The organism is Shewanella sp. Arc9-LZ (genome assembly GCF_010092445.1).
Taxonomy (GTDB): Bacteria; Pseudomonadota; Gammaproteobacteria; order Enterobacterales; family Shewanellaceae; genus Shewanella.
Genome location: NZ_CP048031.1, coordinates 57,672 through 115,342, shown reverse-complemented (window position 1 = coordinate 115,342; position 57,671 = coordinate 57,672). Strand labels below are relative to the sequence as shown.

Annotated in this window: 61 protein-coding genes and 1 riboswitch (2 of these 62 cut by a window edge); of the genes, 14 read left to right on the top strand and 47 right to left on the bottom strand. The window is 42.0% G+C overall.

From position 1 onward, the window contains the following. On the top strand, positions 1-803 hold the end of the coding sequence (locus GUY17_RS00525; protein WP_162022008.1) for a M14 family metallopeptidase. 1,057 nt of this gene lie to the left of the window's left edge; only the last 803 of its 1,860 coding nucleotides appear in the window; its start codon lies off the left edge, out of view; it ends in the stop codon at positions 801-803. A 41-nt stretch (positions 804-844) separates the two neighbouring features. Here the strand turns inward: GUY17_RS00525 and GUY17_RS00520 are convergent, their stop codons facing one another. The 3 genes from GUY17_RS00520 to GUY17_RS00515 all read right to left on the bottom strand — a co-directional run bounded on the left by GUY17_RS00520 (position 845) and on the right by GUY17_RS00515 (position 1,674). After that, positions 845-1,075 carry a hypothetical protein gene (locus GUY17_RS00520; RefSeq protein WP_162022007.1) on the bottom strand — a complete coding sequence of 77 codons (231 nt, stop codon included), beginning with the start codon at positions 1,073-1,075 and terminating at the stop codon, positions 845-847. Positions 1,076-1,147: 72 nt separating this feature from the next. After that, entirely contained in the window at positions 1,148-1,282 is a 135-nt protein-coding gene (locus GUY17_RS21255; protein ID WP_302476620.1) for a hypothetical protein, read from the bottom strand. Between the two features lie 101 nt (positions 1,283-1,383). Then, positions 1,384-1,674: a GIY-YIG nuclease family protein gene (locus GUY17_RS00515; RefSeq protein WP_254439846.1), complete on the bottom strand. Its 291-nt coding sequence runs from the start codon at positions 1,672-1,674 to the stop codon at positions 1,384-1,386. A gap of 132 nt (positions 1,675-1,806) precedes the next feature. Here GUY17_RS00515 and moeA point away from each other — a divergent pair, with 132 nt between their 5' ends. Continuing rightward, a complete protein-coding gene (gene moeA, locus GUY17_RS00510) occupies positions 1,807-3,060 on the top strand; it encodes a molybdopterin molybdotransferase MoeA (protein ID WP_162022005.1) in 1,254 nt (417 codons plus the stop codon). Between the two features lie 7 nt (positions 3,061-3,067). Continuing rightward, positions 3,068-3,838 (top strand): molybdopterin-synthase adenylyltransferase MoeB, encoded by a 771-nt coding sequence (gene moeB, locus GUY17_RS00505; RefSeq protein WP_011635588.1) that lies wholly within the window; start codon positions 3,068-3,070, stop codon positions 3,836-3,838. 32 nt (positions 3,839-3,870) lie between these two features. Here moeB and GUY17_RS00500 read toward each other — a convergent pair whose 3' ends face one another. Both GUY17_RS00500 and GUY17_RS00495 read right to left on the bottom strand, forming a co-directional pair. Then, positions 3,871-4,077, bottom strand: a complete 207-nt coding sequence (locus GUY17_RS00500; RefSeq protein WP_101087419.1) for a DUF2986 domain-containing protein — start codon at positions 4,075-4,077, stop codon at positions 3,871-3,873. A gap of 114 nt (positions 4,078-4,191) precedes the next feature. Further along, a complete protein-coding gene (locus tag GUY17_RS00495) occupies positions 4,192-4,359 on the bottom strand; it encodes a YqaE/Pmp3 family membrane protein (RefSeq protein ID WP_011635586.1) in 168 nt (55 codons plus the stop codon). A 155-nt stretch (positions 4,360-4,514) separates the two neighbouring features. Between GUY17_RS00495 and GUY17_RS00490 the strand changes: the two genes are divergently transcribed. Together GUY17_RS00490 and GUY17_RS00485 are read left to right on the top strand one after the other, a co-directional pair. Further along, the gene (locus GUY17_RS00490; protein ID WP_162022004.1) at positions 4,515-5,720 is read left to right on the top strand and encodes a GGDEF domain-containing protein; all 1,206 of its coding nucleotides are present in this window, start codon (positions 4,515-4,517) and stop codon (positions 5,718-5,720) included. A gap of 305 nt (positions 5,721-6,025) precedes the next feature. After that, on the top strand, positions 6,026-7,195 hold the full coding sequence (locus tag GUY17_RS00485; protein WP_162022003.1) for a GGDEF domain-containing protein: 1,170 nt from the start codon (positions 6,026-6,028) through the stop codon (positions 7,193-7,195). A gap of 31 nt (positions 7,196-7,226) precedes the next feature. On the opposite strand, the gene GUY17_RS00480 is transcribed toward GUY17_RS00485, so the two are convergent. From GUY17_RS00480 to moaA, 11 genes are all read right to left on the bottom strand, one after another. Continuing rightward, on the bottom strand, positions 7,227-7,904 hold the full coding sequence (locus GUY17_RS00480; RefSeq protein ID WP_101087422.1) for a TIGR01621 family pseudouridine synthase: 678 nt from the start codon (positions 7,902-7,904) through the stop codon (positions 7,227-7,229). Positions 7,905-7,942: 38 nt separating this feature from the next. Continuing rightward, positions 7,943-9,184 carry a HAMP domain-containing sensor histidine kinase gene (locus GUY17_RS00475; protein WP_101087467.1) on the bottom strand — a complete coding sequence of 414 codons (1,242 nt, stop codon included), beginning with the start codon at positions 9,182-9,184 and terminating at the stop codon, positions 7,943-7,945. Positions 9,185-9,251: 67 nt separating this feature from the next. Continuing rightward, positions 9,252-9,929, bottom strand: coding sequence for a response regulator transcription factor (locus tag GUY17_RS00470; RefSeq protein WP_041413271.1), 678 nt, complete (start codon positions 9,927-9,929; stop codon positions 9,252-9,254). A 13-nt stretch (positions 9,930-9,942) separates the two neighbouring features. Beyond that, positions 9,943-10,419 carry a hypothetical protein gene (locus tag GUY17_RS00465; RefSeq protein ID WP_242445167.1) on the bottom strand — a complete coding sequence of 159 codons (477 nt, stop codon included), beginning with the start codon at positions 10,417-10,419 and terminating at the stop codon, positions 9,943-9,945. 349 nt (positions 10,420-10,768) lie between these two features. Further along, positions 10,769-11,890, bottom strand: coding sequence for an ABC transporter ATP-binding protein (locus GUY17_RS00460; protein ID WP_101087424.1), 1,122 nt, complete (start codon positions 11,888-11,890; stop codon positions 10,769-10,771). Beyond that, positions 11,871-12,551: a molybdate ABC transporter permease subunit gene (modB, locus tag GUY17_RS00455; protein WP_101087425.1), complete on the bottom strand. Its 681-nt coding sequence runs from the start codon at positions 12,549-12,551 to the stop codon at positions 11,871-11,873. The genes GUY17_RS00460 and modB overlap by 20 nt, the downstream gene beginning before the upstream one ends. Continuing rightward, positions 12,551-13,402 (bottom strand): molybdate ABC transporter substrate-binding protein, encoded by an 852-nt coding sequence (modA, locus tag GUY17_RS00450; protein ID WP_162022002.1) that lies wholly within the window; start codon positions 13,400-13,402, stop codon positions 12,551-12,553. The genes modB and modA overlap by 1 nt, the downstream gene beginning before the upstream one ends. 39 nt (positions 13,403-13,441) lie before the next feature. Further along, a complete protein-coding gene (moaE, locus tag GUY17_RS00445) occupies positions 13,442-13,912 on the bottom strand; it encodes a molybdopterin synthase catalytic subunit MoaE (RefSeq protein ID WP_101087427.1) in 471 nt (156 codons plus the stop codon). Position 13,913: 1 nt separating this feature from the next. Next, the gene (moaD, locus tag GUY17_RS00440) at positions 13,914-14,162 is read right to left on the bottom strand and encodes a molybdopterin synthase sulfur carrier subunit (RefSeq protein WP_011635576.1); all 249 of its coding nucleotides are present in this window, start codon (positions 14,160-14,162) and stop codon (positions 13,914-13,916) included. 64 nt (positions 14,163-14,226) lie between these two features. Next, positions 14,227-14,703, bottom strand: coding sequence for a cyclic pyranopterin monophosphate synthase MoaC (gene moaC / locus GUY17_RS00435; RefSeq protein ID WP_101087428.1), 477 nt, complete (start codon positions 14,701-14,703; stop codon positions 14,227-14,229). A gap of 87 nt (positions 14,704-14,790) precedes the next feature. Next, the gene (gene moaA, locus GUY17_RS00430; protein ID WP_101087429.1) at positions 14,791-15,771 is read right to left on the bottom strand and encodes a GTP 3',8-cyclase MoaA; all 981 of its coding nucleotides are present in this window, start codon (positions 15,769-15,771) and stop codon (positions 14,791-14,793) included. Beyond that, positions 15,759-15,891: riboswitch (molybdenum cofactor riboswitch) on the bottom strand. (Overlaps the previous gene by 13 nt.) A 236-nt stretch (positions 15,892-16,127) precedes the next feature. On the opposite strand from moaA, the gene GUY17_RS00425 reads away from it, so the two are divergent. Together GUY17_RS00425 and GUY17_RS00420 are read left to right on the top strand one after the other, a co-directional pair. Further along, positions 16,128-17,777 carry an electron transfer flavoprotein-ubiquinone oxidoreductase gene (locus GUY17_RS00425; RefSeq protein WP_101087430.1) on the top strand — a complete coding sequence of 550 codons (1,650 nt, stop codon included), beginning with the start codon at positions 16,128-16,130 and terminating at the stop codon, positions 17,775-17,777. Positions 17,778-17,995: 218 nt separating this feature from the next. Beyond that, positions 17,996-19,909 (top strand): methyl-accepting chemotaxis protein, encoded by a 1,914-nt coding sequence (locus tag GUY17_RS00420; protein ID WP_162022001.1) that lies wholly within the window; start codon positions 17,996-17,998, stop codon positions 19,907-19,909. A gap of 66 nt (positions 19,910-19,975) precedes the next feature. On the opposite strand, the gene GUY17_RS00415 is transcribed toward GUY17_RS00420, so the two are convergent. From GUY17_RS00415 to GUY17_RS00390, 6 genes are all read right to left on the bottom strand, one after another. Beyond that, positions 19,976-20,323, bottom strand: a complete 348-nt coding sequence (locus GUY17_RS00415; RefSeq protein WP_162024246.1) for a DUF4870 domain-containing protein — start codon at positions 20,321-20,323, stop codon at positions 19,976-19,978. 68 nt (positions 20,324-20,391) lie between these two features. Continuing rightward, positions 20,392-21,084, bottom strand: a complete 693-nt coding sequence (locus GUY17_RS00410; RefSeq protein WP_101087433.1) for an MOSC domain-containing protein — start codon at positions 21,082-21,084, stop codon at positions 20,392-20,394. A gap of 293 nt (positions 21,085-21,377) precedes the next feature. Next, on the bottom strand, positions 21,378-22,223 hold the full coding sequence (locus tag GUY17_RS00405) for a PfkB family carbohydrate kinase (RefSeq protein WP_101087434.1): 846 nt from the start codon (positions 22,221-22,223) through the stop codon (positions 21,378-21,380). An 89-nt stretch (positions 22,224-22,312) separates the two neighbouring features. Further along, positions 22,313-23,650, bottom strand: a complete 1,338-nt coding sequence (locus GUY17_RS00400; RefSeq protein ID WP_162022000.1) for a coproporphyrinogen III oxidase family protein — start codon at positions 23,648-23,650, stop codon at positions 22,313-22,315. A gap of 275 nt (positions 23,651-23,925) precedes the next feature. Next, a complete protein-coding gene (yqfB, locus tag GUY17_RS00395) occupies positions 23,926-24,255 on the bottom strand; it encodes a N(4)-acetylcytidine aminohydrolase (RefSeq protein ID WP_174839665.1) in 330 nt (109 codons plus the stop codon). 67 nt (positions 24,256-24,322) lie between these two features. Continuing rightward, positions 24,323-25,192: an AraC family transcriptional regulator gene (locus GUY17_RS00390; RefSeq protein ID WP_101087437.1), complete on the bottom strand. Its 870-nt coding sequence runs from the start codon at positions 25,190-25,192 to the stop codon at positions 24,323-24,325. A 253-nt stretch (positions 25,193-25,445) separates the two neighbouring features. Here GUY17_RS00390 and GUY17_RS00385 point away from each other — a divergent pair, with 253 nt between their 5' ends. Further along, a complete protein-coding gene (locus tag GUY17_RS00385; protein WP_162021998.1) occupies positions 25,446-26,609 on the top strand; it encodes an iron-containing alcohol dehydrogenase in 1,164 nt (387 codons plus the stop codon). 263 nt (positions 26,610-26,872) lie between these two features. On the opposite strand, the gene GUY17_RS00380 is transcribed toward GUY17_RS00385, so the two are convergent. Next, on the bottom strand, positions 26,873-27,205 hold the full coding sequence (locus GUY17_RS00380; RefSeq protein ID WP_059745271.1) for a multidrug efflux SMR transporter: 333 nt from the start codon (positions 27,203-27,205) through the stop codon (positions 26,873-26,875). 228 nt (positions 27,206-27,433) lie between these two features. On the opposite strand from GUY17_RS00380, the gene GUY17_RS00375 reads away from it, so the two are divergent. Next, complete coding sequence (locus GUY17_RS00375; protein WP_162021997.1) at positions 27,434-29,287, top strand: tetratricopeptide repeat protein; 1,854 nt, start codon at positions 27,434-27,436, stop codon at positions 29,285-29,287. Between the two features lie 16 nt (positions 29,288-29,303). Here the strand turns inward: GUY17_RS00375 and GUY17_RS00370 are convergent, their stop codons facing one another. Then, on the bottom strand, positions 29,304-29,963 hold the full coding sequence (locus GUY17_RS00370) for a hypothetical protein (protein ID WP_162021996.1): 660 nt from the start codon (positions 29,961-29,963) through the stop codon (positions 29,304-29,306). A 218-nt stretch (positions 29,964-30,181) separates the two neighbouring features. Here GUY17_RS00370 and GUY17_RS00365 point away from each other — a divergent pair, with 218 nt between their 5' ends. Together GUY17_RS00365 and GUY17_RS00360 are read left to right on the top strand one after the other, a co-directional pair. Beyond that, positions 30,182-31,222 carry a hypothetical protein gene (locus GUY17_RS00365; RefSeq protein WP_162021995.1) on the top strand — a complete coding sequence of 347 codons (1,041 nt, stop codon included), beginning with the start codon at positions 30,182-30,184 and terminating at the stop codon, positions 31,220-31,222. Positions 31,223-31,357: 135 nt separating this feature from the next. Beyond that, positions 31,358-32,517, top strand: a protein-coding gene (locus tag GUY17_RS00360; RefSeq protein ID WP_162021994.1) for an IS3 family transposase whose coding sequence is annotated in 2 segments (ribosomal slippage) — positions 31,358-31,616 and positions 31,616-32,517 — 1,161 coding nt in all. Because the reading frame shifts where the segments join, the coding sequence is not laid out codon by codon here. Positions 32,518-32,580: 63 nt separating this feature from the next. On the opposite strand, the gene GUY17_RS00355 is transcribed toward GUY17_RS00360, so the two are convergent. The 17 genes from GUY17_RS00355 to GUY17_RS00275 all read right to left on the bottom strand — a co-directional run bounded on the left by GUY17_RS00355 (position 32,581) and on the right by GUY17_RS00275 (position 48,910). Continuing rightward, on the bottom strand, positions 32,581-33,450 hold the full coding sequence (locus tag GUY17_RS00355; protein ID WP_162021993.1) for a DMT family transporter: 870 nt from the start codon (positions 33,448-33,450) through the stop codon (positions 32,581-32,583). A 232-nt stretch (positions 33,451-33,682) separates the two neighbouring features. Continuing rightward, positions 33,683-34,126 carry a GNAT family N-acetyltransferase gene (locus GUY17_RS00350; protein ID WP_162021992.1) on the bottom strand — a complete coding sequence of 148 codons (444 nt, stop codon included), beginning with the start codon at positions 34,124-34,126 and terminating at the stop codon, positions 33,683-33,685. Between the two features lie 97 nt (positions 34,127-34,223). Next, positions 34,224-34,610: a DUF2306 domain-containing protein gene (locus tag GUY17_RS00345; protein ID WP_162021991.1), complete on the bottom strand. Its 387-nt coding sequence runs from the start codon at positions 34,608-34,610 to the stop codon at positions 34,224-34,226. A 69-nt stretch (positions 34,611-34,679) separates the two neighbouring features. Next, positions 34,680-35,396 carry a ZIP family metal transporter gene (locus GUY17_RS00340; RefSeq protein ID WP_162021990.1) on the bottom strand — a complete coding sequence of 239 codons (717 nt, stop codon included), beginning with the start codon at positions 35,394-35,396 and terminating at the stop codon, positions 34,680-34,682. A 141-nt stretch (positions 35,397-35,537) separates the two neighbouring features. After that, on the bottom strand, positions 35,538-36,530 hold the full coding sequence (locus GUY17_RS00335; protein ID WP_162021989.1) for an alpha/beta fold hydrolase: 993 nt from the start codon (positions 36,528-36,530) through the stop codon (positions 35,538-35,540). A 94-nt stretch (positions 36,531-36,624) separates the two neighbouring features. Then, entirely contained in the window at positions 36,625-37,548 is a 924-nt protein-coding gene (locus tag GUY17_RS00330; RefSeq protein ID WP_162021988.1) for a formate/nitrite transporter family protein, read from the bottom strand. 282 nt (positions 37,549-37,830) lie between these two features. Continuing rightward, positions 37,831-38,628: an EcsC family protein gene (locus GUY17_RS00325; RefSeq protein ID WP_162021987.1), complete on the bottom strand. Its 798-nt coding sequence runs from the start codon at positions 38,626-38,628 to the stop codon at positions 37,831-37,833. Positions 38,629-38,877: 249 nt separating this feature from the next. Next, positions 38,878-39,570 carry a polymorphic toxin-type HINT domain-containing protein gene (locus tag GUY17_RS00320; RefSeq protein WP_162021986.1) on the bottom strand — a complete coding sequence of 231 codons (693 nt, stop codon included), beginning with the start codon at positions 39,568-39,570 and terminating at the stop codon, positions 38,878-38,880. A gap of 237 nt (positions 39,571-39,807) precedes the next feature. Next, entirely contained in the window at positions 39,808-40,194 is a 387-nt protein-coding gene (locus tag GUY17_RS00315) for a septal ring lytic transglycosylase RlpA family protein (protein WP_162021985.1), read from the bottom strand. A 259-nt stretch (positions 40,195-40,453) separates the two neighbouring features. Beyond that, the gene (locus GUY17_RS00310; protein ID WP_101087450.1) at positions 40,454-41,470 is read right to left on the bottom strand and encodes a formate dehydrogenase subunit gamma; all 1,017 of its coding nucleotides are present in this window, start codon (positions 41,468-41,470) and stop codon (positions 40,454-40,456) included. Positions 41,471-41,518: 48 nt separating this feature from the next. Continuing rightward, positions 41,519-42,115: a formate dehydrogenase FDH3 subunit beta gene (fdh3B, locus tag GUY17_RS00305; protein ID WP_101087451.1), complete on the bottom strand. Its 597-nt coding sequence runs from the start codon at positions 42,113-42,115 to the stop codon at positions 41,519-41,521. A 25-nt stretch (positions 42,116-42,140) separates the two neighbouring features. After that, positions 42,141-44,990: a formate dehydrogenase subunit alpha gene (locus GUY17_RS00300; RefSeq protein ID WP_162024245.1), complete on the bottom strand. Its 2,850-nt coding sequence runs from the start codon at positions 44,988-44,990 to the stop codon at positions 42,141-42,143. A gap of 16 nt (positions 44,991-45,006) precedes the next feature. Continuing rightward, the gene (locus GUY17_RS00295; protein ID WP_011635548.1) at positions 45,007-45,204 is read right to left on the bottom strand and encodes a twin-arginine translocation pathway signal; all 198 of its coding nucleotides are present in this window, start codon (positions 45,202-45,204) and stop codon (positions 45,007-45,009) included. Between the two features lie 50 nt (positions 45,205-45,254). Next, positions 45,255-45,920, bottom strand: coding sequence for a molecular chaperone (locus GUY17_RS00290; protein ID WP_011635547.1), 666 nt, complete (start codon positions 45,918-45,920; stop codon positions 45,255-45,257). Between the two features lie 10 nt (positions 45,921-45,930). Further along, positions 45,931-47,610: a 4Fe-4S binding protein gene (locus GUY17_RS00285; RefSeq protein ID WP_162021984.1), complete on the bottom strand. Its 1,680-nt coding sequence runs from the start codon at positions 47,608-47,610 to the stop codon at positions 45,931-45,933. Positions 47,611-47,765: 155 nt separating this feature from the next. Further along, positions 47,766-48,446 (bottom strand): DUF3306 domain-containing protein, encoded by a 681-nt coding sequence (locus tag GUY17_RS00280; RefSeq protein WP_162021983.1) that lies wholly within the window; start codon positions 48,444-48,446, stop codon positions 47,766-47,768. Continuing rightward, positions 48,443-48,910: a DUF3305 domain-containing protein gene (locus GUY17_RS00275; RefSeq protein WP_059745292.1), complete on the bottom strand. Its 468-nt coding sequence runs from the start codon at positions 48,908-48,910 to the stop codon at positions 48,443-48,445. The genes GUY17_RS00280 and GUY17_RS00275 overlap by 4 nt, the downstream gene beginning before the upstream one ends. Before the next feature lie 347 nt (positions 48,911-49,257). Between GUY17_RS00275 and GUY17_RS00270 the strand changes: the two genes are divergently transcribed. After that, positions 49,258-50,112 carry a formate dehydrogenase accessory sulfurtransferase FdhD gene (locus GUY17_RS00270; RefSeq protein ID WP_162021982.1) on the top strand — a complete coding sequence of 285 codons (855 nt, stop codon included), beginning with the start codon at positions 49,258-49,260 and terminating at the stop codon, positions 50,110-50,112. On the opposite strand, the gene rlmF is transcribed toward GUY17_RS00270, so the two are convergent. Next, a complete protein-coding gene (gene rlmF / locus GUY17_RS00265) occupies positions 50,109-51,191 on the bottom strand; it encodes a 23S rRNA (adenine(1618)-N(6))-methyltransferase RlmF (protein WP_162021981.1) in 1,083 nt (360 codons plus the stop codon). The genes GUY17_RS00270 and rlmF overlap by 4 nt on opposite strands. Beyond that, positions 51,191-51,592: a flagellar basal body-associated protein FliL gene (locus GUY17_RS00260; RefSeq protein WP_101087457.1), complete on the bottom strand. Its 402-nt coding sequence runs from the start codon at positions 51,590-51,592 to the stop codon at positions 51,191-51,193. The genes rlmF and GUY17_RS00260 overlap by 1 nt, the downstream gene beginning before the upstream one ends. A 126-nt stretch (positions 51,593-51,718) precedes the next feature. On the opposite strand from GUY17_RS00260, the gene GUY17_RS00255 reads away from it, so the two are divergent. Next, complete coding sequence (locus GUY17_RS00255; protein WP_101087458.1) at positions 51,719-52,333, top strand: chorismate lyase; 615 nt, start codon at positions 51,719-51,721, stop codon at positions 52,331-52,333. A 90-nt stretch (positions 52,334-52,423) separates the two neighbouring features. Here the strand turns inward: GUY17_RS00255 and GUY17_RS21125 are convergent, their stop codons facing one another. From GUY17_RS21125 to GUY17_RS00240, 4 genes are all read right to left on the bottom strand, one after another. Next, a complete protein-coding gene (locus tag GUY17_RS21125; RefSeq protein ID WP_254439845.1) occupies positions 52,424-52,534 on the bottom strand; it encodes a GlyGly-CTERM sorting domain-containing protein in 111 nt (36 codons plus the stop codon). Then, positions 52,503-55,301, bottom strand: coding sequence for an immune inhibitor A domain-containing protein (locus GUY17_RS00250; protein WP_254439844.1), 2,799 nt, complete (start codon positions 55,299-55,301; stop codon positions 52,503-52,505). Before GUY17_RS00250 ends, GUY17_RS21125 begins: the two co-directional genes overlap by 32 nt. Beyond that, on the bottom strand, positions 55,301-55,618 hold the full coding sequence (locus GUY17_RS00245; RefSeq protein WP_162021980.1) for a hypothetical protein: 318 nt from the start codon (positions 55,616-55,618) through the stop codon (positions 55,301-55,303). Before GUY17_RS00245 ends, GUY17_RS00250 begins: the two co-directional genes overlap by 1 nt. Before the next feature lie 207 nt (positions 55,619-55,825). Further along, positions 55,826-56,422, bottom strand: a complete 597-nt coding sequence (locus GUY17_RS00240) for a YhgN family NAAT transporter (RefSeq protein WP_041412685.1) — start codon at positions 56,420-56,422, stop codon at positions 55,826-55,828. A 317-nt stretch (positions 56,423-56,739) separates the two neighbouring features. Here GUY17_RS00240 and GUY17_RS00235 point away from each other — a divergent pair, with 317 nt between their 5' ends. Further along, positions 56,740-57,671 carry the 5' portion of a metal transporter gene (locus GUY17_RS00235; RefSeq protein WP_254439843.1) on the top strand. Its footprint extends 655 nt past the window's final position, so 932 of the gene's 1,587 nt are visible here — the first part of the coding sequence; its start codon is at positions 56,740-56,742; the stop codon falls past the right edge of the window.

Here is a 57,671-nt window from a genome sequence, read left to right as displayed (position 1 = left end):
TTGAACAAACCCTTAAAACGGTGGCAAAAAATAGCACCAAGCTAAAGTCTGCGATTAATGAAGACAAATATCGTAACCCAAGCAAGTTAACCATTAGCTGGCAAAATGAAACCTTAGCTGAAGGAAAAGACTTTAAAGGGATTGATTACCGTGTTGAGCAAAGCCCAATCAGTGGTGACAAAGTTGTACGCTGGACTGGAGAGCCTAAGTTATATGAAAACTTACCGATTGTGGCTAACACAAAAGCAGATATCACGGTAACTCGGCCTGTGGCTTATTATATTCCGCCACAATGGACAAACGTTATTGAGCGTTTATCTTTGCATGGCATTAGAATGACACAACTGAATAAGCCAACGTCGATAACAGCGCAGCAATATCAATTCAGCGACCCACTATTCTCAAGTGCTGATTATGAAGGTCATCAAACGGTAACGGCAACAACGACTATTCACAAAATAAATACCCTCTTGCCAGCGGGTAGCATGCGTATTCCAACCGACCAACCCTTGGGTGACTTAGCAATGCTCTTACTTGAACCTCAGGCTGAGGATTCATTGTTTTATTGGGGAATGTTCAATACCATTTTTACCCGCACTGAATACATTGAAGACTATGCCGTGGAACCTTTAGCAGCAAAAATGTTACTCGACAATCCAACTCTACAAGCTGAGTTTGATCAAGCGCTTAAAGATCCTGATTTTGCTAAAGATAGCCAAGCAAGATTACGCTGGTTTTACCAACGCAGCCCATATTATGACAACGAATACATGAAGTATCCGGTGTTGCGGGCGTCTAAATAAGCTTCAACGCTATATAGACAATGAGATTAAATAACGCCGTATCACTCCACAAGTGCTGCGGCGTTTTTTGTGGGATGCGGTAAATCAATCCATAAATCTTGATTTTGAAAAGGTGTTTGTGGCGCAAACGGTGAATTAGTTAAGTCAAAAATTCGACTGTGGCGATATCGACTCAGTGGGAACATATTTCGAGTTGTTTCATGCTGCTCAATAAACTCATGTAACTGACCTGTCGCAATGAATGCCTCTAAACCTTGAGTAATGCGTTGCACTAAGCGTGGATGGTCATTGCTAACAACAATATCCGCCGAGCCATAATCGTCAGCGGTTTGGGTTAATAGCAGCTATAACAAGTCGTAATAATATTGGTGAGTGGTATTTTCTGAAGATTGAGCTGGTTGAATGCGTACTTGTTGTGCCGCTGAAGGAAATGCCGAGCAACACATGATCAGCGCAACACTCATTAACGACTTGACCATTGTGGATTAACCATTGAGATTCCATCATTTCAGTCTAGTCGTAAAAAAACTGTAAACCAAAATTTTGATATGAAAAACTTATAAATATAGGTAACTTATCGTTACCGTGGACGGGTTAACTCATACTGTTCAATCAATAATAATTTTTGCTGGCGAGTATATTTTTTAACAGCAATTTCGCGTTTTGACGCTTCACTTCGATCAGTTAATGATTCTTGATAAACTAAGGTTAACGGGCCTTTACCTTTTAAATATTTAGCTGCTTTAGGACCACTGGCTTGATGCTCGCCAAAACGACGTGAAATATCCGTGGTAATACCGGTGTATAAATGCGAGTTTGCACAGCGAATAATGTATAAGTACCAATCGGTATTGGCGTTATTTTTCGACATAAAATATAAAACCTTAAGTGTGATCATAAAACTCTTGTGCCATCATGGCATACTAAGCACCATTAAAAGCAAAGACCTATTTCAGCCAAGATACAGTTGATAGTATTTTAGCGATTCATTAAGGAAGTTCTGATGTCCAGTAATCAAGACCCTTGCGCTCAACCAACATTGCTTCATCCCGATCAAGCAATTGAGCAACTTTTAGCTCAAGTTGAAGCAACCCAAGATACCGAGCTCGTCACATTAACCCAGGCTATCGATAGAGTGCTAGCGGAAGATCTAGCATCGAGTATTGATTTACCCCCATTTGATAACTCGGCAATGGACGGTTATGCATTTCGTTTTACCGATTTAGCCGCATCACAGGATAAAACAACCCTTACCCTCGTGGGTAGTTCTTTTGCAGGCCACCCTTTCGATGGCCAAGTATCACCCAATAGCTGTATTCGTATTATGACCGGCGCCCCTGTACCTGTGGGTTTTGATACCGTGCAAATGCAAGAAAAAGTCCAAGCAGACGATAATCAAATTACCATCGAGCACCCACATCGATTAGGCGCTAATGTCCGCCGTCGTGGTGAAGAGCTGCTTGCAGGTACCAAAGTATTGCACAAAGGCATCACTATCCGCGCAGCTGAAATGGGCGTACTCGCCACTATCGGTATTAGCCAAGTTAGAGTGACACGTAAACTAAAAGTCGCCTTCTTTTCCACTGGTGATGAGTTACGCCCTGTAGGAAGTGAACTGGCTCCCGGACAAATTTATGATTCTAACCGCTATTCAATCCAAGGCTTACTCAGTAAAAGTCATGTTGACTGGGTTGATTTAGGCGTAATAGCCGACAATAAAGAAGCCATTCGTGGTGCATTTAAAGAAGCAGCCAGCAAGGCTGATATGGTATTAACATCTGGCGGAGTCTCAGTGGGTGAAGCTGACTTTACTAAACAGATTTTGTCTGAAGAAGGCCAGATTACCTTTTGGAAGCTCGCTATTAAACCAGGCAAGCCATTCGCATTTGGTAAAATAGATAACGCTATTTTTTGCGGTTTGCCCGGTAATCCCGTTTCTTCGATGGTAACGTTTTATAAACTCGTGTTGCCCATTTTACATAAAATGCAGGGACTTAAGCCTGTTAAACCGTTATTTTGCCAAGCAAGGTTACTGACAGATATACGCAAATACCCTGGTAGAGTCGAATATCAACGCGGCATACTCAGTCGAAATGAATTGGGCGAACTTGAAGTAGCGATTACTGGCGGCCAGGGCTCAGGCATGCTCACATCAATGAGTTTAGCTAATTGTTTTGTGATATTAGATCAATTCCAAGGCGACACGCCAACAGGCGCACAAGTCACCGTAGAGCCTTTTAATAACGTGTTGTGTTAGGAATAGTATGGATTCACTTGATCAAGAGATACTCACTGATAATGAAATGCTGCGCTATAGCCGGCAGATCTCTATTAAGGCTATCGATATCGATGGCCAAGAAAAGCTCAAGCTTGCCAAAGTATTAATTATTGGTGCAGGCGGACTCGGCTGTGCAGCAAGTCAATACCTTGCCGTGGCTGGGGTTGGTGAAATCACCTTAGTTGATTTTGATACCGTAGAGCTGTCTAATTTGCAGCGCCAAGTATTGCACTATGACGCCAATATTGGCCAAGCAAAAGTTGAATCGGCTAAGCAATCGCTGATGCTGCTAAATCCATTAATTAACATCAATACCATTAATGCGTTATTAGATGATGATGAGATTAACGTGTTGGTGAGTCAACATAGCTTAATTCTGGATTGCACAGACAATATGTTAGTGCGTGAACAGCTTAATAAAAGCTGTTTTGAGCACCAAGTGCCTTTAGTGTCAGCCGCGGCTATTAGAATGGAAGGCACTGTTACAGTATTTGACTACCAACAAGACAGCCCTTGCTATCAATGCTTTAGTGCTTTATTTGGTGAACAACAATTAACGTGTGTTGAGGCAGGTATTCTTGCGCCTGTGGTCGGCATGATTGGCTGCATTCAAGCAACAGAAGCAATCAAAGTCATCACGGCTATCGGCGAGCCATTAACGGGGAAGTTGTTAATGATTGATGCGATGACCATGGAGTTTAGGCAAATGCGTTTACCTAAACAACCACATTGTAAAGTATGCGGTGTTAATCCGTAGATAAAATCATCTCTAGGGTCATCGCTATAGTGTTACAGTGCTGGCGAATGTACAGCGCCAGAGTCGCTTAATGCGCTATCAGCTAAATCGGCTGTTGGCGCTATAACCAATTGAGCTTGGGCAAGCTGTGCACGTTCTGCTTTGGCAATATAAGGCGATTTATTAGCAGCATGCAGCTTAGCATTGGCTTTTTTTGCTTTAGCTTTCAGAGTTTGATTAATTTTCTTTTTACGGTTCATATTGGTCACTTGATAGCATTTCTACGAGGTAATTATAATCTCAAACTGATTAAAACCCTATAGATTCCAGCTTATCAGTGACCAAACAACATCAATAGCATAGGGTATTAAACATTATTCTTGTAAGACTACCCACAAAGCATGAACAAGCCCTGGTACAAAAAAGAAAATACATAATAAGATATTTATTAATAAGTCTTTACCCATGCCTTTTTTGAGCAAAACTGCTACAGGCGGCAGTAAAATCGCAATAATCACCAGTAATAATTTATTAGAATCCATTTTAGTTACCTTATTTAAGTTGATTAATTTAGCTAAAGTTATTATAAAAATAGTATACGATACAATTTGTTAACTAGGACAATTAGCCTATTATTCTAGCTACACTTTTGATATCAAATTATGGAATAGTCTTATTCACGATACTAATGAGTCATATGGAACATAACCAAAGTATTATTTTTGTTCAATTCTTTAGCTTAATCGCAGTAAGTTGCGCCATAGCTTGGACATTGCTTGCCAGTCTATTACACATCGCACCTAAAGCCAGTTGGTGTTTCGCCGCTACCAATATTTGTACTCTTATTGGCATTTTGCTTTATACCCAACGTACTGAAGCAATTAACTATTTATACTGGTTTGTGGCAGACATGACAATACTTGTGGGGTTTGCCCTAGTGCGTTGGGGCTGCCAACATTTATTTAAACAGCCTTTATCTTACCGATTTGATCTGATATTGCTGGCAACCACCGCATTATTAATGCTGTTGGTCCCACCATCCCTGACCTATGCTGTCTACTTAGTTATTGTAATGAGTATTACCGCAGCAACGTTCATCACCCTTAGTGGTATTGATAATTTTCGGGCGGTAAAAAAACACTTACCGCTGTATTATGCGGCGTTGATTAACGTGCCTTTTTTCACCATTGGCTTACTGTTTATCATACGCGCAGGTGTTTTATTGCTTTTTCCCGATGAACTTGCCAACATTTCAGCAGCAGACAAGCTTAACTCATCGTTAGTCATGTGGAGCTACATCATATTACTGCTACTCACTAACCTAGTATTGTTTGGTAATGCGCTGACGCGCTTAGTCTACAAGGTCGCTCGATTAGCCAATAAAGATCAGCTAACGGGCTTATGGAACAGGCACTCTTTATTGAACAAGCTCGAAGAAGTTGACGCCCTATGGCTTCGAAATGGGTTGGCATATAGTTTAATGGTACTCGACTTAGACCACTTCAAACGCATTAACGACACTTACGGTCATTTAGCGGGTGACTTGGTGCTCAAGAATACCGCCGACATATTACAACAATCATTGAGGAAAATTGATTTCATTTGCCGTTATGGTGGTGAGGAGTTTTTAATCATACTGCCATTAACCAATAAAAAAGAAGCTCAAATAGTGGCCGAAAAAGTACAGCAAAAAATCAATGAAAATACGGTTTTATGGCAGAAGGCCCATATCAATACCACTCTCAGCATTGGTTATGCTACCTGTAAAACCCACCTCAGTATTGAACAATTATTACAACTCGCTGACGACGCTATGTACCTTGCTAAAAGTAAAGGCCGCAATACAATTTGCTCAATGGATTCAATGGAAGAATCAACTGTTAAGTCAACACAGCAACTGTAATCAACTCAAACATAGAATTCATAATGCACATCATCATCTTTAACCAATAACAGCCTAAAAATCTATTCTAGATAATAAACGCTTTTATTTAGCTATCTAGTGACTAGGGCTTGCCAGAGAGGCTTGTTACAAAAAATAGCATTGGCCATCATAAATTTTAAGTAAATCCATCTTATTGATTTCCACCATCAGTTAATTAAATTAACGTTAAATAGAAAACATTAAACTAAAATATTGCCATTAAAAAATTTTTACACTAGCCTCAATGGCATATTTAATAAGAAATTACCTTTATATGCATCTTTATGACGGAACATGAATCCACACAAATATTAATGCAAGTATTGTGTTTACTCGCAGCTGCAGCAACCGCCTCTTGGTGGGTTATGGCTTATCCAATGAGAGTTGCACCTAAGGCAAGTATTCATTTTTCATTAGCAAATTTATGCGTACTGATTGGCATGTTGCTTTACACCCAACGAACAGACCAACCTAGTTACCTTTATTGGTTCACGGCTGATGTAATGATCTTACTTGGACTGAGTACTCTTCGCTGGGGTGCACAAAGACTATACAGATTACCCAGTAGCAAATTATTCGATTTAACCGTCATCACTATGGCGGCGATATTGATGCTTTTCGTCACACCACAGCGCACCGAAGCCGTTTATTTGGTCTCTATTTTATCTTTAGCGGCATCAATATTATTTTTTGGGCTAGCTCGAGATCATTTACACGCATTTAGAGATACATTTACGGCTTTTGCTACCAACTGGTTAGTTATCCCAATAGCATTAATTGGCTGTTTATTTCTACTAAGGCCCATCATACTGTTATTTTTTCCAGACAAAATCACTGTTTTTGCCACCTTAAACACGGCTGATGCTAAACCGACACTATGGGTATATATCATACTGATATTACTTGTTAACATTTTAATTGTGGGTAACTCCATCAACAAGCTCGTGACAAAAATCCTCACCCTTGCCAACCGTGATGCTCTTACCGGTATTTGGAATCGTCATTCTCTTGATAAGCAATTACAACACATCCACAGTAGTTGGCACACTTCCAACATACCTTACTGCATCCTCTTAATCGATTTAGACCACTTTAAAGCGATTAATGATAATTGGGGTCATGCTATGGGGGATATTGTGCTGGAGAAATCAGCGAATGCTATTAATAATGTTATTCGGAATGACGATTTTTTATGCCGTTATGGCGGCGAAGAGTTTCTGATTTTATTACCAAACTGCACTCTAGAACAAGCTCATCAAATGGCTTCACGATGCCAGCAAGTACTTGCCGACCTTATTATTGATACAGGGGAAAATAAACTTGCCATTACTGCTAGTATCGGTTGTGCGATTGTCACACCAGACACACCAATTAAGCATATTCTAGCGCGAGCCGACAAAGCCATGTATAGCGCAAAAAAAGCGGGCCGTAATTGCATTGAGACAGCAGCTTAAGTTTACCTCTGATAGGAGTAATAGGCAGAGATTAGTCTTTACTAGGCCACGATAAGTCATTCGGTGATTGCCATTGGTTCATCATAAGTTGTTGGCACTCAGGTAACAAAAACTGCTTACCAAACTGAGGCAGTTGCTGGAAACAATAAACCTGCTCTAGATAGGTAAAATGCAAACTATAGGCATGTAAATAACATCTATCGCTCAGCTCATCACCATAGAGTTTATCGCCTAAAATAGGCACACCAATACTGGCTAAGGCCACTCTTAATTGATGGGTTTTGCCACTCAGCGGTTTTAGTAAATACATCCGCATACCAGAGGCAATACTCTGACTAAAAAACTGTGTCACTGCAGGGTTTTCTGTGGTTCGCAGTAACTTATACATACTGCGACGCGACTTAGCCATATCGCCAATAATCAAGCCTTGTTTCTTTTTAGGTTTACCACAAGCTATCGCCAAATAATATTTTTGAACTTTATGCTCAGTAAACATTTTGGTAAACACATTTGCAGCCTGAGGGGATTTAGCCACAATCAGTAAACCGGAAGTCGGTGTATCGAGCCGATGAACAGGGTAAAGCTTATAACCTACATCAGCCTCAGCCTGTGCAATCACTCCAGCATTGCCATCTTGGCTATGAAAATGAACATTCACGGATTTACTGATGACAATAAAGTCTGTTTGATCACTGATCACTTGGTACATATATTATCCAACAACGATTAAATGGGAGGCTTGCGAGGTTATTTAAAGTGAATACTCACGAGTAAACCAGGGTTATTATCGAGTAGTGAAATCGTCGCTTTGTGACGCGATAGAATAGCCTTTACCATCGATAATCCTAAACCAGTGCCTTTGTAATGGCGGCTAGGGTCTAAACGCACTAAGCGATCGAATACCCGCTCTTTATCCTCGTCAATAATACCCGGTCCATTATCACTAATTTGAATGTGTTTACCGTGTTGAATAATATTAATCGTGGCGCCATTAGGTGAATACTTTATCGCGTTATCCACTAGATTAAATAATGCCTGAAACAACAAATACTTATCGCCATTCACGTGAACATCATCTGCTAGACTAATACTCAATACTTGGTCGTGACTCTCGGCAATCACCTCAGCCATTTCAAATAAATCTTGGCAGATTTGCTGTAAACTCACCGGCTGTAAATCAAGCGTTTGCTGACCTTCTTCGATGCGCGTTAACGATAACATGGCATCGAAAGTTCCCAAACAGTGATCTAACTCTTCGAGTAACTCAGCAGTGGCATCGGCAAGTTCAGCTGTAGGTTTTTGCGACAACAGCTCAATACCAATACGCAAATGCGATAATGGCGTACGTAAATCATGGGCAATGTTATCGGTCACCCCGCGAACTGCTCGTAAGTTTTGCTCTAAGGTGTCGAGCACTAAATTAAATTGCCGTGCCAGCATGTCAAATTCATCTTGGCTTTCGCTTACTGGCAGACGGGTTTCATAGTGTCCAGCTTCAATCTGTTCACTCAAACGGTTGTATTCGACCAGTCGTCTCAAAATGGCTTTTGAGAAAATATAGCCTAACGCTAGCGTGAGCCCTAAAGTGAATGCAACGGCCCAAAATGCAGCGTTAATAAACTTCTCGATTAAAGCCGCGAGTTGATCGGTACGTGTAGCAATTAATACTGGGCCATAACGGGTGATAACTAAGCCACCAGTAAGAATATGCAGTTTATCTGGACCACCAGTAAAGATAGGGAAATCTTTCGTTTCAGGCAGTTGTGGCATATTTTCGGGTAAGAAAGTCAATGCGCCCACCATATCTACACTGTTGCGCCAGGCAATCAGTGCAGTTTTAGGATCGGCAGCACGAATTTGAGCCGCAAAACTGCGACGGTTAACCGTTAATGCTAACTGTTGATAGCGCTGCATTTCTGCAGCTAGATGTTTATCTACTTGATTTTGTTGCTCGATCACTAACTGTCTATAGAGACTAAGCACCAACATAACAATGAGTATGGTTACTAATGTCGAGAAGATCAGCGTGATCCGCCACGCACTACTTTGGTAAGGCTTAATGCCTTTTACAAAGGCGATATCCAGCCCCTCTAACGGTTTCAATTAACTCACCATGGCCAAGCTCTTCAAACTTGCGACGTAACTTGGCAATATGCACATCAATCACATTGGTGCGAGGATCAAAATGGTAGTCCCATACAGCTTCAAATAATAATGTGCGGCTAATCACTTGATTAGGATGCTCCATCAAATACTTAAGCAATTGAAATTCTTTTGGTTGTAGCATTAACTCGCTATCGTCAAGGGTGACTTTACGGGTTAATAATTCCATCTTTAAACTGCCCACTTCAATTTCGGTGGCAGCCGGTTCAACCACGTTACGTTGCGCAAGTTTTTCTGCACGTACTAACAATTCTGCAAAGGCAAATGGCTTGGTCATGTAGTCATCACCGCCCGCACGTAAACCTTTTACACGCTCGTCAACATGACTTAATGCCGATAAAATAAGTACTGGTGTTTTATTACCACTGGTACGCAGAGCAGACAATAATGTTAAGCCGTCTAGCTTTGGTAACATGCGATCGAGGATCAGTAAATCATATTGGTTATGCTTGGCTAACGTGAGGCCTTCTTGACCATCAGTCGCGCTATCAACTTGATATTTCTGAGCCGTAAATCCGTCGGCTACATACTTTAACGTAGTAGCATCATCTTCAACCAATAAAATACGCATAGTCATAGAGTCTTTAATCCCATTTGAGCAAAGGTAGTGGACGTAGAGTCTCAATATCGAAAGCAATAGTATTTCTACTATCTTGATTGAGTAACTTTAGTTCGAGATAACTAATTGATAAATCGTGGTCCAATTCCGCCTGTGTTAAATATCCTTGTTGGTTTTCAATCGCGAGGGTCACTAATTCTGAAAACTTCATATGCTTAGCTTGCAGCATTTTTGCCGCATTAACTTGGCCAATATCATCAGAGGCATAAGCAGACGATTTTTCAGTTAATAATGTACCGTCTAAGGCTCGGTATTCGTATTTATTGATTCGGTGAGTCTCTACGTTAACCATAGAAATCTTATACACCAACAAACCTTCTTCAACATCAACATCAAAGTCACATATGGTGCCTTCGTCTTGTTGCTCTAATTGTTCCATGACCGTTATTGGCTTTAAAAAGTCGCCATTGATCAATAAAGAGTGCATAGATGGTGTGGCCATCACGGCACAAGGAAGAAAGCATATTGCTAGCAGCAACCGAACCATCACAAGCCTCTATATAATTGAAAATTCTATCACACGCCTACTCTACCTAAGAGCAGCCAAAGTCCCAAGAAATCTAAGATTAATAATTGATCATAAATACCATTTTTCAGTTAGATGGGCTGTCATGACACAACATTTTTTAGAAATGTGACAGCGGGTAAACCTATACAAATCAGCACAAATGGGAAGGTTTTATATCAAATGCGCTATTTAGCGCGCTAAATGGCCTTATTCAAATATCAATCACCGGTTTATTATCAGAAATCTGACATTCTGAGCAGTAAAAATCATTATTTAACCTTGGTTATCCGAGTTCAGACTGTGCACTTAAAATATGAATTTGATCGGACTTAAGCGCAATAGTCGTTTGCACCCCTGGCGCTAAGGCTAACTTATGCACTAAATGTGTCGGCACGTCTGCATTGATAATGGATCCAATGCCTACAACTGACGCTATCACTCGTGATGATTCACCCATCACCAACACAGATTCAATAAGTACTTCTAATTTATTTAAGCTTTTACACAGACGACCGCTGCTAATGGCGTTAAAGCGAATACCTTGATTTGGAATAACCCAACGGATAGATTGGCCGACAGTTAATGTTGGTGCACTGTCGCTGACAATCAATTCATCACCTAGTGTAAATTGGGTCATATTACGTTCAATATCTTGCGATACGACTTGACCGTCAAAAATATTCCTCAAGCCCATTTGCCGTGCAACCGCTTCGTTATTAGGATGAGATAGTACCTCAAATGGTTTGCCTTGTTGCAGCATTTGCCCCTGACTAATCAGTATCATCTTATCGGCCAGTAACAATGCCTCATGGATGTCATGCGTTACCATGACCACGGGAATAGACAATTGCTGCTTTAAGCGAGCTAACTCAATATACAAGCGTTCGCGGGTTTCTCGGTCTACCGCAGAAAAGGGTTCATCTAACAGTAGGATAGCCGGCTCACGTGCGAGAGCACGGGCAAGCGCAACTCGTTGACGTTGTCCACCAGACAATTGTGCGGGTAAGCGATCAGGCAACCCATGTAAATTGACACGTTCTAGCCAATCTAACGCTCGTTGCTTTCGTAATTCTTTCGGCACATGATCGAGCCCAGAAATAACATTGTCGAGTGCCGATAAATGTGGGAACAGGCCAAAATGCTGTGGCATATAACCGATGTGTCGCTGCTGGGGAGTTAACGAAATAGACTGCTCTGCATCAAACCATAATCTATCACCACAATGAATGTGGCCCCGTTGAGGTAGACTCAAACCGGCAATCATTCTCAGTAAGGTGGTTTTACCGCCACCAGAAGGGCCAACCACGGCTAGCACTTCACCGGCCCGACAACTGAAGTGAGCTTCCAATGGAATGGGCAATGTTTGTGAAATATCACATATAAGGTCAGCGTTGTGAGGCACCACGATGCCCTCCTAAGCGCTTCGACATACTTGTAGTTAGCGCTAACGCACTCACCGCAAACAACAATAATACCAAAGACATCATTCCTGCAGAATCGAAATCGAATGCCTGCACACTATCATAAATCGCTATTGAGATGGTTTTGGTTTCACCGGCAATGTTACCGCCCAACATCAACACCACACCAAATTCGCCCAATACATGGGAAAAACACAGTACAACGGCCGTTAATACACCAGGCCATATCATAGGTAATTCTATTCGAAAAAATATCCGTAATCGACTCATGCCACAGCAAGCTGCGGCATCACGAATATCGATAGGAATGGTTTCAAAAGCACGTTGAATAGGCTGAACCGCAAAGGGAATATTGACGATAATGGAAGCGATTACCAATCCTGAGAAATGAAACACCAATTGTTGGCCGGTTAACTGCTCAACCCATTGACCAATCATGCTCTGATTACCTAACCCTACTAGCAGGTAATAACCAATGACCGTTGGCGGTAACACTAACGGCACCATGATTAAAGCTTCAAGCCATGATTTACCTTTAAATTGGCGATATGCCAACGCCCGCCCGACAATAATGGCCAACGGAATTAACAATACTACGGTAAAACAACTCAGTTTGACCGACAGCCACAGAGCTTGCCAATCCATTAATCAGCCTTCTTAACAGCAGATTTTGGTAAATTAAACCCAAATTGAGTTAATACTTCCTGTGCATCTGCTGATTGCATGTATTGATAAAATCGCTCCGCAGTTTCAGATGCATTAGGCATTAATGCCATCCGTTGATTAAGCGGTTGATATAGCGAATCAGGGATAACCACATAGTTGCCACGCTTGGTAAATTCAGGAGATAGCACCAATGATAACGGCACAATACCACCTTGAGTCGATCCACTAATGGTAAATTGGGCAGCTTGTGAAGCATTTTCACCTAAAATCAGTTTAGGTTGCAGTGCGTCCCACAAACCTTTCGCTTTAAGGACTTCACGCGCACGTTCACCATAGGGAGCATGATCAGGATTTGCTATCGCAAAACGAGACACCTTTCCATCGGTGATTAATTGCGCTAACCCAACTAACTCAGGATCTAAAATTAACGGCGACTTCTTAGGTGCAGCAAGAGCAAGCCGACCGATGGCATAAACAACGCCATCATTTTGGGTAAAGCCCGCTTGATGTAACCGCTCAATATAATCTTCATCGGCACTGAGCATCATCTCAAACGGTGCACCATGCTGAATTTGGGTGACAAAATTACCCGAAGAACCATAACTGATCCGCAGAGCCAAACCCGTTTGCTGCTGAAAACGTATCGCTATCTCATCTACCGCAAATTTAATGTTAGCAGCCGCAGCAATGGCCGGAGCATCACTCGCGACACTTGCAGAACTAAACCCTACGGAACTAACAATGGCAAAGAATAATGCGATAACGCCAGCCCGGAATCGGGGTAGATATGAGTATGCACGCTGAGTAATGTTGGCGTTAATGAAAGACATTGAGGGTTTATCCTTGCTATGTACGAGCCATATAGACGATTACTTTTGCCACATTTTGGCTGCTTGCTGATCGCTATCACGCGCTTCAACCCACTTAGCGCCAGTATCACCTGCTTCAAGCTTCCAAAAAGGCGCTTTCGTTTTTAAAAAATCGATTAAAAACTCACATGCCGCAAAAGCCGCTTTACGATGAGCACTGGTTACACCAATAAACACAATTTGTTCGCCGAGCGACAACGTACCCACTCGATGAATAATCGTCACTTTATTTAAAGGCCAACGTTCACAAGCCTGTTGGCTAATCTGCAGTAATACTGATTCAGTCATACCAGGATAATGTTCGAGGGTTAAGTCAGTTACAGCGCTGCCATCATTAAAGTCTCGTACTTTGCCAACAAAATTAACCACGGCACCGTCCTGATTATCACAGGCAAGTAAGGCGTATTCATCAGCGACACTAAAGTCTTCCGTATGGACTCGTACAACAATTTGGTTGCTATGATGTTCCATGTTACCCCCCTGTGACTGGAGGGAAAAAGGCCACTTCATCGCCATCATTTACCGGTGAATCCCACTGACTCATGGTTTGATTAATCGCCACCAGCAATTTGTCTGATGCCAACACTTTGGCCCATTTATCATCAGTAGCGGCAAGCGCTGCACGTAATGCTTCTGCAGTATCAATATTATCGCCACTGTGTTCAACTTTAGCGGTGCCTAATAACTCACGGATTTGCGCAAAAAATAACACTTGGATCATAGTGGTCTCTCAATGCATTTATTCATAACAAATATTGGGTTTATGTTAGTTCGTAATGGCCGAATTAGACTTTAAAATGACCCGATTTCCCGCCGCGTTTTTCAAGCAAACGAACTTGAGAAATAATCATGTCTTTTTGTACGGCTTTACACATGTCGTAAATGGTTAAGGCTGCCACAGAAGCTGCGGTTAGCGCTTCCATTTCAACACCGGTTTTACCCGACAACTTGCACAAACTGGTAATGCGTACACGGTTATGCTCAGGCTGAGCTTCAAGCTCCACCTCCACCTTAGTCAGCATCAAAGGGTGACATAATGGGATCAAATCAGATGTTTTCTTAGCCGCTTGAATACCGGCAATACGTGCGGTAGCAAAAACATCACCTTTGTGATGGCTGCCATTCATGATCATGGCTAAGGTATCTGGTGCCATATCAATAAAAGCTTCAGCGCGGGCTTCGCGCTCAGTGACGGCTTTTTCAGTCACATCGACCATATGGGCATTGCCATCGGCGTTAATATGGGTAAAACAATTGCTCATACTTTTTTACTGCCTTAATCAAATTCAATGTCCATCGACTGAGCGTCACATGTATTGCCGCGTCAGTCGGTTTAACTCAATAACGGCTTAACCACCAATAGAGGCAAGGTGTTGAGTCACACCTGTAATGCCTTGATGTAAAAAGTGGGTTTCTTTTTTCTGCGCTAATTGACCGTGTAAGCGGCTAATTAATTCATCTCGCTGCGAAGGGTTTTGTATTAAATCGCGTAAATCGACGCCATTTTCAGTAAACAAACATAAATGTAATTTACCCTTTGCAGAAACTCGTAAGCGGTTACAGCTGGCACAGAAATTCTTGGCGTAAGGCATAATTAATCCAATACGACCTTGATAATCTGCATGGCTAAAGTTTTGCGCAGGACCATCATCAACACTTGGCAAGTCATATAACCAGCCTTCTCGCTCAAGTTGTTTTTTAATGTCTACACCCGCCAAATGATGCGCATTGAAGTAGTCGTGACCTAAACCGGTTTCCATTAATTCAATAAAACGTAAATCAATAGGCGTGTTTTTAATCCACTGTAAAAAACGCGGTAAATCTTTGTCGTTTAAGCCTTTCAATAATACGGCATTGACTTTAACTCGCTCAAAACCCGCTTCAAGAGCCGCGTCAATACCGCGCATTACTTGGTCGAACTTATTTTCGCCAGTAATTTGATAAAACATTTTAGGATCTAAGCTATCAACAGACACATTAATGCGCCGTAAACCTGCGTCATACCATTCTTTGGCATGTTGCTGTAAACGGTACCCATTGGTGGTCATCGCTACGGTATTAATATTGGGATTGTCGGCAACGATCCGCACAATATCTGTGAAATCCTTGCGTAGAGTGGGCTCGCCACCAGTGATACGAACTTTTTGTGTGCCTACCTCACCGAAACCGGCAACCAGATTTTCAATCTCGTTGAGGGTTAAGAAGGTAGGTTTACCATCCGGACGATAACCGTCGGGTAAACAATAAGTGCATTTGAAATTGCAAACATCAGTAACTGACATCCGCAAATAGTGAAATCGTCGACCAAAGCTGTCTTGTAGTTGGGACATGTTAACCTTTCCAAGTGTGGGAGGTGAGTGCATTTCTTTACTCACCCCGGTGGCAAAATTACCACGGCTAACTGCCCATATCATTGACGTAGGGCAAAAAGCTCGGAGAACCGTCAGATCCAATTATAGGCCTAAATACCGTTTTACAAATACCCCTTTAGGTGAATATCTTAGCTTGAAAGACTATATCGTTATCTATTTGTGACTCGACTCACGCTAACAAGATTGAGTTTGCCACTGTGACAAACGTTCATTTTGCGGTAAGGTGAGTAAAGGATAAACGATCGTTTACTTATTTTAATCGTTATAAAAAACAATAAACCCGCAATGAACGGGAAACTTTGAAAGGTGAGAAGATGGAACGCGAGTCAATGGAGTTCGACGTAGTAATTGTCGGTGCTGGCCCTGCAGGTTTGGCGACCGCTTGTCGTTTAATGCAAATATCTAAAGATGCCGATAAAGAAATCACTGTTTGCGTGGTAGAAAAAGGCTCTGAGGTTGGTGCTCATATTTTATCGGGTGCCGTATTTGAACCCGATGTACTGGACGAATTATTTAATGATTGGCGTGATTCAGACATCCCGCTAACCACCAAAGTCACTCATGACGAAATCTACCTGCTAAACTCAGAGACAAAATCTCGCTTAATGCCCAACAGTTTAGTGCCTAAAACAATGCACAATGATGGTAACTACATTATTAGTGTGGGTAACTTAGCTCGCTGGTTAGCCAACCGAGCTGAAGCCATGGGCGTAGAGATTTTCCCAGGTTTTGCAGCCAGTGAATTACTGTTTAATGAAGATAACAGCGTTAAAGGCATTTTAATCGGTGATATGGGTGTTGGCGAAAATGGTCAACATAAAGACAGCTATATGCCGGGTATGGAATTGCATGCCAAATACACCGTATTTTCAGAAGGCTGCCGTGGCCATTTAGGTAAACAACTGATCCAAAAATACCATTTAGACAATGGTAAAACGCCACAGCATTATGGCTTAGGCTTTAAAGAAATTTGGAAAATCCCTGCAGAACAACATCAACAGGGTAAAGTGGTTCATACCGGTGGCTGGCCTCTCGTGGATGGCTCATCTGGTGGTGGATTCCTGTACCACATGGAAGACAACCAAGTTGCTGTAGGGTTAATTATTGATTTAAACTATAAAAACCCTCATCTCAGTCCATTTGATGAGTTTCAACGCTATAAAACACACCCAGTGATTGCCGAAACATTAACTGGCGGTGAGCGCTTATCCTATGGTGCTCGCGCCCTTGCCAAAGGCGGCTTAAATTCATTACCTAAAATGAGTTTTCCTGGTGGTTTAATCATTGGCTGTAATGCGGGTACGCTTAACTTTGCCAAAATCAAAGGCACGCATACGGCAATTAAAAGCGGTATCATCGCGGCAAAAACCTTAGGCGAAGGCTTAATTGCCGGGCTTGAAGGCGGCAAAGATCTCGATTGCTTCCAAGACCGCTTCGAAAAAAGCTGGCTACATGAAGAGCTTTATAGCTCGCGCAACTTTGGTCCTGCAATGCATAAGTTTGGCACGCTAATCGGTGGCGCCTTTAACTATATCGACCAAAATTGGTTTGGTGGCAAGTTTCCGCTGACGTTTAGAGACACGACCCCAGATTACGCCACGATGGGCTTAGCTAGCGATTACAATAAAATTGACTATCCTAAACCTGACGGCAAGTTGAGTTTTGATAAGTTATCGTCGGTATATCTGTCGAATACTTTTCATGAAGAAGATCAGCTGTGTCATTTACATCTAAAAGACCAAAGCATCCCAATATCGGTTAACTTAGTTAAATTTGATGAACCCGCGCAACGTTACTGTCCTGCCGGGGTTTATGAAGTTGTTGAAGCAGCCGGTGACAAAAAGTTTGTCATTAATGGACAAAATTGCATTCACTGTAAAACTTGTGACATTAAAGACCCAAGCCAAAACATTACCTGGGTCACACCAGAAGGCGGCGGCGGGCCAAACTATCCAAATATGTAAGCGAACCAATAGTTAAAATATTGGCACAGTCAATAAAACGCACTTAAATATAGGTGCGTTTTTTTTGTTTTATCGACTATCATTACCCACATAAAATCAAAACAACCTACACCAAAAGGCTATTTTGCTGACTGAATCAACTTAACAGCAAAATAACTATCAATTTATTGCCATTGTGTCCGATATACCATAGAGATACTCCCAAGAGGCTGTTGTAGATGAATACACTTACCATTAAGCAAAAAATATTACTGACCGTGACGGTTGCTGTATTGCTATCCACGATCTTAGTCGGATTATTAAGTCAACGAAGTGCAAAACAAGTTGTTGAACAGCGGATGCTAAACTCGGAAATGCCGAGTTTGCTCATGCAAATTCGCAACGAGATCGATCTCGAAATCAGTAGCCTAATGAATGCAGGCGAACAGCTAGCTAATAGTAAAATGTTGCTTGAATGGCTTGAAAATGGCCGACCTGCAGACCAAGAAAAAATTGTTATAGCTGAACTTAATAGCATAAAAAATCAATATGATTTAGCTCAAGCATCTTATGCCGACCGTGAAACCGCGGCCTACTACAACCAAGATGGGTTTTTACGCATATTAAACCAACAACAAGATGCTTGGTTTTTTGACTATCGCGATAGTAAGCAAGAGCGAATGCTGAATGTATTCACAGAGCCTAGTAACGGTGATGTTAAGCTTTACATTAATTATCAACAACCTGATGGTCGAGGTTTGGTAGGCCTAGCAAAATCGTTAGATGATATGGTTAATTTACTGGCTTCATTTAAAATTGAAGACAGCGGATTTGTATATTTAGTTGATACTAAAGGTGACGTCAAACTGCACCAAGACACGAGTAAGATCGGTAAAAGCAAACTCAGTAACCTTTACCCTAACGCTAATACTAACCAGCTACTAAACAAAAATGACTTTAACTTAGTTAAAGCAGAAGTAGATGGTCAGCACATGTTAATTGCCAGTAGCTACATTAAATCAATGGATTGGTACTTGGTCGCTCAAGTACCTGAAGCAGAAGTATTTGCCCTGCTACAAGAGTCGGCTTATCAGATATTATTATGGACCGTACTGATCGCTGCGGTATTTATTGCCATTTCAATTGCCGTCGCGGGTTCGGTTAGCCGTCCGATTGCACATATTGCCGAGCTATTTCGTAACATTGGTGAAGGTGAAGGTGATTTACGCCAAAGATTACCAGTTAATGGCGATGACGAAATTGCCCAGCTTGCCCGAGGCTTTAATAGCTTCATCAGCAAAATCCAAGATACTGTAGTCGAAGTTGCCAAAACCAGCGAACAACTAGGTTTATCGGCACTTGATGTATCAAACCAATCTAATCAAACATTAGCGGATAGTCAGTTACAAAAAGACCGTACCATCATGGTTGTTACTGCCATTAACGAAATGGGCGCCACGGTTAACGAAATTGCTAGCAATGCAGCTCAAGCCGCTGTCACCGCTCGTGATGCTGATACTGAATCCGTTGATGGCCAAAAAGTGGTCACTCGAGCGCGTTCGACTATTAATCAATTGTCTAAAGACGTTGAACAAGTCGGTGAAGTGATTGAGTCGCTAGCGACACACACTAAATCGATTGGCAGTATTTTAGATGTTATTCGTGCCATTTCAGAGCAAACCAACTTATTGGCACTGAACGCAGCGATTGAAGCCGCTCGCGCTGGAGAAGCTGGACGAGGCTTTGCTGTGGTTGCAGATGAAGTACGTAACTTAGCTTCTCGCACCGCAGCATCAACCAACCAAGTGCAAAATATGATTGATAAGCTTCAATCAGAAACCAGTCGCGCAGTTAATGCTATGGAGCAATCTCGTAGCCGCTCACTCGAAGGTGTTACAGCTGTCGATGAAGCAAGCCAGTCGTTAAGTGGTATTAGCGAACGTATTGCGCTAATTAGCGATATGAACATTCAAGTTGCTGCCGCCACTGAAGAGCAATCTACCGTGGTTGAAGACATTAATCGTAATGTGACTGAAATCAACGATATCACTCTACGAACAGCAGATACCGCTCACGCGGCTGCAAATGCGAGTAAATCATTGAATCAGTTAGCCAGTCGACTAGATGTCTTAGTAGCCCGCTTTAAAGTGTAATATCTTTAGAAAGCGCTTTAACAAAAACGCCACACATTTGAGTGGCGTTTTTATTTCGAGTTCGGGTTACTTAATAAACCAGATAGTGAGCGGATATTGGTAAGCTATGCCATCGTTGGCTTTAACAATCGCGATAATAGTACAAATAATATCAAGCAATGCTAGAGCGGCTAATAGTATTACTCCCACGCCAATCAAAATTAATATTGCTGACACCATGGCATATATCATTAAGCTCAATTTAAAATTAAGACAGTTCTTGCCGCATTGATTGGCAAACTCAAATTCATCACGCTTCATTAACCAGACAATTAAAGGGCCTAAAACACTTCCTAGCGGAAACACATAACCGGCAAAACTGGCAGCATGGATCAATAACCCCATATCTTTGGCTTGCTTGCTAACTTCGACCATCGGTTCATTCATTTGATATTCCTTATCATGTTGTTTTTATCATATCGTTCTTATCATACTGGGAGGCATTAACTGGCGTTGCCATATAAACGCATTGCCCAATCTTCTATACTTTGCTGATCCAACCGGCGTTGCAATGAATTAACCCAACTTTGCGCTAAGCCTTCGCACTCAAGCAATGTCTGATATTGCTCTGCATCAAATTCAGCTAAAAAATAAATCTGCATCGCTTTAGCCACACTGATATCCGTTTTTCTTTCTAGCAAACAGATACTGTCACTCGGACGAATGTCACCTTCAGACAACACTCGATAAAACCAGCCGCACATACGGCTTTCTTGCATGGCTAAGGCAAATTTAGGATGACCAAACTGTAAGTTGAGTTTGAAACACGGTGAACGAGGTTGTGTAACTTGCAAGGTGACATCACCAATTTGGATGATGTCACCAATATTAACCTGTGCTTCATTAAGGCCAACGGTACTGATATTTTCACCCATTGAAGGTGCATCACGAAACGTAGTCATTAAATCCCAGCGGCGATATTGGCCATAATGCTCACGCGGAAAATGATGCAACACTCTATCGAGGCCGCCGTGATGTTTAGGGTCGGCCTCACGATTGCCTATTACGTGGTCAAATTGCACGGTCAACTGCTTAGCGGCATGTTTTTGGTTAATACAACTGGCAACACCGTTATGCATTTGCACTTGGTCGCCTAAATACAGCCCAGAAATACTCTTTACCAATAGCTTACTCATCCAGCATACCCTTGCTTAAGCATGATTATAGAGTGCCAATATACCCAATTTTCAGACAAAAAAAAGCCTTACAGGGGAAGAGTAAGGCCATAAATAAAATGGGAGATAATATAGCAAAAATAATAGCTAAAAATGGTCTGAACCATTCGACGCTATAAAAGTTGTTTAGACGGGCTCATCATATAGGCCAACAATGACACTAAAATGACAAAGCAATATTATTTGAGTTATCCGCACACACTTAACAAATGCACAATGTTCACCTGTAAACCTTAACTTAACCCGTGTTGGGCTTAGGTTAGATACTGCTTAAGTGCCTTACCAGGAATAGAGCTTTTTGTGGCTACCGCAAATGATGCCCACAACGCACCTTCATGCATAGCATCAGTAATAGACATTTGCTGACATAAACCATGAATAACGCCTGCGGCATAGGCATCGCCAGCACCAGTCGTGTCAACCACATTGGCAATAACGGCTGGCACATGTTGTTCTCCAGCATTACTGTACACCATCGCCCCTTGGTCGCCATCTGTCACAATAAAGTGTTCCAATGCATCACCAGCAATAGCCTGAGCAAACCGCCATGGGTCCTGATTGCAACGACCTTGCATATCGGTAATTGAAGCGATCAACACATGACAAGGACGATTACGTTCATCCTTGGCTAATTGCGATATCACTTTACAGTTAGGGTTACACGCCATCGCATCCGCCGCCCAAGCGCCAGCACCTTTGGCCGATGAATTAATATAAAAAGCATCCCAATGTTGCCAATCTGGTGGCGCAGGAAGTTCAAAAACAGGTCGCTGAGGTCGAATAATGGTTCGTTCACCATCAGGCGTCATCACCAGTAACATCTCACACGTATTACCAACAAAACGATGTACCAAACGACAATCAAGCCCTAAGGTACTGGCTTTAGCTAAAATCCAGTCGCCTATGTCATCACTACCGACTTCACTTACTAGTGAAACATTATGTTGAGCCCACACTAAACCTAATCCCGTGTTTGCGCCGCCACCACCTAAACGCAATCCACCATCCTGATAATGAAATCGACCACCCGTTTGTAAGGGCTTATCAAGCATTAAAATGCGATCACAATTGATATTGGCAAGCAAAAGAATATTGGCCATGCAACTCACCTAAAAAAGCGTAGATAAAAAGAGCCTTGAGTATAACAAAAAGGCCGTGATAATCACGGCCTTTGCTAATCTAAACGAGATTACATATCCGTTGCGCCAAGTGGTTGTCGTAATTGGGCGCGCACATTGTCCATACCGGAGTAAAACTCCTTCATCATCAATAACCCCAACATTTTGCCATTATCAGTTACGATTAATTCGTCTGGATTAACTGGGTCATTTTTAATGGCTCCCATAGCTTTCATTGAGGTCATTTCTTTAAACAACGCAGTGTCTAAATTAACGTTAAAAGTGTCACGGAAATATTTACGCGATAAACGCCCCGAAAACATACCCAGCAAAAAGCGATATTGCATCACTTCTTTTAGCTGGTATTTTTTCTGTTGCTCAACCGCCATACGGCCTTCGGCAATACGTTGTTGGTATTTTTTCAGTGAAAAGGTATTCACATATAGCGTGTCATTTAAAAAGCTAAATGAGCCAGAACCAACCCCCAAGTATTCATCATAATCAATAACATACTCATCAAAACCTTCGTCATTGGTTTTACCAAACGCCCAAGCTGATAATTGGGTATATTGTCCGGTTAAAGTATTTAAAATTTGGCGATACTGATCCATCATTTCGCCCTGAGGGGCAGCTAACGTACCTTTAACACTCTTACGAGTTTGATGGGTGATCATCAATGGATAAGTGGTAATTTGGCGCGGGTCGAGTTTAGACGCCATATCCAGATCGGACTGGATAATCTCCTTGGTTTGGCCACGAAAACCAAAAATCAAATCCACGTTAATGATCGGAAATAGCTCTTTAGCCGCCATAATATTGTCAAAAGTTTGCTGACCTGAGCCAAATTTATCTAAGCGGTCGGTCATTTTTAAAATGCCATCATCGAAGCTCTGTACCCCAATTGACATTCTATCTACTAAGCCTTTTAATTGCTTAAATTCAGGATTAGCCAAATGCTGCGGATCAGACTCACAAGACACTTCTTTAATGCCAGGAAACAGATTTTTTGCATGTTCGATGGTACGAGCTAACTCATCTTCAAGCACGGTGGTCGTGCCACCGCCAATGTACATTGACTCAAACTCATAGCCTAAATCTTTGGCCATTTGAATCTCTTTGCGCAGCGCGACAAAGTATTCGCGTGCTTTATCTTCGCGGAATAAAAAACGGTGGAAAGTACAAAACGAACACAAGGTATGGCAAAACGGAATGTGCGCATACAACATGTACTTTTTACCTTCAACAGGCTTAGGCATGCGGTCTGTAGAAATAGTGTCTAAACGTAAATTTTTATCCACATAATACTGCATGACCCGCTCCATAGAGCTAATCATCCAATTGGGGACGGTAATATTAGATTGATAAGGTTTAATCAACTCCTGGCTGGCTGACTGAATTATTGAAGACATAAAAAATCCTAACTGAATGAGCCCTGAGAGCAAAACCATTGAATAACAAGCGCTAATAAAACACGCATACCGTAAGCAGAAAAACAAAATATCACTTTAGAGATGGCTAAAATGTGAGGTAGCTAATAGATATGCAAACTAGCACGGTTATCATCGCTCATTTGTTAAGCAGATCATGTTTTAGACATTGCTGTTTAGCAATGATGAAAGGATTATCAAGGGAATAAAACAACAATAAACAGCATTGGAAATATTAACTAGCGTTTATTAAAGAGTCACGAGTATGACGCATCAACCAATTTAAATGAAATCATAAACAGGGCTTGCTGATTAGGGTACACAGTTTGTATCAGCTGTTTTAACTCAACCAATGGCAAATTTTCTTGAGTAGCATGAAACTCGTTAATATCATCAAATGCTAATGGCTCAACGGCCAAAATAATGATATCGCACACCTTAATATGGTTTTCGAGCGTAAACACTTCAACCTGGCTGCCAGGCCGATAATCATTTTCGCTGGCATCACGAATAGTAATCGTCTTCTGCCCTGATGCGACTAACGGCGTTAAAAACTCAAAAAAAGTAATATGTATGGGGGCTGTCATCATTGGTAACCTTCATTCACACTATGACGTGCCCTCTAGGAGCACATTCGTTAAGCTCAAATCCAAATTATAACCTAGCGCACTCGCCAGGGCTTTGATCAAAGTAGCGTTTAAACTCGCGACTAAATTGAGCCGTACTTTCATAACCCACCTGAGTTGATACCTCTTTTACTTTTAGATTTTGCAACTGTAACAACGCTTTGGCTTTATTAAGGCGAATCTTTTTTAAATATTGTATTGGTGATGAAGCGGTAACTTCTTTAAAGCTACGATGGAATGCCGACGGGCTCATATTCACCAAGCTTGCTAATGTGTCTACTTCAACTGACTCACCATAATGTTTATGAATGTAGTTAAGGGCTTTTTCTACCCTCGATAAACGGGTATGACTTAACGACAACGCATAAAGCGGTGCTGCATTGGGGGAATCCAATAGGCGATATAACAACTCAAGCACTAACGCCTCGCCCATTACTTTTGCTTCTAACGGCGACTGCAACGCTTGTAATAACCGAATAACACTGCAATCCATATCTTCAGTGTTATCAGCAACAAAAAAGCCGCTCTGACGCGATTCGTTTAAATCTTTAGGGATTTGATGATGCTCATCCATTAACCGGATAATGTAATTGAGTTGTACTAAATCAATATCAACCATCAACACCAACACAGGTTCTTCAATACTGGCAAAGGTTTCACATTCTACTGGCAATGGCACTGTCATCACTAATGAGCGTTGGCGATCGTATTCAAAGGTTTGATTGTCTAAATAAACCCGCTTTTTGCCTTGGCCGACAATAAGCACCCCTTGCGAATAGCACATTGGCCCGCGCGCACCATATTGTGAGCTGCGAAACACATGCACGCCAGATAAATGCGTATCATTGACCCCTTCTTTTGGGGCCAACAGTGCCATTAATGTTGCTATCTCACTCATACCCTTCCTCTCAGAGAAACCTATGGTATCGATACTACCAAAAAAGCAGTAAAAGGTATTAAAATTACCAATAAATAGTCATATACATACAATAAAGATAGGAATAGGCATGAACACGACAGTTCTGTGTATGTTTATTTTGACTCAAAAGGCTATCATAGCCACATGATTTATCGTTGCTGCTGTGTATCATCAATCTATTTACATCATCAGCCACTTATTTGTTTCATCGCTAAACCAAAAGGCACCAATTATGCTTAATTTTGATTATCGTAACCCTACTCATGTTGTTTTCGGTAAAGACCGTATTGCAGAGTTAGACCAACTTGTCCCAGCCAATGCGCGAGTATTAATCACTTACGGTGGCGGCAGCGTACAACGTTTCGGCACACTAGATAAAGTCAAAGCAGCATTAGGTAACCGCACAGTATTTGAATTTGGCGGTATTGAAGCTAATCCTAAGTACGACACACTGATCAAAGCAGTTGAAGTTGCTCGTAAAGAAAACATCGACTTCTTACTCGCTGTTGGTGGTGGTTCAGTGATGGACGGCACCAAATTTATCGCCCTTGCAACTCAGTTTGATGGCGACACGGCAAGCTTATTACATCACGGCTTTACACCAGTTCCAGTGGCGAATGACAAGGTTATTCCACTTGGCGTTATTGCTACCCTGCCAGCTACGGGTTCAGAAATGAACGCCTTTGCAGTCGTAAGCTATCAAGGTGGTAAGTTCCCAGTAAATCACCCATGTGCCTACCCAACATTTGCCATGCTTGATCCTGAATTAACGTTCAGCTTACCAAAAATTCAAGTTGCAAACGGTGTTGTCGATGCATTTGTGCATGTGCTTGAGCAATATGCGACTTACCCTGTTGATGCCCGCGTACAAGACCGCATGGCAGAAGGTATTATGCGTACCCTCATTGAAATTGGTCCTATCACTGTTGAAGAGCCAACGAACTACGATGCCCGCGCTAACTTAATGTGGAGTGCAACATCTGCCCTAAACGGCATGATAGGCACTGGCGTGCCATTAGATTGGTCTACTCACATGATTGGACATGAGCTAACTGCGCTATTCCATATCGACCACGCACAAACGTTAGCCGTTGTATTGCCATCACTATGGCGTGTGCTGAAAGAGCAAAAACACGCTAAATTAGTGCAATACGCAGCACGTGTTTGGGATATCACTGAAGGGGATGAGGCTAGCCGTGTAGATCAAGCCATTGATAAAACAGAGGCTTTCTTTAAGCAAGTGGGGTTACCAGTACGTTTACGCGATCACGGTGTAACGCAAGAACAACTTAGCCTAGTAGTAGATGCTTTAGAAGCGCACGGTATGACGGCATTATCTGAAAGCGGCCAAGTCGATTTAGCCACCAGCCGTAAGATTTTAGATATGGCGTGGTAATAGTGCTTACAACCTAGGCGATCAACCCATTCATAGCTTAGGCTTGAGCGGCTACATCCAAGACTATGACTAACACTAAACAAAAGGGGCTTAACAATGACTATCATTGCTAAGCCCCTTTTGTTGTGCCTAAAAACGCTGCGCATTAGCACTATTAACGAGAAATGGTTACCGTTGGCTCGAAAAGTGGAGAAAAAGGGAATAAAAACACAAGGATTCGGCTACGCAATGTCTATGTTATTTGTGATGTACTAACGCTAATACTAATGCGGCGTAACGTTTGAGAATAAATTCATCACAACGACACCGACTAAAATAAACGTCATACCCACCAGCGCACCTAAATCGAGTTTTTGCCCATACATCACCCAAGCGATAGCTGTAATTAACACAATACCCAACCCAGCCCACGTGGCATAAGCAATACCAACAGGAATACCTTTTAGTGCTAAGGACAAAAAATAAAAAGACAACACGTAGCCCACAATAACTACGATTGAAGGCGCCAATTTTGAAAATCCATCACTAGCTTTAAGCGCAGAAGTTGCGACCACTTCAGTTAAAATGGCCACACTCAAAAATATCCAACTTTTCATTTTTCACATTCTACCAAGACAAAACAGCCGGCAAGTATAAAGACTAAACAATAAAAAAACAGTCTTCGATTTTAGATCTGTTACTTAGCTCTGCACATGGTCAATCGCTACTATCTCTTGTATTTACGTTGGCTATCGGTTTATGTTGTTAATATGTTAACTGACATTACACCTATTTGACGGTGTAATAAGACTTAAACGATATTTATGATTGGACTTGGTGGTTGAGTGAAGGGACTTACAGCAGTTTTTCTATGTGTATTGTTATCGTTATGCTCGATGCATATACCTGCAACGGCGGCTAAGTTAACAGCCCAAGAAGAAACGAAACAACAAATCCGTTCAGCATTAGAGCAATGTAAAGCCCGTATAAAACAGGTGCCCCCCCAAGCCAGCTTGAGCTTTTGCAGCCAACAATTCAAAATATTAGACATTGATAAATACCCCATCGTTGCCGCCAAGTTACAACTAACCTTATATGATATTTACCAAGAGTTAGGTGATAAGGTAGCTGCGGAACAAATGCTTGATGAGGTTAAAAACAGCGCTGCATTTACTCAAAATGTCGATGTTCAATATCTTTGGTTACGTAAGAAAGCCGCGGGAAAACTTTATAGAAAGTCCTATCAAGAAGCTAAAACCTTATTTGAACAAGCTTTTAGCATTGCTAAAACCCAAGAGTCAGATATTTGGTTGGCTAAAAGCTATAACGATTTAGCACTAACTGAACAGTATTTGAATCAATATGACAAAGCATTGAGTTACTACCAGAAGAGTTTAGCGGTTAAAGAGGCTCTAGGTAATGACTTTAATACTGCGATAACCCTCAACAACCTTGGTCTAATTTATAAAAAACTCGAAAAATTTAAAGAATCCCAGCGCTATTTTGAACTCTCACTGGAGCATTACTTACGCTACACCAGTCATAATGTAGATATTCATGTTATCGGTTATATGTCGCATCTCTACGGAAACCTTGCTGAGATATATAATATAAACAACCAGTTTAATAAGAAAAACTTCTACAGTAATAAGGTCATCGAAGCCTACAACGATAACCTTGTCGGTGACGACAGGCTTTCTGCGCTCATTAATGTAGCCACCATCCATATCAATGCTAATGAATTTACGCCCGCTCTAGATGTCGCCAACACATTATCGGAATATTTAACCCGCGATGACCATTCGTTTCATGACGTAATTTTCTATTTAAAAGCCCAAATAGCCACACATCAAAAAGATGCGACTCAGGCAATAAAATTTATTGAAAGCGCAATGGACTATAGCGACACCAAACAAGATTCATTGCAAAAAATGAATATTTATCACTACGCAAGCGAGTTATATTATGACAATGGTCGCCCTTATGAGTCCCTGGTTTATCTAAAGAAATATCAACAGTTGCACGAAACCTTATTGGAGAAAAAATACAGTGAGAACATTAAAGTCATTCAAAGCGATATAGAGAATGAACGCGTGCAACGAGCGTTAGCAGAAGAGCAAATTGTCAGCCAACAGAAGAGCCAAAAAATTGATAAATTACTTAATTTAATCCTTGGCATCACCAGTGTTGGCTTGTTAGTCGGCTTTATTGTGAGCTTTTATATTTATAGAAAACGTAAAGCCCAGCAGCATTTAATGACTATAATAGAGTCACATAAGCAGCAATTATTTTTATTATCTAATGACGATACAGCAGACCAAGACGATGCCCAACAACAGGAATCTACGCCATTATCGCCTTCTGAATTGACAGCTTCTTTTGCGGAGTTATTAGTAAATACTATGATTGATTGCATCAGTATTTGGGAGAAAAGCACTAAAACGAATAAAGTAGAATTAGCCGACAGAAGCCAAATTTGGACTATATCTATCGACTCTGGCCGTCTAAGAACACGTTCTTTAGATAAATACCTACAGGTAAAAAAATTACCCGCTAATCCACGCTGGCGTAATGTGGTTAAAACATGTCACTTCATTTTATCTGAATGCAATTTGTCTAACGATGATAGAACATTATTAACCTCGCACCTTGACCGAATAATGCAAGTGATCAAGAGCGAGTCTTTAGAAACAACGTAATCTGTTACTTTCGGGCTTACCCGCCTTTTTTGAGTAATGGTTGCTGTAATTTAATGTCGTGCACACTGTCTCTGACTACTGGCTTGAGTACATTTTTATACACACAACTAAATTTTATTCCTTCGGATAACGAATAATCACTTTGCTGTGCTGTCGCAGGGTCTATTCCCACTAAAAAGCTATTGGGTGCAATAAACTTAGGCATTAGATTATTGTTTTGATCTTTGATATTAATCGAAGCATAAGCATTACACATCGACACAGCCACAAGCCCTGCTATGTTAATTCGATTTGTCACGCTATTAAGATCTGGTGAATTAACATTATTGCCTTGTAACTTAGTGAATGGGTCTATCACACCATGAAAGCCACCTAACTCATCTATTTCGACTTCCGGTTGCTGCATCTGACGAGTATTCATCGACTGCGGTGCACCATGTGTTGCAGCTGCATGATCATTGTGTAATGTCAGTTGTTTACTCATCATCCACTTTTCAATATCAAAGTACTGAGCACGGTAATGATACTGTTTAATCATATCCATCTCGCTCAATTCAAAAGTGATTTCGGTTTTAATCGCCGTGCTGACTGGTGTGAGCTCATTAAATGCAAGTTGGTGCGCTGATGCGCTACCAACACAACTAAGCAAAGTGACTAGGGGTAATATGTATTTCATAAAATATCCTTTTTAGAATGAATGCATCATCTTAGACGCTATGCATTTCCATTTTTATAGTCCACTAAATACTAGGGTAAATTTGGGTAAAATACAAAACGCCCCCTTTTTAACCCTCTAACTTTACTGACTTTTTTATCTTAACTGTTAGTTTTAATTCAGCTTAAGTCATTAAGCGTGATTAAAACATTTACTAAACCAGAATAAGGAAAGTCAGGATGAGTATACTCAAAAAAACATTAATCAGTATGTGCCTAATGAGTGCATCAACTATGGTTTGTGCAACCCCAATAACCGCTAACGTCACCGCAGACAATGATTTCATTGTGGTACATTCACCAGGTAATGGTAGTTCACCTACGGTGGTATATCGTGGTGCCAATGGCAGTAATTGGAAAAAAATTGAATCACTCAAGTTCGATATCGACAACTCAGCACAATCACTAGAAACCTGTTCAGTCAGTGTTATTGCATGGGGAGATGGTAAGGTTTCACAAGGCATGGCTGCCATATTCAAAGGCGATAGCACGATTTATACCGGCTCAGGGCATTTTAAAGCATATCAATCAACGATTCCATCGTCTGGTTGGGCACAAACCGGCGGGCCTAATACGAGCCAAATTAATACGTTGATAGCAGGATCGTTATCTAATGCTCCGTCTCCCTATTTATTCCCCGGCTCTGTCGCGGGTGGCACCTCCCCCTGGGGAACGATGAACTTCCCTCTAGCCAATAATGTCAATGCGAATAATTTCCGCTGGGCTTGGTCGACAAGTAATTTAGCCCAAAAAACCTATTCGGTTTTTACCGCTGCCTGTGGTGATATCGTTGAAGCTGCACCGGTTGCTGTCCATATGCCTGGAGAACACTTCCAATGTTATGGCGTGCAGAAAGGAGATGCTCTTCGTGAAGAAACCATCATGATAGAAGATCAGTTTGGTAAAACCCGTGCAGTGCTAGGCAAGCCAGTATTACTGTGTAACCCTTCAAGTAAAATTCATAATGAAAAGCTTTATAAGACTCGTAATGAAAAGCGCCATTTAGTGTGTTATGACTTTGTAAAACAAAATAAAGTCAAAAGCCGTAATCTTGAGATCAATAATCAGTTCGCACCCGATGAACTAATGAATGATCAACGAGAGTTGTTCTGTGTACCGTCGAGTAAAGTGGAACTAGACCGGGTCAAACCAGGTAAACCCGGTAAGCCGATCCCAAGAGAAATGCAAAGAGCGGAAATGAAGCCATTGAAGCAGCAATAAAATAGCCGTTAACAAGGGATAAAAAAGTCAGTGGATAACCCCACTGACTTTTTTAATAATATCAATAATGTAATGGTCTAATGAAACTGTAGAGATTTATAGCTTAAAATAAGCAAAATCTTAAAGGTATTTATCATGATTAGAAAAACGAAAATCACTGTCAGCCCTCTTCAAAAATTAGAATATGCCAAGCTGATGGTCGAACAGGGTTACACGAACAAGCAAATTGAAGATATGTCAGGTGCGGGTAAATCTGCTGTGTCTCGATGGAAAGTGCAGTACCAAGCTGAATTAGCCGGTAAAACACCAGAAAATACCAAAGCATTAACTGAAGACCAACGAAGAATTCAACTCCTAGAAGCCCAACTAAAACAAGCAATGAGGGATAATGATATCTTAAAAAAGGCTGCAGCTTTCTTCATTCGAGACAATCAAAACTTAAAATGATGCGCGAAGTAAAGAAAGCAAACCCAGGCTTTAGAATGAGTGAGTTGTGCCGCGTATTCGAGATCAGTTGCAGTAGTTTTTATTACAAACCGATACCACAAAGTGTTGAAAAACAGACTCTGATACAATTTGTAGAGCAAGCCTTCTCTGATTCAAATGCGACGTATGGCAAACGTCGAATACAGGCCGACTTATTAGATTTAGAGTGTAAAGTCGGGGTTTACGCCATTGCTACAGTAATGAAAAATTTGGGATTAAAAGCGATTAGGCCAAAGAAAAAGCATTACTATCCTAACACTGGTGACGAACATGTTTACGCACCCAATTTGCTTAAACGGCAGTTTAACCCTACGACTTATAACACTCATTGGGTGGGTGACATTACCTACATAAAATCACATCAAGGATGGAGTTATTTAGCCTGTGTACTTGATTTAGGAACGAAAGAAATCGTTGGGTATGCCTTATCAAGCCAACCCAATACCGCGTTAGCGACAGCGGCATTAAATAACGCGATACAACGTCAGAGGCCAAATACACAGGAGTTGATGTTTCACTCAGACCAGGGTTGCCAGTACTCTGCTAACGTGTTCAGAGAAAAGCTAAAGCACTTAAGCATTAAACAAAGTATGAGTCGTAGAGGAAATTGTTGGGATAATGCCGTGATGGAACGATTCTTTAGGAGTTTAAAGACTGAAAGATTGAACCATTTAGCCTTTATCAATCACAGTTCTGTAGTCAGTGTGGTTGAGCAATATATCCAGTTCTACAATTACAAACGCAGACATTCAGCAATAGATTATAAGACGCCACATCAAAAATATAATGAGTTAAAAAAAGCGGCTTAAAATCTCTCCAGAAATACTTGACCATTACATAAATAGAAGTTAAAACGAAACGACGGCTCAGTCTTACACGCCCATTTCAATGGCTTTTTTAGGGGTAAAACTACTCCCTACCGAAGCGATAATCACTAAACCAATGGCAGACCACTGAAGCACGGTTAATTGCTCACTTAAAATAACAAAACCTGCTAATGCGGCAATGGCAGGTTCTAAACTCATTAGCACGCTAAAGGCCTGTGTTGGCATATTTCTAAGAGCGATCATTTCCAAAGAATAAGGTAAGGCGCTAGATAACACCCCTACCAATAAACCAAGCGGCAAGACTTCCCAGCTAATTAACGCTAAGCCTTGGCTTACAACGCCAACAGGCACAAGCACGATGGCAGCTACGGTCATACCTAGTGCCACAGTAATACCGCCAGATGCTTGCTTGCCTGTACGAGTACCAAATAAGATATAACCAGCCCAACATGCGCCTGCACCTAATGCCATTAATGCACCAACAAGATCAAGTCCTTGCGTACTAGATAAATCTGGCATCAACAGTAAAATCCCTGCTATGGCGCAAGCAACCCAAAACAAATCACTTTTTCGCTTAGAGCTAAATAAAGCCACTGCCAAAGGGCCGGTAAACTCAAGCGCAACCGCAATCCCAAGCGGGATCCGTTCAATGGCTAAGTAAAACAGGATATTCATCCCGCCTAAACACAGGCCATAAATAATAATACTCCGCCAATCACGGCCTTGGGGTAATGCTCTCCATGGACGAAACACCAACCAAAGTACGGCAGCCGCAAAACCTAAACGTAATGCAGTAGTACCTTCAGGCCCAACCAAGGGAAAAAGTTGCTTTGCTAAAGAAGCGCCGGATTGAATGGTCACCATAGCCAGTAAAACACTACCAACTGCGGTCAGAAGTACACGATTGATTTGCATCTACAATACGCCTAAAAATGAAAAAGCTAAGTGCCGGCATTCTACCTGAGCCACGTCAAACCCTGCAGTATTTATTATCATCATACACACAAGTCATACCATTGAGTGAATCGCGGTAATCTCTCATAGCTTCTAGAGCTTTCATAGGGCGTTTATCTGTTCATTTACTAATAGTAAGTCGCGATAACAGGCAACATAAGGAAGGCTCGAGCTTTACGCGGGGTTATTTATTTTACGGTGTTTGTAAAAATTTAATAAATTCTATCTTACTGTCGGTTATTGACCCATTATCCTCATAACCGCAGATTTGATAACCACTCGCTATAAGCATCTGTAACATGGCAGGAAATTGATTCATCGATTTAACACTAATAGATTTAAAGCCATTATCAATCGCCCAAGACTCTTGAATAAGTCGCAGCTGAGAAGCAACTTTCATGTTGCGATGCTCAGGAACTACACCGCCTAACCAGCTGTAAAACTGACCATCAGATAACGTATAGCCCACTTTAAACCCCACTGGCTTGTTATCTAATTCTGCCACTAAAATCAGATAGTTTTTGCCTGCTAATCGGTTTTCGATAAGGTCCACAGACATTGCTTTTTCAAACTCTGGAATTTGCGCTAATACCGCCAAAATATTTGATACCGTGCCTGAGCCAAACTGGTATTTCATGAGTCCACCCGTTTATGTTTAACCATGTCATCCACTTTCATCGTTAGACTCATCATGGATAATAATGTGTAAAAGCGTATTGCAATCAATCAACTGATTAGCTAAAAATCCAATCATTCAATAATCTACCAGGCATAAAAGCAAAGGTGCCCGCGACAATGAGACCACCACAATACAATATATTCATGCTTCGTTTGTGTCCCCGAACATTGCCTTTTTTAATATAAAAATAGCCAGCAGGAACAGCGTAAAGCGTTAGAAGACTTAACAAATGAATATAGCCAAAGTGATTCAAAAAGCGACTTCCGAGTTGAGCAGGCATAAACAGTGACACGATGGCAGTGAACAACATCAACACCATATAAATTTTGCCTAATGCTTTGTGTTTAGGCGTACCTTTTCTAACAATAAGTAAATAAGTGCCAATGAAAAATGCCGGCACTACAGTGACTAAATGCAGATAAGATAAATTGATGTAATCCATTTGTTTTTATTCCCAGTTCATTACGTTGATGCTTGCAGAGTTATTTAGCACGACTATGTAGCACAGAGATCATGACGTGGTTAACATTAATCCCAACATACCAAGACCAAAACCAAATACAGCTCCCATTGGCGGTGCCCAACGTTTTTCAAGTTTTACCTGAGGAGCCAAATCTTGGAATATGGAGTAGAGAATACCGCCAGATGCGAAAAGCATCACTGCCGCAATAATTTCTGGTGACTCTGATAACCACAAATAACCACACATTGCAGCTATGGGACCCAGCATTGCCATTAAACAAAACATGATGATTATTTTTTGGGGTTTATACGCAGAAGATGCATTTAATTCACGGTAGGCACTAAATCCTTCTGGCACATTTTGTAACGCGATTAACGCTGCCAATATGAACGCGTTGTTACTTCCTGTCGCAAATGCAGCACCCAGAGCGATTGATTCTGGAATAAAATCTGCCAGCATGGCTGCTAGTTGAGAGGCTGGGGTATCTATTTTGTTAAGGTAAATATCAAGGGCCATAAAACTCAGTCCACCAGCCATAAGCCACATACAAGCAGGTAATGGCTTAAGACTCGCTATTCCCTCTGGCACCAAAACCAAAGCAACCGCTGACAATAAAGCACCGCCGCCAAAAGCCATGACACTGTGCCTAAATTCCTGTTCGAGCCACTCACTGCTCACGTTCTCAAAATGGGCAATTAAAGCGCCTAATGGCATAGCCAAACCAGCAAGCAGTGTGGTTGCTAAAACAGTTAGCAGCAAAGACATGTTTTAATCCTTTAAAAGGTATAACGCCGCAGTAATTTGCCATAATCGGTTTAAACCATACAATCATGGAACCATTTTTAGCCATAATAAGTGCAGCGAATACACAAAAATGCTAGAGATTTAAGCCAGGTTTTATGTTTATTATTGCTCAAGAGCCTGATGAAATGCTTTTATGAAAACATCATAGTCTTCAAACTGGGGCATATGACCTAATCCTGGCAACTCAATCAGTTTTGAACCTTTAATCAATTTCTGAGTATTAATACCCAGATTTTTATAGTCGCCTAATGTTCTGGTTACACCTTCTTTTAACCACCCTCTACCTGGGCCGGTTTTATCTCTGGTGCCAATAATAAGCACTGTTTCATTGTTAATTTGTGAAAACCTATCGACAATGTTTTCTGAAAAAATCGGGCCGTAAGTTAAGGCATTATTCCAAGCAACAACTTGCCAATCATCCCCAGCAAGCATTCCTCTCACAGGCTCTAACAGCTTCTCGTATTCGCTTGACCATTTACCATCATAATAATTTTTCTTCTGATAGTTTCTCGCTTTATCGAGTGTTTTAGCGAGCTCATTTTTATAAAAAAAGTTAACATCTTTAAACTGCACATATTTGCCGTAATCTTCTAAACCAATAGGGTTAATCAGAATCAATTTATTAACCGCACTAGAATAATTAGCCGCAAATGTGGTTGCTAGCATCCCGCCCATTGAATGACCAACCAGATCAAATTTTTTGATGTGTAAGCTATCCAATAACAACTTAGTATTGAGCGCTAGCTGCCCAAAGCTGTATTGGTAAAAATCGGGTTTTGAAGACTTACCAAAGCCAATTTGGTCCGGAATGATGACTCGGTAATTGTTCTTAAGTAAATCCTTAGCAACCCTTTCCCAATAATAGCCGGAGAAATTTTTACCGTGCAACAACACGATGACTTTGCCTGCGTTTTTATCGCCAATATCCATATAACGCATTTTTAAATCTTTATTTTGCGAGTTAACATTAAATGTCTTAACGTCAAAGGGATAATCAAACCCATCTAACTCTTTATTATACTTAACCGGATTTGCAGCAAATGCCTGTGATACCACCGCGAATAGAGTTACTAGTACCAAACAAAATTTCTTCATATCACTCTCGTTCAAATAAATTATACATCAACAACAAACTGCACCATGACAGCCATTTTGATTTAAAACAACATCTATTTTTTCAACAGGATACCTACATTTCTTGTCGAACTTGGCCATAAGCCAACATCGCAAACAGTCCTGTCCCGCCAATGATGTTACCCATTAGCATGGGGCCAATATGGTGCGACAACGCAGTAAAAAAATTCATTTCACCATTAAGTACCAAACTAAATATTTCATTAGACCCGGCAATAACGTGAGTAAATTCTCCAGCAGCAATGAGCCATGTAAACATAATAATGACCAACACTTCAGACCCTTTGGCCGAGGGTAGCATCCACACCAGTGCGGCAATAAAAAAGCCCGCTGGTATGCCGCGCATTAATGTCTCTGAAGGCGTTAACTCTGCAACATGGCGAGATATCTGGAGGATAGCGGTAAGGATGTCTTCTGTCAGTATGTTACCGTGCACGACAATTGCCGCCGTGAAAAACGTGCCAACAAAATTTGCTGCTAACACAATTCCCCATAAGCGAGCGGTGCAAACAAGAAGATGTTTTGTGGTGTTAGCGAGTAGCGGCAGCACCACGGTGATGGTGTTCTCAGTAAAAAGTTGCAGCCTTGCGAGAATGACTAAGACAAAACCAAAAGTGTAGCCAAGGCTTTCGATGATAGACAAATAAGGATGATCGGAGCCTATGTTGCTGCGGATAATACCTTCGGCCAAAACAGACGCTGAAATGCCGATACCAGCCGCTATTCCTGACCACCACAACGACATCAACGGCCGATCGAGTTCTTCTTGACCTTCACGCAAAATAATAGAATAAACCGTAAGCGATGAAAGACTGCCATGTTCAATCACTGCATCACGCTCAGATCCTGTCAGCGATATCTCTGGTTGCGTCGGCTGACTCTCGCGTACTTCACGCATCTCAACCTTGTCGCCACACTTAGAATCACTGGTTATTGTCGATTGGGTATTTTCGGTCTGTTCCGGTCCGTGCAGTGTCATATTGATATCCTTTTCTGGCTTAAATTTAGCTTGAGGTCCCATTTAAGTACATAAAGAATAGATGCTTTATATCATCAATTCAACAAACGTTGCCGCCTCACAAATGACCTATCAATACATTATTAATAAGTCATGTATTGATGGTCTACTGCGATGCTTATTGAACCTCTACTAGGATTAACCGATGGAATAAGTAAATCCAAATCAAAATTGTTGCCAAAATCCAAAGCACACTTGTCATTTACTAGCCGAATAAAAACGGATTAATTTCACGAATTATGGTTATTGATTACCATTATTAGGTAACGACTGATAAGCACTTTTTACTGTTTCATACCCATATATACGCTCTAATTTTCGCACAATAAAATGACCTCGGGCCATATCTTGAAAGTGATCAATAAACAAAGTATTGATTATGGCACCGCCTGCCGCACCGATAGCAGGTACAGCTTGTGCCGCTGCTTTTTGAGTCACTTGAACACCAAATTTTTCAGCGATTTTAGTAATAAGTTTGACTAAAATAGGCGCGGCTTCATCGGTAATACCTTTTTTGACCATAAACTCAGCGGCTTCAGATACTGATTTTGCTAGGGCAGCTCTTACTGCAAAATATCCCGATTCACTACCATCATCTAAATCACTTTCGCCCCCTAGTGCGAACACCTCTAAACAAGCCATTTTTGTTTCTAGAGTAGTAATAAACTCACCTTCACTACGAGCAATATCAGCTATAGAACGCAACATGATTGATGTCGAAATAGGGAGTTCAACCGCTATTGCAGCCAAGCCAAAGAAACCACCCACACCACCACTCGCAGCTACGCCTAATTTATGCCAAAGATTAGATGATTCTTCTCCGGGAATATCTTTCATAGTAAAGATTGCCGCTTCAGACGCTTTAATTAGCGACTTTTCGGTCACTTTAGCGATATTTTTATTCCAGTTATCCGGTAGAAGCGCTAACCCTTTCTCAATAGGGGTACCGATTAAATTCGTTATTTTTACCGCTAGACCAGGATTTTCTAATAGTGATTTAGCAACTAAAAGCTCTTTTTTATGTGATTCTGAAATATTCAAATAACCCCCTTAGTTGTGAAGTAACGTAATGCTGCGATTGTTTTTTGCACCTCAAGAAGCGCTTATCACCAATTTGAAGTAAAAGGACATTGGTTGCAAATCAACTTAACGCGCTTATTCGACAATATTCCCACTGCGCCATTGTATTCAAAACAGCGGACACGGCTTTAGCCTTAGACAGCTCAGGTTAATTTGGTAAACAAATAGTGTTGTGGACTTCATAAATGATGGGAAAAATGTTGCTAGGAATTATTTATCTAACGCGGGTAAATAGCCACGACCTTCTTTAGGCAAATTACTCACGCCTTCAGTGGTGTCATTTAGCGCGCTGCCATAATTATCACGACAGTAAACACAAGGGCTCATTTTATTCACAAAACGACCTTTTTTGGTATATTTCCTCAAATATGCATGTGAAATATCTACATTACCTCGATGTAATTCAACGACATTACCCACTTTTTGTCTTAAATCACTTATAGCTGCATCTTCTGCGCACATGTTGTCATTGGCACGGCCCCAGCCGATGACTTCTTTGCTGGGATCGCGGTGTAAATATTTAGCCGCGGCCCAAGGGCCACCGTGGTGACCGGTTGGTTTACCATCAGGGAAATTTGAGGGCCTATTGGCCAGCTCGTATGCAATACGTTCAAGCTTATCGGCTGGGGCTCTATCACAGAGAGTGTCATGAAACGCTGGACGCGCTGTGGTGACAAAATAATTATGATTATGGCTTATTTTTAAGTCGCGGCAATAGGCTGAACCTTCAACTTTATTTATGCTTTCTATTTTAGCGATAGCATCACTGCAAGCTAATATTTGGTCACCCACATTCAGATCTACAGCCTTTATCCATTCCTTTGTAATAAGGTAAAAACGGTGTTCCTCGACAACAAGCATCGACGTTTTTAATTCACCTATAGAATATTCAATCTCGATCATATCTTCTGCAACACTTCCACATAGTTTTTTAATCTGGTTAATTTCGCAGCCTATTAAATTATAATTTAAATAATGACTTACTGTTAAACCGACTCTTATAAAAGCTCAGCTAAAGAAAGCGAAACCAAACCATATGTTAAACGTTCGCCTACGAAACCGACCATACGGCCAGTTGATTAGCAAGCTGGATTATCTTCGATGCCAGGTCAGTAAGACATATTGCGCCATAGAAAAGTGCTAACGAACGACTTCAATGTTAACGTCAATTAAACCACTAGATATATTGCCAATACTGCTGAAGGCAGACTTTGAAAGATCAATGAGGCGCCCTCTAACAAACGGACCACGGTCATTAATTTTAACGATAACACTCTTACCATTGTGGGTATTGGTCACTTTTACATTAGAACCAAATGGTAGCGTTTTATGCGCAGCAGTTTTTTGATTATGCTGATAGATATCACCGCTTGCAGTCTTGTTGTTTTGATGTATATCACTATAGTACGAGGCTTTACCTGACTCAGTGAAACCGATCATATCTCCACTACCTGATTGGATAGTAGAACAACCGGCCAATATAAAGGCAAAGAGTAAAAATTGAATATTTCGAGAAATGGCTACCATTATTTGTCTTTTAGTTTGGTCACATAACAAGCCTATAGAGCGACTCATTTTCTAGTAATTTAATAATATCCTGCACACTAACTGAGTTTGAACAGTGATTCAAATTAAACCGCCATCATCTACTGCAATCAATTCGATTCATTACCTGCATCCCAAAACTTATTAATGTACCTGCAGCAATAAAAAACACCTTGTTAGTTACCCAACAAGGTGTTTTATCTCTGCCATCAACCTGGTGCATTAACACCAGAAAGCAGGGCTACTCTTTGTATTTTAAACTGCCATCGGCTTTGATTTCGTCGTACCACACATTGTGGTGTTGCGAAGCCCAGTTTTCGTCACAATAGCCAGATACCATACACTCCATACCACCTTCACTGAGTACGGTCGCCATCCAAATATGTACTATGGTAAATGCGATTAGAATCGTCGCACTTAAGCCATGTACAAGTAAGGCGAGCATTGACAGTTCGCGCGGTAAATCCAGTGTTGGAAACACTAACATTATGCCTGTTATGCTGATGCTTAGACCAAAAATAGCTAAGGTCCAAAACCACATTTTTTCACCCGCGTTAGCAAATCCACTGTCTGGATGTTTGCCTTTAAACGGACCAAAATTAATGTAGCCACCCACCACTAAAAACCATTTCAAGTCATACATTTTGAAGGTTTGTAGTGGCATCCATTTGATAACACACAACAGCCAAGACACCATAAAAATGGGGCTAGACCAGTCATGGGCAAACTTGCTAAAGGCGATGATCCCCGCCCAAATACCGTCACCGACATAAGGGGCTAAGAAATGGCGTCCGAGCATAATGATTATACCGGTCAGCATCATGATTAAGCATGAAACTGCCATAGTCCAATGTAACCAGAGATCACTTTTACTCCAACGAAGTACCATTTTGCCCGAAAAGCCTTTACTCAGTTTAGATGGACCATTAACGAAGTAAAACACTAAAAAGGCTGCAAAAACACCGACAACGGCTAAGCCGAGTGCGGGTTTCAGGTAGGTATTTCGCAATATCTTGCCTTCATTACCCGATACATTTATCAGAACATCAGCATCAAGGCCTTTGTCTGTACTGTATCCCGGTTCGCCGGCTTTTACTGCGCGCCAGAGATCTGCATCACTGGTTTTAGACTTTGCTTGTTGCTGACTTGATTGTTCATCGGCGGCATACACCATTGATGTAACCAACCCCAATCCCATACACAGAACCAACAGAGCAAACATCCTGCGCAGTGATTTGTTTAACGTTAAAGTTAACATTGTCACTCCTTATATGACTGCGAAAATTATCGCAGCCATTGCTCTGGGTTAGATCATTTCGCCTGTTTTAGGATTGTAGCCCCAAATTACATTTGGATTACCGCGTGCAGCCATACGTTGACGGTAAATGTCAGACACTATGCCTGCATCGCCGGCTAACAATGCTTTGGTTGAACAAAGCTCTGCACACATTGGTAATTTGCCTTCTGCAATACGGTTTGAACCGTATTTTAGACGCTCGGCTTCTGAATGATCTTCTTCTGGGCCACCAGCACAGAAAGTACACTTATCCATTTTGCCACGGCTACCAAATGCAGACTTCTTAGGGAACTGCGGTGCACCAAATGGGCAGGCATAGAAGCAATAGCCACAACCGATACACGTATCTTTGTTATGTAGCACAATGCCGTCTTCGGTACGGTAGAAACAGTCGGCCGGACATACAGCCATACATGGTGCATCGGTACAATGCATACATGCTACTGAGATTGACGCTTCTCCTGGTTCACCATCATTAAGCGTTACCACGCGGCGACGCTGAATACCCCACTCTAAAGCAGAGTCGTTTTCGTTTTTACATGCTGTGACGCAACCGTTACACTCGATGCAGCGTTTGGTGTCACACAGAAATTTCATGACTGCCATAATGGCTTATCTCCTCATCAAGTGTTTAGGCTTTGCTTATTTGACACAAGCTAGACTTGGTCTCTTGCATTTGCGTTACGACATCATAACCATAGGTCATTACGGTATTGGCAGATTCGCCAATCACATAAGGCACGGTTCCTTCAGGGTAGTTTTTGGCTAAACTCTTGCCTTCAAATACGCCTGCAAAGTGGTATGGCATAAAACATTCACCTGCAATAACACGTGGTGTAACCATTGCCTTAACAGTAATTTTTGCACCTTCTGGACTGTGAACAAATACGTCATCGCCATCACGTAAACCGCGATCTGCAGCGTCTGCTGGATTGATCTCGATAAACATTTCTTGCTGCAATTCAGCAAGCCAAGGGTTACAACGGGTTTCTTCACCACCACCTTCGTATTCAACCAAACGTCCGGTTGTTACGGCAAGTGGATAGTCGGTAGCAAAATCCTTGTCTTGAATTGTTTTATAAAGCGTTGGTAGACGAGCCACCATACGGTCTTCATAAGTAGGGTATTTAGCCACTAAGTCACGACGAGGGGTGTATAACGGTTCGCGATGCAATGGAATATCGTCAGGGAAGTTCCACACAATACAACGCGCTTTAGCGTTACCGTAAGGAATACAACCATGCTTAATTGCCACACGTTGAATACCGCCAGAGATATCAGTTTTCCAGTTTTTACCTTCAGCTTTGACTTTTTCTTCTGCTGTTAGGTCGTCCCACCAGCCAAGCTGCTTAAGCATGTCGGCAGTAAACTCTGGGTAACCATCTTCAATTTCAGAGCCTTTTGAGAAAGAGCCTTCAGCAAGAATGTTATTACCTTCGTGCTCCACACCATAACGCGCGCGGAAGTTACCACCACCGTCTTTCACTTCACGTCCGGTGCGGTACAAGATTTGAGAACCAGGGTGTTTCTGCTCTGGTGTACCCCAACATGGCCAAGGTAAACCATAGGTTTCGCCTTTAGCTGGGCCGCCGGGTGCTTCAAGTGAGTTAACGTCGAATGTACCCCAGTTTTCTTGGTGCATTTTCAAACGCTCAGGGCTTTGGCCTGTATAACCAATAGTCCACATACCGGTGTTAAATTCACGGGTAATGTCTTCCACTAATGGCTCATCGCCATTAACCTTGATGTGCTTACAGAATTGGTCCGCAACGCCCCATTTTTTGGCCAGTTTATACATGATGGTGTGATCAGGTAATGACTCAAATAATGGTTCGATAACTTGCGTACGCCACTGCAGTGAACGGTTGGAGGCTGAAACCGAACCGTAGGTTTCAAACTGAGTTGCCGCAGGTAATAAATACACTCCATCTTGGCGTTCGTGCATAACACCCGCCATGGTTGGGAATGGATCAACGACCACAATGGTATCCATTTTATTCAGTGCTTCACGGATTTCACGACCGCGAGTTTCGGTGTTAACTGACTGACCCCAAAAGAACCCCAGACGAATATTGTCTCGTTGAGCAATCTTGGTTTTGTCTTCTAACACACCATCATGCCAACGAGAACAAGGAATACCCGCAGATGTTTGTGGAGATTGGCCTAGGTATTCACCTTGGTCAAAACGCTCGGTGATCCACTTTGGTTCAAGGTCCCACACATTAGCCCAATGGTCCCATGCGCCAGACGTTAAGCCGTAGTAGCCTGGTAAGTTATCAAATAACAAACCAAAGTCAGTCGCACCCTGTACGTTATCGTGACCACGGAAAATGTTAGTTCCACCGCCTTCGATACCCATGTTGCCAAGGGCAAGCTGTAAAATACAGTAAGCACGAGTGTTAGCATTACCAATGTGATGCTGAGTCCCACCCATACACCACACGACTGTGCCTGGCTTAGTTTCTGCCATCATTTTAGCAACACGGTACATTTGTGCTTTTGGCACACCGGCAATGTGTTCGACTTCTTCTGGAGTGTATTTTTTCACTTCTTCTTTGATACGTTCCATGCCGTATACACGTTGAGAAATGAATGAATCATCTTGCCAGCCGTTTTCGAAAATGTGCCATAACAGACCATAAATAAATGGAATGTCAGTACCTGGACGAATATGGACATATTCATCAGACTTAGCCGCTGTACGGGTAAAGCGTGGATCAACTACGATGATTTTGGCACCGCGTTCTTTACCAATCAAAATGTGTTGCATCGCCACTGGGTGAGCTTCACATGGGTTAGAACCAATAAACATCATGCATTTTGAATTGCGGATGTCGTTAAACGAGTTAGTTTGCGCACCGTAGCCCCAAGTGTTTGCAACACCGGCTACCGTGGTAGAGTGACAAATACGAGCAGAGTGATCGACGTTGTTCGTGCCCCACATTGCTGCTAATTTGCGATACATATAAGCTTGTTCGTTTGAAAATTTAGCACTACCCATAAAGTAAACTGAATCAGGACCAGACTCTTGACGAATCGACTCCATTTTGTCGCCTACTTCATTGATGGCTTGATCCCATGATAGACGCTTCCATTTACCACCTTCTAACTTCATTGGGTATTTTAAGCGTTTTTCACCGTGACCATGCTCACGTAATGCTGCGCCTTTAGCACAATGTCCACCTTGGTTAAATGGATGATCGAACGCAGGCTCTTGCCCTGTCCACACACCATTTTGAACTTCAGCATACACACCACAACCTACTGAACAATGTGAACAAATAGTTCGTTTTATTTCGGTAGGTGCATTGTGCGGTACATCTTTAGCTTCTGCTTTACGCATCATACCTGCGCCAAGCATTGAAGCCGCTGCAATACCACCGGTCGCCAAACTGGCAGACTTGAGGAATTGACGTCGGTTAAGACCTAGGCCTGACTTTTCAGCTTTAGTGGCCGTGTCTGTTTTGCGGGTTAATCGCATCACACACTCTCCTTTGTTATTTGCTTAACGAAGCATAGTAATTGCGAATATGCTCAGTTTCGCGATAGTTATTGCCCGTAGGCTCTTCTGTAGACGGTTTAGTGACTTGAGCAAGTGCGGGTGCACTGACACTGGCCACAGCACCTGCCGCACTGCCGAGCGCTAATGCTTTGAGCATTTGACGACGACCCATGTCGGAAGCTTGCTTTTTCATATGGTCTCCTTGTTAAAATAAAGATGGGGCTAAATAAGCCGTCATCCAGTTTAGTTAATTTGTACAACCTCTTCTTCAAGCGGATCTAAGTCAGCACTACCTGGACAATTCACCGGAATATCCAAACTCAGTTGTTCAAATTCATTGGCTTCAGCGGTAAAAAATGCTTTAGCTAATTGCGCGACGTTTAGGTAAAAATTAGCACTAGGTGTTTTAGCCAAATTATCGCAAAAACGTATAATCCAACTGCCAATATGGCGTTGATAAAACGCTAATTGACGGTAACCTGGTGCTTCTAAAATTAAGCAGCCCATGACTTCGCATAATGCAGCGACATGATCTTCTGGTTCTTTAACATTCTCTTCACGTTCAAAGCCTAGTAGCATCAAGTCACTCCGCAATGCCGCTAAGGGTTTATCCATTAAAGAGCCAGTCATAAACCAGCTGCCATAAGGCATAATCTCACCACTGCCTACGCCTAAGAAAATGGCAAAGTATTCATCTTCTAGGGTGTTGGTATCACTATTTTCTGCTGCCAGTTTTAACGCATTCCATGCTTGACTCATGGTATTGCCATCCTCGGCCTCTACCTCTAAACCAGCTAAAAACTGTAATAACTCAGTATTGGGTTGGCGACGAAATAACGCAGCCAGCAACTGATATATATCGGCTCTTAACTGATCATTTTCACTTACTTGTCTTCCTGTTTCTGTCATAGGAGATCTCTTATTGCAATTGCTTTTCTGGATCGTCAAGGATGTCTTCAAACATGTCTTTTACACGGCAATCGCCACACATTTTCAAACGTTCAATATTGGCGCTAAACGCACTATGTTCACCTACCATCTCAATTATTTTTTTCACCATAGATTGGGTGGCAAATTCACTACCACATCGAATACATTCAAACGGAGGCTCATGTTTTAATACTTGAACTTGTTGTCTTGCAGACTGATTGAAGTTGATTTGAGGTAGTAAACTAATGACGTTTTCGGGACAGGCCGCTTCACATAAACCGCATTGGACGCAATCTTGCTCAACAAATTTAAGAGCAGGAGCGTCGCCGCCATCCTTTAACGCTTGGGTTGGACACGTTGACACACACGACAAACATAATGTGCACTTGTCACTGTTAATGCTAACCATACCGTAGGGAATATTCGCCATGGTTAACACGTCATCAACACCTGCAGCTTGACCATTTAGGTGGTCAATCGCTTGGAACATAATATTGCGTTTTACATTGGTATTAGGTTCGATAGCGTTCAAGGTCATCGGCATTATCACTGGCCAAGCTAAACTAATGGCTAGCGCCTCATCTAACTGGGTTAGCTCTGACGGGGTAATTAAACGAATCCGTTGTGGCTGTCCCATTTGGTCGAGTATGCGATTTGCTAATGTAGACTCACCTTTAAGCATTTGCAGTAATGTTGGTGCCGTAACCGGAGTGTGTAGAATTAAAATTTCGCGTGCACCATTGGCTAATGCAGCCAACCAATGATCAATACTTGCTACAGTGATCTCTTCCATTGCAACAGGTAACACGTCACCGCTTAGCTGCTCGTTAATCCATTCTGCGCCAGCTTCATTGTCATGAAATAATATTACTGGGGCAGTTTGCGCTTCTTGACGATAACGACTAATTAACTTTTCGAGGTAAGTATGCAGTGAGGCTGGGGTTGGTAAATCATAGCTTAGCGCCCCAGTTGGGCATGCATTAGTACAGCTGCCTGCGCCATGACAAAGATAAGGGTCAATTTCAATTTTATGTGCAACGCTACTAATGGCATCAGCAGGGCAAAAGTTTAAACAACGATTACAACCGTTTAAACCGTGTTTATCATGAGCGCAAATATCGCTGTTAACTCGGACATAGCGCGGTTTATCAAACTCACCTATTAACTCTGGAATACTGGCAATCGCATCGGCAAGTAAATCGCTGTCTTGGCCGACATAAAAGTAACCAGGAGGAAGCATTTCAAGGTTAATGCATGGGCTGTGGCTTAAATCGAGCACAATATCAAAGTGCGCTTGGCGTATGGCGACCACGCTTAGTTCGCTAATACCGCTTTCACCTTCAACTTTGACCTGAAACTGGCCTAAAAAACCTTTTACGCTGGCCAATTTATTGTAATAACTTTCGACATCAGTGGCTGCATTCATCACCGCTTCAAGGTGAGTTTCATCTTGGTTAGTGATCGCTTCATTGGCTAAAATGACTCGGCTTGCCATTGTGGACAATTTGTCCGCAGCTAAACGCGCGAGATCTTCAGGCCCAATAATAAGCACATGCCCCTGGGTGGTATAGCTAACAGTGGGCGGAATTAAATTTTGCAAAATCTGCGTATTCGCCATCACCTGTTGTCGTGCTTGTTTCAGCTGTGGCTGGTTTTTTCTTATACTCATTGCGTTCCCAATTATCGGTTTTTATACCTCATTAACAGTGATAGCTCAGTTCACTGTTCACGCTTATTGCACGTAATAGATTGACATTAACTTGTTCTAAATCTGTAACTAACGACTTTTATTTATGTCATATTCATCTGGTGACGGTGTCGTTATTACGCTTTCGCCTCATCACTGGCGACAGCTTGCTTTAGCAGATCATCATCCTGGTAAAGCGGTTGTTCTGCTTGCGATAACGCCGCAATCGTTGTTGCATCATTATCGGCTAAATCGATTGAGTCCTCTTCGGCTATCGAGTCGGTTTCTTCGGTTTGTTCAGCTAATTCGGTTGGTACTAATTCGTTTGATGCGAATTCAACTGGATCGGCTATGTCAGTTGGCGCTAAGTCAGCATCAATCTCTGGCTCAGGCTTTTCTTTTTCAATGACATATCGAAACACTTTACTGGCCAACTCTGCAGATACATCCGCTGACAATAGCGGTTGATTGGTATAATCCAATGCATATTCAAGCAGCCCATCGATATGACCATATTGTGGCTGTTTCCATAATGCTCGTAGCGCAGCAGCTTTAGTCGTTGGGTCGACACTTTTGGCCATAAAGCGGGCAAAACTGCCACCTACTTCAATCGAGTTTGGGTCTGGTAATACTTCTGGCTCTGCCACCTCATCCGCATCTATAACGCTAACGTCTTCGATTGGTTCAGCTGTTAGTATGTTGAAGTCATCAGGCTTTTCTTGTGCCTGTTGCAACAACTCTTCTTGTTTAGCCTCTTCAGCAACCCGCTGACGCCTAATTTCCCAACGGTTAAGAAGACCTTCTGCTTTATCGCTCATTGCATATTTCCAGAGCGATTCGCGCTCGGCCCTTCATTTTTACGGCGGTTAACATGCTTGCGTCTATGAGCGCTGATTTCCACTTCGCCGTGACGAGTGATGAATGCCTCTATCCAACAGGCAATGGCACTAGGCATGGGAATATTGAGCACTGGTGTATCTGACTCTAGGCAACCGGCACTCACGTGTTGATCGGCAGAGATCATCGCAGGCACCCATGTGCCATCAATCAATTCATCGCACACAATAAAGAGTGTTGCATTATCCATATCGAGATTGATGCGATAACTACCACGTTGATCTTTGTACAATTCCAGTGGCACCAAAACAGAATTGTCTGGTTGCTGCTCTGTTGCTGGAACCATTTGATCCAGCTCCCAGCGAACAGATGTCCAGCGCCCTACTTGGGTTTGAACCTTTTTCAATGAAACATACATTGGCCAAATCGTGTCGGTGTGTTGCATGGTAATGCTTACCTCTGACATGAATATGTGTATTGAAATACACTTGATTGATTTGTTTATAACTAAAATAGGAGCAAAAATGATGCCAACTAAAAAGTAAAATTAACTTTGAACTAGATCCCGAAATCCCTCTTAAGAATAGGACAATATGTCCACAGTGCAATTTTAGGTGGGACATTAATACGCGCCAAATTCATTGAATTTGTGAAGATTTGCGCCAGATCACGCTTAGACAAGTTGTTTTCAGTTTAGGGAATAATAATTGCTATGATCATCAGGTGTTGAAGCAGGCAAACTCTGCCTATTCTTTCAATCTATGAATGACCCACTAAGAGGCTATCTCGCTTATGACTCAATCTGTTTCAGCCACATCTTTGCAGCGCAATGCAATAAAGTTTGTTAAAACCAACACGCAGGTTCCGCTCACCATTGCAGTTAAAGCCATCAACGAACAAGGCCAGGTCGTCGATAAATTTGTCGCTTGCGAACGACCATTAACCGTATATTTAAATTGGCGTCCTATCGTAACCTTAATGACATTGGGGGCTAAACCAGAGTCACTCACTATTGGCTACTTAAAAAACCAGGGGTTTATTAGCGAGTTAAGTCTATTAGAGTCGGTTATCGTTGATTGGGAAGTCAGTTCAGCGGCGGTGATAACCCAAGAGATATCTGAAGATATTGAGCAGAAATTGGCCGAAAAAACAGTGACGTCTGGTTGTGGCCAAGGCACTGTTTACGGTGGATTTTTACAAGGCTTGGATGAGATTGATTTACCTACTCCATCACTCAAACAATCGACTATTTATGCCTTACTCGGCAATATCAATGCTTATAATGAAACCTACAAAAATGCCGGCGCTGTGCATGGTTGCGGAATATGCCAAGACGAACAAATTTTAGCATTTGTTGAAGATGTTGGCCGCCACAATGCCGTTGATACGTTGGCGGGAGATATGTGGTTAGATCAGCAAACGGGACACGATAAGATTTTCTATACTACAGGCAGATTAACATCAGAAATGGTCATCAAAGTCGCCAAAATGGGCATACCAGTATTGTTGTCACGCAGTGGCGTTACCCAAATGGGCCTAGATTTGGCCAAACAAATGGGCATTACCTTGATAGCTCGTGCTAAAGGGCGACATTTTTTGGTGTATCACGGCAGTGAAACGATTGAGTTTGATGCCACTAAAGATTAAGGACGTAATGTGGCCCATTGTTGGCGTATTGCTGGGGTTAAAAAGCTCCACGCTAAAATACGGGTCGTTTTATTACCTTGTGTCATCTCGATGGTTTTGACTTCCACAGCATTAAGCTGTTTAAGTAGTTGATAACAAGGTTTGAGATTGTCCGACTTTGACACGAGTGACGTAAACCATAGCACTTGGTTGGCATAATCATGGCTTTGCTTGATCATGTTGGCTAAGAATTTTTGCTCACCACCATCACACCATAACTCGGCTTTTTGACCGCCAAAATTAAGCGTCGGTTTAGCCTGACTAACCGCTAACTTACGCGATTGTTGACCATGTTTTTGTTGCTGGCTTTTGGCTAAATTTTTGACTTTCCGTAATGAACCTTCGGAAGCTTCAGCGAGTGAGCGATGAAACGGTGGATTACACAAGGTGACATCAAACCGTTCATCTGCAGCGATGATATTCTTAAATATATGCTCAGGTTGCGGCTGTAATCTTAACTGTAAATGAGTGGTAATCTGGGCGTTTTGCTGGGCAATTTTAGCAACATTATCGATTGAGACTGGATCAATATCGGACGCCACAAATTGCCAACCGTAGGTTTGAATACCCAGCAATGGATAAATTCCATTGGCACCAGTGCCGATGTCTAACCCTCGAATACTTGCCCCTTTGACTACTTTGCCTTTAACCGCTAATAAATCAGCAATGTAATGTAAATAGTCCACACGCCCAGGTACTGGCGGGCATAAATATCCTTCAGGAATATCCCAACCGTTAATATGATATTCGCTCAGCAATAATGCTGCATTGAGGCTTTTTACCGCTTTTGGGTCAGCAAAATCAATGGAAGGATTACCATAAGGATTTGGCCGAACAAAAGCGGCTAGTGCTGGCATAGCAACGATCAATGCAGCAAAGTCATAACCCTGTAGATGGGCATTACGCGGATGCAATGATTTTGATAACACTGGCTTGTTAGGCTTCACAGAAACAGGATTAACCTTGGTAGCGGGTCGGCTTGGCGAGCGCTTAGCTGCATTATGCTTGGCTCGCATCGGAGGCGTCGTTGAACGGGTCATTAATCGTATAAATATTTAGTAAATAATAAGTTAACCACAATAGAGCGACCGACTTCTTGTTCCATAAGGCGGTTGACCGTCTCATAGCATTCACGGCGGATCTCTTCACGACCAGATAAGGATTTAACCTTTTCTTCTGACTGATTACCCAAAATTTCAACAATGGCCGAGCGTAATAAAGGATCATGATGTTCTAAGCTCATTAAATCGTTCGGATCTTTTACCATCAATTCGACACTGATTTTAACAAAACCTAACTTTTTACGGTTAGAAATATAGTTAGTCACAATGTCTGGTTCAAAACCGTAATAAGCATAATCTTCGAGGGCAGGTTCATCAGCTGCATGGACATTAAATGCGAAACAACACAGCATAACTAACGTTGAAACCAATTTTTTCATAGTGAGAGACACCCTTTCAATGTGGAACGTTAATTAAATAAGCCATCGTGCCCACTCCCTAAGAGTGTTTGCTCATCTTTGACATGATAGACTACTGCCGTTGAGATATATTGTAACGAGTTTTAGATGAACGTGACCAGTATTAGCTTTCCTTATGGTGAATCAATTCATTGGTTTTCGCCACAAAAGATCGATTCATTGCCTCATAGCCAACTTAAAGAGTGGCTATTAGCAACCGGAAGTTTGACCCAGCGCCTCAAGACACACTGCAAACACTTTGAAGTGAAAGTGTTAGGCGAGCATTTACTTGAGCCTCTAGCAGATGAATTTCCTGCTCAAACTAACCCTGTTTGGGTCCGCGAAGTATTATTGTGTCTTGACGGCACCCCTTGGGTATTTGCCCGCACACTGATCCCACAGACTATTTTAGGCACTCAATCCCCTAATAATCAAAATGCTGATGATAAACAGATTCGCAATCAACAGAATGATTTTACTCGCCTTGGCACCCGACCTTTAGGTGAGTTATTGTTTAATAGCCCAGACATTACTCCCGGCAATATTGAAGTCGCTCAGTTTGAAACCTGTGGCCGTTTAGCAGCACTAGCCACCAGCTTAAATCAACAGGTTAACAGTAGTTTATGGGGGCGTAGACGTTACTTTAACTTGCACGGTTCACAGCTTATTGTTAGCGAAATATTTCTGCCTGCGGCTGTCGATTATATCAATCAAAGCACTTAAGGTTAATGCTACTCAGCATCTTGTAAACCTAACTCAGTAATCAAAATAAAAAACGCCCTTATGGGCGTTTCTGTTGTTTGCTACGAGAGATTAAACTCGTTTGCGCTGATAGCCCAATAGACCGAGCATTAATACACTTAACCACCCCAAACTACCACCGCTACTACCACTATCTGTTGTGGTTGTGGTTGGGGTAGTCACTGCCACTATCTGTTGTGGTTGTGGTTGGGGTAGTCACTGCCACTATTGGCGACGATACTGTGATTGTTTGACTGGCTGTCGACTCGTTACCCTGAGAATCTGTGGTTTTTAAGGTAATAGTATAACTGCCAGCGGCTGTATAGGTATGACTTGGGTTTTGAGCGGTACTAGTATTGCTATCGCCAAAATTCCATTGATAAGTCAAGTTACCAAAACCTTGGCTGGAGGTGTTTGTCAGAGCCACAGTTAAGTTAGTCGGTAATAAAGTAAAAGCAGCTATTGGCAGAATAACCACTCGGACGACTTCAGTTGCTGTCACGGTATTACCCGCGCCATCGGTAACAATCACACTGACGTTATAATCACCCGATGTGGAATAAGTATAGCTAGGGGCAGTATCGGTACTGGTGGCATTATTCACGCCAAACGACCATGTATAAGTGTAATCAGTGCCGCCACTCACGACCACATTAAAACTAACATCTGCACCGGTTGCTTGTGCATTAATGTCGGCGACAAGTGTCACCGGTGGTAGCACGCTGCTGTCAGACAAAGCAAATTCAACGGTTGCAGTACTGCTGTCTGTTGCTTGCTCTGTGACTTGCATGGTTAGGCCTAACTCAGGCAATATCAGCCCAGCCTGTGGTTTTAGCGGCGCGCTGTAATCACGATTGTCGTCAAATAGCGGCTCGGCGGCTAAGTGGCTATCACCACTGTATGTACTTTGAGCAAATAAGCTAAATGCTGCATCGCGAATTTGCACATCAGTAGATTGACTGCCAATCAAATTTTGGTCTGCATCGACCACGCCAATTAACCCTTTTCCAGGATGTTCTGACACATTGTTATCGGTTTGATTAAAGTTTTCTAACCATAACAATACACCGGGTTCGTACTTGTCATAAACCAGCCCAGCGTCTACACCTTGGTGGCTGCGTAATTGCACAATGTAACGTCTCGCTTTACCAGCAAGACTGTCTTCAATTCGGCTAAAACCGGATAGCGTTGCAATGCCGCTTGATTCGGCGCCATCGATATAAAATGCCGTGCCTTGATTAGTTAATTGAATATCATCAATCGCCATACCATAATCACCAACGGCCTCATCGGTTTTATAGACCACGCTGATTTGCACATCACGACCGGCATATGCACTCAAATCAAATATTAGATCAACCCAGGCATCGCTTCCATAAGCGGTACTAATGTCGCTCGATTTACCGCTAATAGAGTGTTTTACCGTAGGGTAAATTGGATTTGTACTATTTGTGTAGTTACCTTCTATAGCAACGCTATCAACCAACACCTGCACATAATCATAATCGTCTTCAATATCCCAATGGGCTTGAAATGATAATGCTAATGGCGTATCTAATGGTAAGGTCACATCAAATGACATGGCATTATTGATCATATTACCCTGACCCGAATAATACTGATATTGACCCGTTAGTGGTGCTTTAAAAGCAACAGCCTCAGCGGGTAGTGCTATAGATAGCTGGTTTACGGCATCAGTATTGACGGCATGGTTAAGTTGCACAGCGGTACCGCTACTGGTTAAATCGGCCAGAGATATATGCTGCTCATTAACCCACTTACCCTTGTATTTTTGCTGTAAGAAAGATTTTGCATACGGGCTAAATCCACTTGGTTGAGCACCAGCAATGCTACCCGTCCAGCTACCGCCAGACATCAACGACCAAGCACCTACAGGTGAACCATCACCACTATTAGTGGTGTCGTACTCATCTGGTAAGCCTAAGTCATGACCAAACTCGTGGGTGCATACTCCAGCCGCTGCATCGATTGGCTGCACGGTGTAACCGAATACCTTAAGGGAGCGACCAGGAATAATATAACCATTGGTATTTGAATCGACATAAAAACGATGCGACCAAATGGCATCCTCACCCAATACTCCACCACCAGCTTCTTCACCGATGCTTGAATGAAACAGCATCACGTGATCGATAATACCGTCTGCTTCATCATAATTACCGTCGCCATCGATATCGAAAGGGTCTTCAATATCATAGCTTTCAAGTTCAGTATCACTCATACCGCTTACTGCTTTGGTGACGGCTTCTTTTACTAGCTCGGGTACCGCATTATCATTGTCATCGGAGTCATTGCCACCATAATAAGCGGCATTATTGTCTGCGGTAACCCAGTCTTGTACTTGACCTGTAAAATAAAAACTATTGCCGGACACCGCCTGAAAATACTGATGTGCCGATTGCAGCGTTTGATTACTTGGGCCTGTAAAACCGGTTTTTGAAAATAGCAGTTGCTGATAATGTGATGCAGGATAACTGCTGTAATACATGTCAGTATCACCCACCTCAAGCTGGTTAGCATCGTGAGGTAAATCAGGAAAGTCCACCAGCACAGCTAACACCTTTACCGTTTTAGTAATATCTTGATCGGCTAAAACTTTGTTATTTGCTGCGGCATATTGAACACTTTTAGTGTTTTTTTGCGCTGAGCGTTTAATGCGTAATTGTTCCGCTTTCACTTCAATGGCAGCAGGTTTAAAAGTAGCATTTCGACCACGGCTTACAAAAGCATCTACAGCAGCTTGTTTTTCAGCTTCGCTGGCATCAACACTCACTTCGCCACGTTTAATTAACCAATACAACACTTGTTGTTCATTAATTAGCCCCGCATCAGCAGGAGTGCCTGTTTGTGGAGCAGCAACAGCCATGCTGCTACATGCAAGCAATAAAGATGAAACGGCTAACCCTTGATATTTAGTCAACTTACTCATTACGACTTACCTGTATTTGGTGTTGGTTTATGGCATTTTTCAAATGCTTTTTGGCGTTTAGTTATATAATCAGCAACAATTTTATCTATTTGTGCTTGATCCATGTCCGCGGTGATGAGCCCTTTCTTGCGCAAATTTTCAGTTAATTTGGTGCGATCAAGTAAAGGTGGCATCGCACTTGGACCACAATCTTTAATTAATGGTTTGGTTACCACTACAGTGGCTGCTTGTTCGTCTACCTTTGATGCTGCTGACTGATTTTGACACCCTTGCAAGGTCATAAAAACAAGCCCCAACATGACGATAATATATTTCATAATTCACCCCAAACAATAATTACATGACATTAACAGTTGCAACCACAGGGTTACAATTAAATTAGACATTCTTTAATGTAAATAAATCTATTCGATTAAAAATTAATACAAATGGCTAATGACCCAGCGTCAAAAAGCAGCAAGCCGACTCGGTTAAGTCGGCTTACTGCAGTTACTTAGCGCAATGCTTATCTATAACAATTTAGCTTAATTCACCGTGGAGTTGATATAATTTGATATTCCATCCAGTAACATTTGTACTGATATCATCACCAATACCATCCCCATGAGTCGCTCTACCGCGATTAAGCCTTTCTCACCAAGGATACGAGTAAACAACTTATAGAACATTAAAATAACGGCACTCATGCCCCATGCTGAGACCAACGCAATAGTCCAATCGGTCATGCGGCTGCTATCTGTGTGCGCCAATAGGATCAAGGCCGCTAGAATAGATGGACCAGCCATTAGCGGGATAGCCATCGGAACAATAAAAGGCTCTTCACCAGCAGCTAATCCAGCCACGCCCCCCGGCGAAGGGAAGATCATTTTAATCGCGATTAAGAACAAGATAATGCCGCCCGCAATGCTTACGGATTCAGAACGTAAGTTCAGAAAGTTAAGAATAGCTTCACCAGCATACAAAAACGACAACATGATAACCAACGCAAACAGCAGTTCGCGGATTAAGACTTTACGGCGTTTTTTGGGATCAATATGCCGCAGTATGGAAGCGAATATAGGTAAATTACCCAGCGGATCCATAATCAAGAACAACATGACGGCTGCAGAAAAAATATCCATGGACAACAATCTTTTAATTAACAAAATATGGGCTACATTGTATACCCAACGCAGTAACATAAGCGATGAAAACAGCCAGTTTATTGATGATTACAAGGCGTTAGTTGTTAAAAATAGTGAATAATGCCTCATCAAAAATAGCCACATACGCTTGCCAAAGTGATGACCCGAAAAAGGTTTTTGGCTTTAACGTCAATGACTAGATCTGCATTCTCTATAGGTTCTAAGTAAATTTTTCAGCTTGAGATATTCACACGCTACAATACTGGTTTAAAATGGTATACTGCGTTGTTTTTTTCGATTTATTTCTGGATAACATGCTCTATCTAATCGCTAGCTGTATTGCACTGCTGTTTGGGCCACTTTTTTATCGCTTCTTTTCATCAGGTAGCGGATTACAAAAAGGCCTAGATGGATTTATATTCGTCTCCCTTGGCGGATTGGTGCTCATTCATATTTTGCCAGAACTGTTGGAGCATGGTGGGTTTATCACGCTATTGTTTGTCATGCTTGGCGTTTGGGGCCCGACAGCCAGTGAAAAACTGTTTCATCGATATTCAGAAATCACCCACAACATCACCCTCACACTCGGCATTGGCGGACTATTACTGCACACCATTACAGACGGTGGAGCGATGGTATTGGCACAACAAGAGGGCAATTCGACACTTCTAGCCTTAGGCGTGATCATGCACCGCCTACCTGTTGGCGTCGCTATTTGGTGGTTACTCAAACCTCAAGTTGGCACTCGATGGGCTAGCGCCGTTTTAGCTGCAATGATGGTATTAACCAGCGTCGGCTACTTTGCTGGCGAACATTTGTTAACTCAATTAAGTCTTGAAAACACGGTTTACTTGCAAGCCTTTGTTACCGGTTCCATTTTACACGTGGTATTGCATCAACCTCATGGTCATCAACAAGAAGACAAGCAAGGTCAATATCAATACCAAGCAGGCATTGGCAGCCTATTAGGTTTAGGGTTATTAGCCCTGCTGCTACTGATGGATACTGGTGGCCATGAACACGCTCATAAAGACCATGGTTCAGAGCAATTCGTTAGTTGGTTACTGACTATTTCTCCTATTTTATTAGGCAGTTATTTTATCGCCACCGCCAGGTTTGCTGCTGGATTACGCCCATCTCATCCTTCCCTAGGGTTACGTTGGTTGCAGCGTCTAGCGGGTCCTGAAGCATTGTTAATTACCTTATTACTATTGGGCCCTTGGTTTGCGCTTTACCAAATATTGGG

Excerpts from the sequence above, each read along its gene's own strand:
- GUY17_RS00500 (WP_101087419.1), bottom strand. The coding sequence starts at position 4,077 with ATGAACCGTAAAAAGAAAATTAATCAAACTCTGAAAGCTAAAGCAAAA.
- GUY17_RS00250 (WP_254439844.1), bottom strand. The coding sequence starts at position 55,301 with ATGAGTAAGTTGACTAAATATCAAGGGTTAGCCGTTTCATCTTTATTG.
- GUY17_RS00415 (WP_162024246.1), bottom strand. The coding sequence starts at position 20,323 with ATGGTCGAAGTTAGCAAGCAAGCCAAAGATATGGGGTTATTGATCCAT.
- GUY17_RS00400 (WP_162022000.1), bottom strand. The coding sequence starts at position 23,650 with ATGTCTTCAATAATTCAGTCAGCCAGCCAGGAGTTGATTAAACCTTAT.
- GUY17_RS00465 (WP_242445167.1), bottom strand. The coding sequence starts at position 10,419 with ATGGCCACACCATCTATGCACTCTTTATTGATCAATGGCGACTTTTTA.
- yqfB (WP_174839665.1), bottom strand. The coding sequence starts at position 24,255 with ATGACAGCCCCCATACATATTACTTTTTTTGAGTTTTTAACGCCGTTA.
- GUY17_RS00310 (WP_101087450.1), bottom strand. The coding sequence starts at position 41,470 with ATGTTAACTTTAACGTTAAACAAATCACTGCGCAGGATGTTTGCTCTG.
- GUY17_RS00335 (WP_162021989.1), bottom strand. The coding sequence starts at position 36,530 with ATGAAGAAATTTTGTTTGGTACTAGTAACTCTATTCGCGGTGGTATCA.
- GUY17_RS00485 (WP_162022003.1), top strand. The coding sequence starts at position 6,026 with ATGACGGAACATGAATCCACACAAATATTAATGCAAGTATTGTGTTTA.
- GUY17_RS00300 (WP_162024245.1), bottom strand. The coding sequence starts at position 44,990 with ATGCGATTAACCCGCAAAACAGACACGGCCACTAAAGCTGAAAAGTCA.
- GUY17_RS00285 (WP_162021984.1), bottom strand. The coding sequence starts at position 47,610 with ATGAGTATAAGAAAAAACCAGCCACAGCTGAAACAAGCACGACAACAG.
- GUY17_RS00340 (WP_162021990.1), bottom strand. The coding sequence starts at position 35,396 with ATGTCTTTGCTGCTAACTGTTTTAGCAACCACACTGCTTGCTGGTTTG.
- GUY17_RS00320 (WP_162021986.1), bottom strand. The coding sequence starts at position 39,570 with ATGATCGAGATTGAATATTCTATAGGTGAATTAAAAACGTCGATGCTT.
- GUY17_RS00295 (WP_011635548.1), bottom strand. The coding sequence starts at position 45,204 with ATGAAAAAGCAAGCTTCCGACATGGGTCGTCGTCAAATGCTCAAAGCA.
- GUY17_RS00290 (WP_011635547.1), bottom strand. The coding sequence starts at position 45,920 with ATGACAGAAACAGGAAGACAAGTAAGTGAAAATGATCAGTTAAGAGCC.
- moaD (WP_011635576.1), bottom strand. The coding sequence starts at position 14,162 with ATGATCCAAGTGTTATTTTTTGCGCAAATCCGTGAGTTATTAGGCACC.
- GUY17_RS00275 (WP_059745292.1), bottom strand. The coding sequence starts at position 48,910 with ATGCAACACACCGACACGATTTGGCCAATGTATGTTTCATTGAAAAAG.
- GUY17_RS00240 (WP_041412685.1), bottom strand. The coding sequence starts at position 56,422 with ATGGATATTTTTTCTGCAGCCGTCATGTTGTTCTTGATTATGGATCCG.
- moeA (WP_162022005.1), top strand. The coding sequence starts at position 1,807 with ATGTCCAGTAATCAAGACCCTTGCGCTCAACCAACATTGCTTCATCCC.
- moaE (WP_101087427.1), bottom strand. The coding sequence starts at position 13,912 with ATGGAACATCATAGCAACCAAATTGTTGTACGAGTCCATACGGAAGAC.
- GUY17_RS00405 (WP_101087434.1), bottom strand. The coding sequence starts at position 22,223 with ATGGCCAATATTCTTTTGCTTGCCAATATCAATTGTGATCGCATTTTA.
- GUY17_RS00255 (WP_101087458.1), top strand. The coding sequence starts at position 51,719 with ATGAACGTGACCAGTATTAGCTTTCCTTATGGTGAATCAATTCATTGG.
- GUY17_RS00385 (WP_162021998.1), top strand. The coding sequence starts at position 25,446 with ATGCTTAATTTTGATTATCGTAACCCTACTCATGTTGTTTTCGGTAAA.
- GUY17_RS21255 (WP_302476620.1), bottom strand. The coding sequence starts at position 1,282 with ATGGTCAAGTCGTTAATGAGTGTTGCGCTGATCATGTGTTGCTCGGCA.
- GUY17_RS00365 (WP_162021995.1), top strand. The coding sequence starts at position 30,182 with ATGAGTATACTCAAAAAAACATTAATCAGTATGTGCCTAATGAGTGCA.
- fdh3B (WP_101087451.1), bottom strand. The coding sequence starts at position 42,115 with ATGGCAGTCATGAAATTTCTGTGTGACACCAAACGCTGCATCGAGTGT.
- GUY17_RS00390 (WP_101087437.1), bottom strand. The coding sequence starts at position 25,192 with ATGAGTGAGATAGCAACATTAATGGCACTGTTGGCCCCAAAAGAAGGG.
- GUY17_RS00425 (WP_101087430.1), top strand. The coding sequence starts at position 16,128 with ATGGAACGCGAGTCAATGGAGTTCGACGTAGTAATTGTCGGTGCTGGC.
- GUY17_RS00420 (WP_162022001.1), top strand. The coding sequence starts at position 17,996 with ATGAATACACTTACCATTAAGCAAAAAATATTACTGACCGTGACGGTT.
- GUY17_RS00280 (WP_162021983.1), bottom strand. The coding sequence starts at position 48,446 with ATGAGCGATAAAGCAGAAGGTCTTCTTAACCGTTGGGAAATTAGGCGT.
- GUY17_RS00370 (WP_162021996.1), bottom strand. The coding sequence starts at position 29,963 with ATGAAATACATATTACCCCTAGTCACTTTGCTTAGTTGTGTTGGTAGC.
- GUY17_RS00380 (WP_059745271.1), bottom strand. The coding sequence starts at position 27,205 with ATGAAAAGTTGGATATTTTTGAGTGTGGCCATTTTAACTGAAGTGGTC.
- GUY17_RS00495 (WP_011635586.1), bottom strand. The coding sequence starts at position 4,359 with ATGGATTCTAATAAATTATTACTGGTGATTATTGCGATTTTACTGCCG.
- GUY17_RS00245 (WP_162021980.1), bottom strand. The coding sequence starts at position 55,618 with ATGAAATATATTATCGTCATGTTGGGGCTTGTTTTTATGACCTTGCAA.
- GUY17_RS00270 (WP_162021982.1), top strand. The coding sequence starts at position 49,258 with ATGACTCAATCTGTTTCAGCCACATCTTTGCAGCGCAATGCAATAAAG.
- GUY17_RS00410 (WP_101087433.1), bottom strand. The coding sequence starts at position 21,084 with ATGAGTAAGCTATTGGTAAAGAGTATTTCTGGGCTGTATTTAGGCGAC.
- modB (WP_101087425.1), bottom strand. The coding sequence starts at position 12,551 with ATGGATTGGCAAGCTCTGTGGCTGTCGGTCAAACTGAGTTGTTTTACC.
- rlmF (WP_162021981.1), bottom strand. The coding sequence starts at position 51,191 with ATGACCCGTTCAACGACGCCTCCGATGCGAGCCAAGCATAATGCAGCT.
- GUY17_RS00315 (WP_162021985.1), bottom strand. The coding sequence starts at position 40,194 with ATGGTAGCCATTTCTCGAAATATTCAATTTTTACTCTTTGCCTTTATA.
- GUY17_RS00355 (WP_162021993.1), bottom strand. The coding sequence starts at position 33,450 with ATGCAAATCAATCGTGTACTTCTGACCGCAGTTGGTAGTGTTTTACTG.
- GUY17_RS00480 (WP_101087422.1), bottom strand. The coding sequence starts at position 7,904 with ATGTACCAAGTGATCAGTGATCAAACAGACTTTATTGTCATCAGTAAA.
- modA (WP_162022002.1), bottom strand. The coding sequence starts at position 13,402 with ATGTCTTTCATTAACGCCAACATTACTCAGCGTGCATACTCATATCTA.
- moaC (WP_101087428.1), bottom strand. The coding sequence starts at position 14,703 with ATGAGCAATTGTTTTACCCATATTAACGCCGATGGCAATGCCCATATG.
- GUY17_RS00350 (WP_162021992.1), bottom strand. The coding sequence starts at position 34,126 with ATGAAATACCAGTTTGGCTCAGGCACGGTATCAAATATTTTGGCGGTA.
- GUY17_RS00260 (WP_101087457.1), bottom strand. The coding sequence starts at position 51,592 with ATGAAAAAATTGGTTTCAACGTTAGTTATGCTGTGTTGTTTCGCATTT.
- moeB (WP_011635588.1), top strand. The coding sequence starts at position 3,068 with ATGGATTCACTTGATCAAGAGATACTCACTGATAATGAAATGCTGCGC.
- GUY17_RS00475 (WP_101087467.1), bottom strand. The coding sequence starts at position 9,184 with ATGTTGGTGCTTAGTCTCTATAGACAGTTAGTGATCGAGCAACAAAAT.
- GUY17_RS00490 (WP_162022004.1), top strand. The coding sequence starts at position 4,515 with ATGGAACATAACCAAAGTATTATTTTTGTTCAATTCTTTAGCTTAATC.
- GUY17_RS00330 (WP_162021988.1), bottom strand. The coding sequence starts at position 37,548 with ATGACACTGCACGGACCGGAACAGACCGAAAATACCCAATCGACAATA.
- moaA (WP_101087429.1), bottom strand. The coding sequence starts at position 15,771 with ATGTCCCAACTACAAGACAGCTTTGGTCGACGATTTCACTATTTGCGG.
- GUY17_RS00515 (WP_254439846.1), bottom strand. The coding sequence starts at position 1,674 with ATGTCGAAAAATAACGCCAATACCGATTGGTACTTATACATTATTCGC.
- GUY17_RS00345 (WP_162021991.1), bottom strand. The coding sequence starts at position 34,610 with ATGGATTACATCAATTTATCTTATCTGCATTTAGTCACTGTAGTGCCG.
- GUY17_RS00470 (WP_041413271.1), bottom strand. The coding sequence starts at position 9,929 with ATGCGTATTTTATTGGTTGAAGATGATGCTACTACGTTAAAGTATGTA.